Source organism: Pseudomonas sp. FSL R10-1350, assembly GCF_009600525.1.
Classification (GTDB): domain Bacteria; phylum Pseudomonadota; class Gammaproteobacteria; order Pseudomonadales; family Pseudomonadaceae; genus Aquipseudomonas; species Aquipseudomonas helleri.
Map to the genome: position 1 here is coordinate 1 of NZ_WIVR01000039.1, position 49,753 is coordinate 49,753.

At 60.5% G+C, this 49,753-nt stretch carries 43 protein-coding genes and 1 riboswitch; of the genes, 29 read left to right on the top strand and 14 right to left on the bottom strand.

Annotation, left to right across the window (positions count from 1 at the left end; genetic code table 11):
• Positions 1-139 precede the first annotated feature (139 nt).
• The gene (locus GHO25_RS16775) at positions 140-2,218 is read right to left on the bottom strand and encodes a TonB-dependent receptor (protein WP_048366646.1); all 2,079 of its coding nucleotides are present in this window, start codon (positions 2,216-2,218) and stop codon (positions 140-142) included.
• A 175-nt stretch (positions 2,219-2,393) separates the two neighbouring features.
• On the opposite strand from GHO25_RS16775, the gene GHO25_RS16780 reads away from it, so the two are divergent.
• The 8 genes from GHO25_RS16780 to GHO25_RS16815 all read left to right on the top strand — a co-directional run bounded on the left by GHO25_RS16780 (position 2,394) and on the right by GHO25_RS16815 (position 11,098).
• Entirely contained in the window at positions 2,394-2,720 is a 327-nt protein-coding gene (locus GHO25_RS16780; RefSeq protein WP_153391327.1) for a YceK/YidQ family lipoprotein, read from the top strand.
• Between the two features lie 154 nt (positions 2,721-2,874).
• Entirely contained in the window at positions 2,875-4,632 is a 1,758-nt protein-coding gene (locus GHO25_RS16785; RefSeq protein WP_178110114.1) for a carbamoyltransferase, read from the top strand.
• Positions 4,616-5,746 carry a glycosyltransferase gene (locus tag GHO25_RS16790; protein WP_153391329.1) on the top strand — a complete coding sequence of 377 codons (1,131 nt, stop codon included), beginning with the start codon at positions 4,616-4,618 and terminating at the stop codon, positions 5,744-5,746. The genes GHO25_RS16785 and GHO25_RS16790 overlap by 17 nt, the downstream gene beginning before the upstream one ends.
• The gene (locus GHO25_RS16795; protein ID WP_153391331.1) at positions 5,746-6,642 is read left to right on the top strand and encodes an antimicrobial resistance protein Mig-14; all 897 of its coding nucleotides are present in this window, start codon (positions 5,746-5,748) and stop codon (positions 6,640-6,642) included. The genes GHO25_RS16790 and GHO25_RS16795 overlap by 1 nt, the downstream gene beginning before the upstream one ends.
• A gap of 101 nt (positions 6,643-6,743) precedes the next feature.
• Positions 6,744-8,168 (top strand): PIG-L deacetylase family protein, encoded by a 1,425-nt coding sequence (locus tag GHO25_RS16800; RefSeq protein WP_153391333.1) that lies wholly within the window; start codon positions 6,744-6,746, stop codon positions 8,166-8,168.
• Entirely contained in the window at positions 8,165-9,121 is a 957-nt protein-coding gene (locus GHO25_RS16805; protein WP_153391335.1) for a glycosyltransferase, read from the top strand. The genes GHO25_RS16800 and GHO25_RS16805 overlap by 4 nt, the downstream gene beginning before the upstream one ends.
• 67 nt (positions 9,122-9,188) lie before the next feature.
• Entirely contained in the window at positions 9,189-9,950 is a 762-nt protein-coding gene (locus GHO25_RS16810) for a glycosyltransferase family 2 protein (RefSeq protein WP_048366639.1), read from the top strand.
• Positions 9,951-9,997: 47 nt separating this feature from the next.
• The gene (locus GHO25_RS16815) at positions 9,998-11,098 is read left to right on the top strand and encodes a glycosyltransferase (protein WP_153391337.1); all 1,101 of its coding nucleotides are present in this window, start codon (positions 9,998-10,000) and stop codon (positions 11,096-11,098) included.
• Here the strand turns inward: GHO25_RS16815 and GHO25_RS16820 are convergent.
• Positions 11,087-11,692, bottom strand: coding sequence for a lipopolysaccharide kinase InaA family protein (locus GHO25_RS16820; protein ID WP_048385209.1), 606 nt, complete (start codon positions 11,690-11,692; stop codon positions 11,087-11,089). The genes GHO25_RS16815 and GHO25_RS16820 overlap by 12 nt on opposite strands.
• Before the next feature lie 98 nt (positions 11,693-11,790).
• Between GHO25_RS16820 and GHO25_RS16825 the strand changes: the two genes are divergently transcribed.
• The 3 genes from GHO25_RS16825 (at position 11,791) to hldE (ending at position 16,331) form a co-directional block, all read left to right on the top strand.
• Complete coding sequence (locus GHO25_RS16825; protein WP_153391339.1) at positions 11,791-12,957, top strand: O-antigen ligase; 1,167 nt, start codon at positions 11,791-11,793, stop codon at positions 12,955-12,957.
• Between the two features lie 15 nt (positions 12,958-12,972).
• On the top strand, positions 12,973-14,784 hold the full coding sequence (gene msbA, locus GHO25_RS16830; RefSeq protein ID WP_048366635.1) for a lipid A export permease/ATP-binding protein MsbA: 1,812 nt from the start codon (positions 12,973-12,975) through the stop codon (positions 14,782-14,784).
• A 125-nt stretch (positions 14,785-14,909) separates the two neighbouring features.
• The gene (gene hldE / locus GHO25_RS16835; RefSeq protein ID WP_048366634.1) at positions 14,910-16,331 is read left to right on the top strand and encodes a bifunctional D-glycero-beta-D-manno-heptose-7-phosphate kinase/D-glycero-beta-D-manno-heptose 1-phosphate adenylyltransferase HldE; all 1,422 of its coding nucleotides are present in this window, start codon (positions 14,910-14,912) and stop codon (positions 16,329-16,331) included.
• Positions 16,332-16,421: 90 nt separating this feature from the next.
• On the opposite strand, the gene GHO25_RS16840 is transcribed toward hldE, so the two are convergent.
• From GHO25_RS16840 to GHO25_RS16855, 4 genes are all read right to left on the bottom strand, one after another.
• Positions 16,422-17,378: a metal ABC transporter ATPase gene (locus GHO25_RS16840; RefSeq protein ID WP_153328401.1), complete on the bottom strand. Its 957-nt coding sequence runs from the start codon at positions 17,376-17,378 to the stop codon at positions 16,422-16,424.
• Positions 17,379-17,419: 41 nt separating this feature from the next.
• Positions 17,420-18,232: an aldo/keto reductase gene (locus GHO25_RS16845; RefSeq protein ID WP_153391341.1), complete on the bottom strand. Its 813-nt coding sequence runs from the start codon at positions 18,230-18,232 to the stop codon at positions 17,420-17,422.
• Positions 18,229-19,404: an FAD-binding oxidoreductase gene (locus tag GHO25_RS16850; protein ID WP_048366631.1), complete on the bottom strand. Its 1,176-nt coding sequence runs from the start codon at positions 19,402-19,404 to the stop codon at positions 18,229-18,231. The genes GHO25_RS16845 and GHO25_RS16850 overlap by 4 nt, the downstream gene beginning before the upstream one ends.
• A 99-nt stretch (positions 19,405-19,503) precedes the next feature.
• Complete coding sequence (locus tag GHO25_RS16855) at positions 19,504-19,836, bottom strand: multidrug efflux SMR transporter (protein WP_048366630.1); 333 nt, start codon at positions 19,834-19,836, stop codon at positions 19,504-19,506.
• A 148-nt stretch (positions 19,837-19,984) separates the two neighbouring features.
• Between GHO25_RS16855 and waaA the strand changes: the two genes are divergently transcribed.
• Positions 19,985-21,265 carry a lipid IV(A) 3-deoxy-D-manno-octulosonic acid transferase gene (waaA, locus tag GHO25_RS16860; protein WP_153391343.1) on the top strand — a complete coding sequence of 427 codons (1,281 nt, stop codon included), beginning with the start codon at positions 19,985-19,987 and terminating at the stop codon, positions 21,263-21,265.
• Positions 21,266-21,344: 79 nt separating this feature from the next.
• Here the strand turns inward: waaA and GHO25_RS16865 are convergent, their stop codons facing one another.
• Complete coding sequence (locus GHO25_RS16865; RefSeq protein WP_153332828.1) at positions 21,345-22,781, bottom strand: TolC family outer membrane protein; 1,437 nt, start codon at positions 22,779-22,781, stop codon at positions 21,345-21,347.
• Between the two features lie 174 nt (positions 22,782-22,955).
• Positions 22,956-23,061: riboswitch (TPP riboswitch) on the top strand.
• Between the two features lie 154 nt (positions 23,062-23,215).
• On the opposite strand from GHO25_RS16865, the gene thiC reads away from it, so the two are divergent.
• Together thiC and cytX are read left to right on the top strand one after the other, a co-directional pair.
• Positions 23,216-25,105 carry a phosphomethylpyrimidine synthase ThiC gene (gene thiC / locus GHO25_RS16870; RefSeq protein WP_153391345.1) on the top strand — a complete coding sequence of 630 codons (1,890 nt, stop codon included), beginning with the start codon at positions 23,216-23,218 and terminating at the stop codon, positions 25,103-25,105.
• A gap of 148 nt (positions 25,106-25,253) precedes the next feature.
• Positions 25,254-26,516: a putative hydroxymethylpyrimidine transporter CytX gene (gene cytX, locus GHO25_RS16875; protein ID WP_178110115.1), complete on the top strand. Its 1,263-nt coding sequence runs from the start codon at positions 25,254-25,256 to the stop codon at positions 26,514-26,516.
• Between the two features lie 99 nt (positions 26,517-26,615).
• Here the strand turns inward: cytX and GHO25_RS16880 are convergent, their stop codons facing one another.
• Positions 26,616-27,353 (bottom strand): RsiV family protein, encoded by a 738-nt coding sequence (locus GHO25_RS16880; RefSeq protein WP_048366625.1) that lies wholly within the window; start codon positions 27,351-27,353, stop codon positions 26,616-26,618.
• A gap of 223 nt (positions 27,354-27,576) precedes the next feature.
• On the opposite strand from GHO25_RS16880, the gene GHO25_RS16885 reads away from it, so the two are divergent.
• The 9 genes from GHO25_RS16885 (at position 27,577) to GHO25_RS16925 (ending at position 36,898) form a co-directional block, all read left to right on the top strand.
• Entirely contained in the window at positions 27,577-28,200 is a 624-nt protein-coding gene (locus GHO25_RS16885) for an NUDIX domain-containing protein (RefSeq protein ID WP_123751141.1), read from the top strand.
• Entirely contained in the window at positions 28,191-28,643 is a 453-nt protein-coding gene (locus tag GHO25_RS16890; protein ID WP_153391349.1) for a DUF1249 domain-containing protein, read from the top strand. Before GHO25_RS16885 ends, GHO25_RS16890 begins: the two co-directional genes overlap by 10 nt.
• Before the next feature lie 118 nt (positions 28,644-28,761).
• Positions 28,762-29,577, top strand: coding sequence for a 3',5'-cyclic-AMP phosphodiesterase (gene cpdA / locus GHO25_RS16895; protein WP_153391351.1), 816 nt, complete (start codon positions 28,762-28,764; stop codon positions 29,575-29,577).
• A 109-nt stretch (positions 29,578-29,686) separates the two neighbouring features.
• Entirely contained in the window at positions 29,687-30,295 is a 609-nt protein-coding gene (locus GHO25_RS16900; RefSeq protein WP_153391353.1) for a YqiA/YcfP family alpha/beta fold hydrolase, read from the top strand.
• A gap of 51 nt (positions 30,296-30,346) precedes the next feature.
• A complete protein-coding gene (parE, locus tag GHO25_RS16905; protein ID WP_153391355.1) occupies positions 30,347-32,248 on the top strand; it encodes a DNA topoisomerase IV subunit B in 1,902 nt (633 codons plus the stop codon).
• On the top strand, positions 32,248-33,228 hold the full coding sequence (locus GHO25_RS16910) for an esterase-like activity of phytase family protein (RefSeq protein WP_153391357.1): 981 nt from the start codon (positions 32,248-32,250) through the stop codon (positions 33,226-33,228). The genes parE and GHO25_RS16910 overlap by 1 nt, the downstream gene beginning before the upstream one ends.
• On the top strand, positions 33,225-33,746 hold the full coding sequence (locus tag GHO25_RS16915; RefSeq protein WP_153373562.1) for a TIGR02281 family clan AA aspartic protease: 522 nt from the start codon (positions 33,225-33,227) through the stop codon (positions 33,744-33,746). The genes GHO25_RS16910 and GHO25_RS16915 overlap by 4 nt, the downstream gene beginning before the upstream one ends.
• A gap of 11 nt (positions 33,747-33,757) precedes the next feature.
• Positions 33,758-36,022: a DNA topoisomerase IV subunit A gene (parC, locus tag GHO25_RS16920; RefSeq protein ID WP_123751146.1), complete on the top strand. Its 2,265-nt coding sequence runs from the start codon at positions 33,758-33,760 to the stop codon at positions 36,020-36,022.
• A 171-nt stretch (positions 36,023-36,193) separates the two neighbouring features.
• Positions 36,194-36,898: a membrane integrity-associated transporter subunit PqiC gene (locus tag GHO25_RS16925; protein ID WP_178110116.1), complete on the top strand. Its 705-nt coding sequence runs from the start codon at positions 36,194-36,196 to the stop codon at positions 36,896-36,898.
• A gap of 178 nt (positions 36,899-37,076) precedes the next feature.
• Here GHO25_RS16925 and GHO25_RS16930 read toward each other — a convergent pair whose 3' ends face one another.
• Entirely contained in the window at positions 37,077-38,609 is a 1,533-nt protein-coding gene (locus tag GHO25_RS16930; protein ID WP_178110117.1) for an AhpA/YtjB family protein, read from the bottom strand.
• Between the two features lie 132 nt (positions 38,610-38,741).
• On the opposite strand from GHO25_RS16930, the gene serB reads away from it, so the two are divergent.
• Entirely contained in the window at positions 38,742-39,956 is a 1,215-nt protein-coding gene (serB, locus tag GHO25_RS16935) for a phosphoserine phosphatase SerB (protein WP_048385250.1), read from the top strand.
• Positions 39,957-40,052: 96 nt separating this feature from the next.
• Here the strand turns inward: serB and asd are convergent, their stop codons facing one another.
• The 3 genes from asd to GHO25_RS16945 are packed head-to-tail and all read right to left on the bottom strand — an operon-like array spanning position 40,053 to position 43,323.
• A complete protein-coding gene (asd, locus tag GHO25_RS26135) occupies positions 40,053-40,904 on the bottom strand; it encodes an archaetidylserine decarboxylase (RefSeq protein ID WP_048385252.1) in 852 nt (283 codons plus the stop codon).
• A 9-nt stretch (positions 40,905-40,913) separates the two neighbouring features.
• Positions 40,914-41,741: a rhodanese-like domain-containing protein gene (locus tag GHO25_RS26140; protein ID WP_178110118.1), complete on the bottom strand. Its 828-nt coding sequence runs from the start codon at positions 41,739-41,741 to the stop codon at positions 40,914-40,916.
• Between the two features lie 43 nt (positions 41,742-41,784).
• Entirely contained in the window at positions 41,785-43,323 is a 1,539-nt protein-coding gene (locus GHO25_RS16945) for an HDOD domain-containing protein (protein ID WP_153391362.1), read from the bottom strand.
• A 166-nt stretch (positions 43,324-43,489) separates the two neighbouring features.
• Between GHO25_RS16945 and motA the strand changes: the two genes are divergently transcribed.
• Together motA and motB are read left to right on the top strand one after the other, a co-directional pair.
• A complete protein-coding gene (gene motA, locus GHO25_RS16950; protein WP_048366610.1) occupies positions 43,490-44,341 on the top strand; it encodes a flagellar motor stator protein MotA in 852 nt (283 codons plus the stop codon).
• 3 nt (positions 44,342-44,344) lie between these two features.
• Complete coding sequence (gene motB, locus GHO25_RS16955) at positions 44,345-45,334, top strand: flagellar motor protein MotB (protein ID WP_048366609.1); 990 nt, start codon at positions 44,345-44,347, stop codon at positions 45,332-45,334.
• A 60-nt stretch (positions 45,335-45,394) separates the two neighbouring features.
• Here motB and rsgA read toward each other — a convergent pair whose 3' ends face one another.
• The gene (gene rsgA / locus GHO25_RS16960; protein WP_153391364.1) at positions 45,395-46,426 is read right to left on the bottom strand and encodes a small ribosomal subunit biogenesis GTPase RsgA; all 1,032 of its coding nucleotides are present in this window, start codon (positions 46,424-46,426) and stop codon (positions 45,395-45,397) included.
• A gap of 104 nt (positions 46,427-46,530) precedes the next feature.
• On the opposite strand from rsgA, the gene orn reads away from it, so the two are divergent.
• A complete protein-coding gene (gene orn, locus GHO25_RS16965) occupies positions 46,531-47,073 on the top strand; it encodes an oligoribonuclease (RefSeq protein WP_153328378.1) in 543 nt (180 codons plus the stop codon).
• Positions 47,074-47,204: 131 nt separating this feature from the next.
• On the top strand, positions 47,205-47,816 hold the full coding sequence (locus GHO25_RS16970) for a trimeric intracellular cation channel family protein (RefSeq protein WP_048366606.1): 612 nt from the start codon (positions 47,205-47,207) through the stop codon (positions 47,814-47,816).
• A gap of 223 nt (positions 47,817-48,039) precedes the next feature.
• On the opposite strand, the gene queG is transcribed toward GHO25_RS16970, so the two are convergent.
• Complete coding sequence (queG, locus tag GHO25_RS16975; protein WP_123751153.1) at positions 48,040-49,107, bottom strand: tRNA epoxyqueuosine(34) reductase QueG; 1,068 nt, start codon at positions 49,105-49,107, stop codon at positions 48,040-48,042.
• 62 nt (positions 49,108-49,169) lie between these two features.
• Here queG and GHO25_RS16980 point away from each other — a divergent pair.
• Positions 49,170-49,753: NAD(P)H-hydrate dehydratase (locus GHO25_RS16980; protein ID WP_153391366.1), on the top strand; the 584-nt coding region annotated here is incomplete at its 3' end.

Below are 49,753 nucleotides of genomic sequence, written 5' to 3' on the forward strand. Positions count from 1 at the left end.
TGTCTCCGAACATTGTGTTCGCTATGTCCCCGGTCCATACACTCCCGAAGGAGAGGGAACCGATTGGGGGATGCTGACGATTATCGGTGGCCTGTTTGATGCGCGACAGCGCGACGTCGAAGGCGGGGCGGTTTGCGACTCAGAAGCTGTATTGCGCCCCGGCGCCGGCGTACCACGAGCGGCCCGGTGCGGCTTCGTAGAAGCGGTTGTTGCCGTCGGCAACGATCACTGAGCCCACGTATTGGCGGTCTAGCAGGTTGTCCAGGCGCAAGGTCTGGTGGAAGGTCCAGTGATCAACCTTTTGCTCAAACTTCGCGCGCCAGTTGAACACGCTGTAGGCCGGTGCGGCTTTTTGCGTGTTGGTGTCTTCGACGTAGACCTTGCTGCGGTACATGCCCTCGATGGCGGTGCTGACCCAGTCGGCAGGTTTCCAGTTCACTTCGGCAAACAAAGTGGTCTGCGGCACGCCCGGCAGGTCGTTGCCTTTATCAATGAGGCCTTTGGGGCTGGTGAAGTCGCGGTCATAGGTGGCTTGCAGCCGGGTGTAGGCCAGGGTGGTGGTCCAGTCGTCGGCAAGCTGGCTTTCGACCCCCAGCTCGAAGCCGCGACGCAGGGTGCGGCCCGCGTTCTGGTAGGTGGTGCGCCCGCCGGTATTGCTCAGCACCACCAGTTCGTCGGAGGTGGTGATCTGGAAGATGGCGGCATTGATGCGCGTGTTGGCGAGCTGAGCTTTCAAGCCCATTTCGTACTGCGTGCTTTCAGACGGTTTGAGGCCAAAGTTGAAGCCATTGCCGTTTGGCGAGTAGGCCAATTCCGCCTGAGTCGGTGTTTCAAAACCTTTGCCCGCGCTGACATAACCATGCAGCTCTGGGGTAAAGGCGTACATCACACTCATCGAGGGCGTGGCTTTTTCGTAGCGCTTGGTGCCGCTGTCGTCGCCGTTGCTCAAAAATTGATCATGTACGTCCAGTTCCATGGTGCTGTAGCGCAGGCCGGCCTGGACGGTCCAGTTGTCGATGGCCCAGTTGGCCTGCACGTACGGGTCGAGGCTGCGGGCGGTGTCGATTTCGTCGCGCACCAGCGCGCCTTTCACGCCCAGTTGGTCGCCCACAAAGTTTTGGTAGCCGTGGCGGCTGTCCCGGCTCTGGTCGTAGTCCAGCCCGCCAATCAGGGTCAGGTCGCCGGGCACGCTGTGCACCGGTTGCAGCCAGCGCAGGCTGCCGCCATAGAACTTGCGGTCGAATTGCACCACGCCGCCGCCCTGGTTGTTGCCGGGCGTGCCTTTGGGGATCGCCAGGTACTGGATCACGCTGCGGGTGCCGTTGTAGGCATTGACCTGCAAGGTGGCATCGCCGAAGTAGCGCTCGTAGTTCAGGCCCACTTGTTGGTGGTCGATGCTTTTACGGGTGTTGTAGGTCAGTGCCGCCGGTGTCACCGAACGTGGGTCGGCCTTGTAGGCTGCCCAGGTTTGCCCCAGCGGGTCTTGGGTGCCGTTTTGCTCCAGGCTGCTGTAAATCAGCGCCAGTTTGCTGTCTTCGTCAGGCTTTAAGTTGAGCTTGGCAAAGGTCTGGTCGCGGCGGGCGGCGCTGTGGTCGCGGTAGCCGTCGGTGTCCATGCGCGAGGCGTCGAGCACAAAGCCCACGTCGTCTGTCGCGCCTTCGGCCGTGAGGTGGTTTTTGCTCATGCCGTCGCTGCCCACCAGGGTTTCGGCGCCGATGCGCGGCGGCCCTTCGCCATCGCGGGAGAACATTTGAATCACCCCGCCCGCATTGCTGCCGTACAGCGTGGCCGCCGGGCCGCGCAACACTTCGATGCGCTCGGCGGTGTCGAGGTTAAACGTCGCGGCCTGGCCCTGACCGTCCGGGGTGCTGGCCGGGATGCCGTCGGCAATCAGCTTGATGCCGCGCACGCCAAACGCCGAGCGTGCACCAAACCCACGGGACGAGATTTGCAGATCCTGCGCATAATTCTGCCGGTTTTGCACCACCAGCCCCGGCACGCGGGACAGCACTTCTGAGGCATTGATGCCCAATTGGCCATCGCTGATCTGCTGCTGGTTAATGCTGTCGACCGAGTAAGGCAGATCAAAACTGGGGCTGGCGCTGCGCGAACCGGTAATGACGCTGGGGTCCAGTTCCAGGGTTTCGGCGAAGCTGGCGGGGGCGAGGCAAAGCCCCGGGAGCAACAGGGCAAAGCGGGCAGGAGCAAAAAAATTCATGGGCGGTATCGGGGTTCCGTGTGACGCGACCCGTCTGGGCGACGGGTATCAGGCTAGCAGAGGGCGGGTAGTTTAGCGGTGTAAGAGGGTTCATACGAAAACTTAGGAAGCCATCACCTGCGATTAGCCGCAGCCGGGTGCTAGGTTGCGAGGTCATTCTTCAGGAGCCAATGCGATGGCCTGCAAATTCGTGCTGCTGTGTGTCGTGCCTTGCTTTTTGTTGGGGTGTGGGTCCGTCAAGACCTTGTTCGGCAGTGATGAGAGCATCCGTCGGGACCTTAAAAAGCAGCGCAGTTACTGTGACTCGGTGACCCGTGTCTACAGTGGCGTAGCGTTTGATTTGTGCGTGCTGAATGCGCCGCCCAACACCACCAGCGGTGTGCCCAGCGGGTTTGTGCCGATTTTCTTTTTTGACGTGCTGGCCTGTGCGGTGGTCGACACGGTTGCGTTGCCCTATACCATTTTCCAGCAAAGCCGCGAGGGCAGTCTCTTGTTGAGGTAGGCAGGCGGGCGCCAGGGCGTGGCAAATAGCGCTGGGTCATTCCCGTGCGCTTTACGCTATAATCCCGCCCTTTAGTTGTTTCTGCGCGTTGCGCGCAGTACACCCCTTTTTTCAGGCGCCCGCCGCCTGCCTGCATTTTTAAGAGGCTAATCCAGTGGCATTGACGATCCTTGGCCTGTCCGGCGCCCTTAGCCATGATCCCTCCGCAGCCCTCTATATTGACGGCAAGCTGGTTGCAGCGGCTGAGGAAGAACGCTTTGTACGCGACAAGCATGCAAAGAACCGCATGCCTTACGAGTCCGCAAAATTCTGCCTTGAGCACGCGGGTATCAAACCTTCTGACGTTGATGTGGTAGCGATCCCGTTCGCACCTGTCAGCTTGTTCGGCAAGGCTCGCTGGCACTACGCCAAGCGCTACTGGTACGCCCCGGACCGCGCTCTGGATGCGATCCTGATGGGCAACCGTCGCTACAAGCGCTATCGCAACAAGATTGTGTTCTGCCTGCAGCAACTGGGTTTTGATCCGAAAAAAATCAAGATAGAACCGGTTGAGCACCACTTGGCTCACGCCTCCAGCGCCTACCACTGCTCGGGTTTCAAAGAGAAAACCGCGATTCTGGGTATCGATGGTAAAGGTGAGTACGCCACGACCTTCTTCGGTTATGGCGAAAACGGCAAGATCACCAAGATCAAAGAATTCTTCGATCCAGACTCCTTGGGCGGCCTGTACGGCGCGATCACCGAGTTCCTCGGTTTCGAGATGCTCGACGGCGAGTTCAAGGTCATGGGTATGGCGCCGTACGGCGACGCCAGCAAATACGACTTCTCGCGCCTGGCCTCGTTTGAAAACGGCGAGCTGGTGGTCAACACCGAATACGCCAACGTTATCGGCCTGCGCCGCTACAAAGAGAAGGGCAAAGGCTTCTACTTCTCGCCAAAACTGATTGAGTGGCTGGGCCCCAAGCGCGAAGGCGACATCGCCGACGAGCCGTACATCCACTACGCCGCGAGCATGCAAGCGCTGTTTGAAAAACTGGCGCTGCAGATGATCGACTACTACTTGGGCGACATTCTCAAAGAGACCGGCAAAATTGCCTTTGCGGGCGGCTGCGCGTTGAACGTGAAGCTGAACCAAAAGATCATTGCCCGCCCGGAAGTCAAAGAGCTGTTCGTCCAGCCTGCGTCCGGCGATGCCGGTACGGCGGTGGGTGCTGCGGCCTATGTGTCCCACGCGCGCGGCGTGCCGGTCGAGAAGATGGAACACGTCTACCTCGGCCCTGCGTACAGCAACGAAGACGTGATCGCGGCGTGTGCCCGTCACCCGGGCAAGCCAGCCTGGCGCAAAATCGAAGGCACGCCTGAGAAAATCGCCAAGATCATGGTCGATGGCAACCCGGTGGCCTGGTTCCAGGGCCGCATGGAGTTTGGCCCGCGTGCCTTGGGCGGTCGTTCGATCATCGGTTGCCCGAGCAGCGAAGGCGTAGCTGACCGCATCAACGAACAGATCAAGTTCCGTGAGCGCTGGAGGCCTTTCTGCCCGTCGATGCTCGACACCGTGGGCCCGCAGATGATCAAGGTCGATCACCCGGCACCGTTCATGACCTTCACTTTTGAAGTGGCAGAAGAGTGGAAAACCCGTGTGCCAGAGGTTGTCCATGAAGACGGCACCTCCCGCGCCCAGGTGCTCAAGCGCGAATACAACCCGCGCTACTACGACATGATGAAGGCCCTTGAAGTACTGACCGGCAACGGCGTGTCGCTGAACACCTCGCTCAACCGCCGGGGTGAGCCAATGGTGTGCTCGCCGACCGACGCCCTGAACATGTTCTTCGGCTCGGACCTGCAGTACCTGATCATGGAAGACATTCTGGTGGTTAAAGAAGGCGCGGAGCGTTATGAATCGCTCGACTGAGCGGCATGTGCTGCAGTTCTGCCACGGCTATGACGGGCCGTTTCTGGACTGCGCGCGCCAGTACGCCAGCCTGTTTGCCGGCAGCGGGTACAAGGTCACCACGGTCTTTTTGACCGGGGCGGCCGACCCCGAAGTCGCCGCAGGCTGCGCGTCCGACGAAGTCCTGTTTATGGAGTTCAGCTCCAAGGCCATTCGTGGCCTCAAGCTGGGCGCCATCGCCAAGCTGCGTAAAATCGCCGCCTCGCGGGCATTCAGCTTTTGCATCGCCCACCGCTTCAAGCCGATTTATATCGCCTTGTTGGCCACCGGTTTGCCGGTGATCGGCGTGCATCATGCGTTTGGCGACTACCAGCGCGGCAGCCGCAAACTGTTCGCTAACCTGTTTCGTAAGCGCCTGAGCCTGCTCGGGGTGTCTGATGCGGTGCGTGACGACATGCGCCAATGCCTGCCCAAGTGGCCGACCGGGCGTATCAGCACGCTGTACAACCGAATCGATATCGACGCCGTACAAGCCAGCCAACTGCCCGGCACCCAGGCGCGTGAAGCGCTGGGGTTGTCGGTCGATGGTTTTATTGTCGGCAATGTCGGGCGTCTGCACCCGGACAAAGACCAGGCCACGCTGATCAAGGGTTTCGCCCAGGCACGGGCAGACCTGCCCGCAGATAGCCAACTGGTGATTCTGGGTAAAGGCCGTCTGGAGCAAGACCTCAAAGAGCTGGCCCGTGAACTCGGTGTTGCCGAGCAGGTGAAGTTTTTGGGCCAGGTGCCCGATGCACGGCGTTATTTCCGTGCGTTTGATGTATTTGCCCTCAGTTCCGATCAAGAACCGTTTGGCATGGTCTTGCTGGAGGCCATGGCCGCTGGCGTGCCGTTGCTGGCCACGGCCTGTGGCGGCGCCAAGGAAGTGGTGGAAGGCGTAGGGATCTTGTTCCCGCTGGGCGATGTCGAGCATCTGGCTCAGGGCATCAAGCATCTGTCGGTGCTCACCGATGAGCAGCGCCATGCCTGTGCTGACCTGATGCTGGCGCGCCTGCATGAGCGCTTCAGCGATCAGGCCGTTCATGACCGGTTCTGGCAGTTGCCGCAAGTCACCGACCTGACTGCGGGGGCCTGATGCTCAATTATTTCCAGGGCTGGCGTGAGCGCGGCTGGAGCGTTGTTGACGCGTCTGTTTACGCAGAGGCCTGGCAACGCTTTGGTGGCAGCGTGGCCACGCACCCGATGGTGGTTGAGCGTTTGGCTCAGTTGGCGGGTATCCCGGTGCGCTACCTGGCCTGGGAGCAAAATGGCGAAGTGAAAGCTGCGATCCCGACCTGGGGCCGCGACCTGGCTTTGTCCAAGGACGTGCTCAAGCGCCACGGCAAAAAAGGCCTGTTTGACCTCGGTAATGCCGAAATCATTCTGCCGGCTGCCGATGGGGCCAACGTGCCCTTGCGTCACCGTGGGCGCTACCTGTCGCAGCTCAATGAAGGCCGTTTCAGTACGCTGATCCAGCAAACCGAACAGCTGGCGATGGCCCGCACGCCTGAAGAACTCTCGAAAAAATTCCGTTACAACCAACGCCGCGAACTGCGTTTGCTGGAAGAGGCGGGCGGTGTGGTGCGCCCGGTGACGGACTTTTCCAGCACTGAACTGGCGGCCATTTACTGCGATCTGTTCCTGCGCCGCTGGGGTTTTGTGGCCACGGGCGCCGAGCGCATGTGCGATGTGGTCGAGCTGTTGCGTGAGTTGTTGATCGGTTCGGTCATATTCCTTAACGACGCGCCTATTGCCATCCAGTTGGTGTACCGGGTTGAATCCCCGCAGTGGATCAGCGTTGAGTACGTCAACGGCGGTGTTGACCCGCAAACCCGAGATTTCAGCCCCGGTAGCGTATTGAGCTTTCTCAATACCCAATCGGCCTGGGAGCAGGCGCGCAGCGTCAACAAGCCTTTGCGTTTCTCGTTCGGCCGCGCCGACCGCGAATACAAAGAGCGTTGGTGCAACCCGGTGCCGGTGTTTAAGGTCTAGTGCACACCTTGTAGGAGCTGCCGCAGGCTGCGATCTTTTGATCTTTAAACGATCGCAGCCTGCGGCAGCTCCTACAGAGCATCAAACATAAGAGTTGAGCCATGAGCCGCAAACAGCAACTCCTCAAGCGCCATCGGCGCAATAAACGAATTGGCTTGCTGATCGGTCTGCTGGTGCTGATTGTCAGCGGTGTCTGGCTGGCCTGGTGGCTGCCGCCGGTATTGGCGGTGCTGGGCTGGGTGGCCCATGAGGCCTGGTTTGCGGACCATCTGTTCTATTCCCCCCAAGACGACTACCAGTACGCCTTCGACCCGGACGGCGAGTGTCTTGACGTGCGCCTTGAGGGCGAACGCCTGGTGCTCGATCAGCCGTTGAGCGTGACCGGTAATCAAACCCTTATTTTGGCCATCAAGGTCAGCAGCCGCGGGCTGGGGCGTTTTATTGACCCGAGCATTCAACTGCTGGGCGGCGAACAGCCCGATCAGCAAACCTTCGAGCGTGGGGTCAACGGGCTGCGCTATTTGAACCTGAGTGAGCACGCTGGCGCATTGGCCCGTGGCGAGTTACGCCTCAAAGGCCGGCACTGCCGCGTGTCGGGCCAGCCCCGGTTGTGGTTGTTCCGCCAACCCGATTACCGCGAGCAACGGGTCATGGTCATTGCGCCCCATGCCGACGATGCGGAGCTTGCGGCGTTTGGTCTGTACAGCCAGGCCAAAGAGGCGTGGATCGTCACCCTGACGGCCGGTGAAATCGAAGCCGAGCATTATCAGCAGATGGGCCTTGAGCGCGCCGAAGCCGCGCGCCTCAAGGGCCGCTTGCGGGCATGGGACAGCCTGGCGGTGCCGCGTTGGGCCGGTGTGCCTGAGGCGCATTGCGCGCAATTGGGCTACTTCTGCCTGCAACTGCCGGCCATGCAGGCCGCACCGGATCAGCCGATGCCGTCCCGCGAGGCTGATATGAGTGACATCCGGCTATTTCGTCAGCTCAATCCGTTTCCGATGCCCGGCGATGGCGATGGCGCACCGACCTGGAATAACCTGCTGGCGGATTTGCGCGCCTTGATCCTGCGCGCGCGTCCTGAAGTAATTGTGTTGCCGCATCCGTCGCTCGACCCGCACCCCGACCACATCTGCGCGCAAGCGGCGGTGTTCGAGGCGCTGCATGGGCTGGAGTGGCAACCGACGACGATTTTGGGCTACGCCAACCATTTACATGACAATGACCGCTGGCCCATGGGCAACAGTGGTGATGGGGTGGCTCTGCCGCCGGTGTTCGATACGTCGCTCAGCTTGCATCCGTGCAGCCTGCCGCTGACGCTGGCCCAGCAACGCGACAAGGCCATGGCGCTGGGCATGATGCACGACCTGCAACCGCGCGCTGCGCTCAAGCGCCGCGTGCGCCGGTCAATCCAGGCGCTGCTGGCGGGCAGACGGCCATCGCCTTATGGCGAGAATGAATATTTTCGTAAAGCAGTTCGACGGCATGAGCTGTTCTGGCGCCTCAAGGCGTCGCAAGGAAACCCATGAGAGTTCTATTTCTAGTACAGAAAGAGCAGCGGGCCATTCTGGATCGCTTGTATGACGGCATTGCAGCCCATTGCGAGTGCGATACGCGCTGGCTGAGCAGTGACGAGCAACGCAACTTGCGCAGCTACTTCCGCCGCGAAGTGGACGTGTCGCGTTATGACCGCATTGTGTTTTTCTTGCGTTTTAAACAAGAGATCCGCCAGGTTGGCTTTATCCGTACCGTGCCCAACCTGGTGATCCTTGAGCACGATGCGTATCAGAATTACATCGAGTGCAAATACACCGGTAAATTCAGCGCCCATTACCGCCAACTGCCGTGGGCCCGGGTGATCACCTCGGGTTTTATGGTCACTGAGCGCTTGCGCGAAGAGGGCTTTGACGCCGTATTTGTGCCAAAAGGCTACGACCAGACGCTGTTGCATGACTTGGGCCGTGAGCGCGACATTGAGTTGGCGTTTGTTGGCAGCACCAACAGCGTGGCTTACAGTGGCCGCAAAGCGTTGCTCGACGAGCTGACCAGCGTCGAGCCGCTGGTGGTGACGCGCACCAAGTCCGGTGATGACTACCGCGACACCCTTAACCGCATCCGCTTTTTTGTCAGCGCGGACGTGGGCATGGGCGAATACATGATCAAAAACTTTGAGGCCATGGCCTGCGGTTGTGTACTGCTGGCGTTTGATCAGGGTGAAGCCGAAAACCGTGCGTTGGGCTTTGTCGACATGCACAACATTGTTTTTTATCGCGACATTCCAGAGCTGCAAAAAAAACTGCAACAGCTGCGTAATGATCCGCAACTGGCAGCCGATATCGCTCTTCGTGGTCGTGACCTTGCGGTGTCGCAGTACAGCTTCGGTCGAATTGGCCAGCGCATTGTTGAAGAGCTGCAACCGGCACTACGTCCGCATCCGCCCTTGTCCTGGGTCGATCGGGTGCGATTGAAACTGGGGATTTGAGACATCCCCCGGTGCCATCGTGGTGATACCCAAAGGACTGAAACTATTTAATGAGAGGAGGCGAACCGTGCGGTTCTGCCAAGAAAGTGACATCACCCTGGTTGTGACCAGCTGCGGCCGTCTTGACTTGCTCAAGCTGACGCTCGAAAGCTTTGACCGGTTCAACACCGCGCCCATTCGTGAAGTCTTTATTACCGAAGACTCCGGTGATGAGGCCGTGCGCGAGGCTATTCCGCCCAATTGGCGTGAGCACTGCACTGTTTTCGTCAACAAACCGAAACTTGGGCAGTTGGCTTCGATCGATCTGGCCTACTCTAAGGTCAGCACACCGTACATTTTTCATTGTGAAGACGATTGGGAGTTTTATCGCCCGGGCTTTGTCGAAGACTCAAGAGCGATTCTGGAGAACAAACCAGAGATCTTGCAGGTCTGGCTGCGCAGCTACGCACACGACTTGCGGATTCACAGCCCTTACCTACATTACGGTGAGCGCGAGGTGATTGCAGGCGTCGCGTGTTACCCGGTGCTGTCGGATAAACCCGAATGGCAGAGCTTTTCGCTGAATCCTGGATTACGCCGTTACAAAGAATATTTGTTGTGTGCGCCTTATAGCGGTCATGGTGGCGAAAAAGCGCTGTCCAAGCGCTATGCCGAGCTTAATCTGCAAGCGGTGGCCCTTGAAGCTGACGCGGTGTTGCACACAGGCTTTGGCAACCATGTCGAGGTGCCTGAAGAGCGTCAGCGCAAGCTGCGACGCGGCCGTCGGGAGCGGATCAAGTTGTTCGTTACGTTGTTGGTGGGCGTGCTAATAGGCGTCCTTATCAGTTAGCAGGTACAGGTTTGAATGGTGATGATTGAACGGCGAGGAAGCGTGTGATGAGCATCATTAATGTGATGTGGTCAGGCGGTTCTCCTTATGCGTCTGTACACAAGGTTCACCAGCAAATCCTCTCTCAGGCATCACCGGGTACACCGGTAAAGACCTGGCTGTTGCAGCATTCTGCCCCGGCTTGCCTGCGCGAGCTTGGGCAGGTTGAGGCTTTGAAGTTGTCGTCGCGCTTTTTAAAAGGGCGGGGCATCTGGGCGTTATCGCGCCCTTGGCGTAATTGTTTTTTTCGCAAGGCCCTGCTCAAAAATGACGCCCGGCAGGTGCTGATCGATGGGCTGGGCGTGGCTCGGGTGCTGTTGCCGGCCTTGCGCACACTGCCGCACGTACGGGCGGTGGTGATATTTCACGGCTCAACCCGCCTGCAATGCAAAGATGTCAGGCTGCTTCGCCAGTTCTCGGGCGAGCAACTGACACTCTGTGCTGTCTCGCAAACCCTCGCAGACTCCATTTCGGCCGATCTCAAGTTGCCGGTGGTCACCCTGAGCAGCATGCTCAACCCGCACACATTCGAGCAGCAATTGTTGCCGCGTGACCAGGCGCGCCAGCAACTGGGCATTCCTGCGGGTACTCATCAAGTGTTCGGTGCTGTAGGCCGTCTGGTGGACTCCAAGGGCTTTGACACCCTGCTCAGCGCCTTTGCCAAAACCCTCGTTAACCACCCGGATCGACTGCTGATCATCATCGGTGAAGGCGCCATGCGCGCCGAGCTGGAGGCGCAGGTCAAGGCGCTGGGGCTGCAAGGTAAGGTCTTGCTGCCGGGCTACGTCGACAACGTGGCCAGCCTGTATCGGGCATTTGACTGGGTGCTGATACCGTCGCGGGCAGAAGGCCTGGGGCTGGTCGTCCAGGAAGCGGTCATTGCTGGCGTGCCGATACTGGCCAGTGACCTTCCCGTGTTTTACGAGCAGTTGGGCGAGGCGGGGAACTACGTGGCGGTCGGCGATGAGTCGGCATGGGCACGGGCGATTGAAGCCAGCGACGCGCTGTCGACAACAGAAGTGGCTGCGCGCCAGCACGCAAGCCTTGACCCGGAACATGCCTGGCTGCGCTTCAGGCAGGCATGCACCACGGTGTTGTCAGGCCTTTAAAAAGGCGTCTTTGAGGGCTTGGGCGGGGAATTTATCGCTCAGACTCTCGCGCTCGATGTAGCGCAAAAAGTGTTGCAGGTTGCGCTGAACCAGCTTTTTGGACAGGGGCGCCCTCACAAAACTCATGTCGGCGACATCAATCAAACCCCACGCGTTGTCGGGGGTCACCACAATGTTGCCCAAATGCAGAGAGCGGAAGTAAATACCGGCCGCGTGCAATCTGCGAATCAGCTCGATAAGCTTCGGCAGATTTTCTGTCCAGTCAAAACCGTTTTTTTCAGCGATCTGACGCAGGGTTTCACCGGGCAGCGGGCGATACAGCACCGCGGTCATGCCGGGTTTATCCAGGCGGTAAAACGCCAGCACCTTGAGCGTGGGGATACCCAGCTTCTCGAGTTGGGCCGCGTTATCGATAAAACGTTTGGAATAGGGACGTAGCAAGGCGGACGACAGAAGACGCTTGCGACGAAACAGTTTCACTATGTTCCCGTCTTGCAGCAGGTAGACTTTTGCACCATAACTGTCCGCCTCAAGAATTTTGGCGCCTTCAATCATTTGATTTAAAGCGGCTTGTGGAAGCCGTGAACATTGCATCGTAGAACCCTTGCGAGCAGTCAGACACGCAATGATGCCGAAAAAGTGGCGCTTTAACCATGCCAGGTTGGCCGGGTAGATGATTTAGGAGCGGGATGATGTACGAAAGTCGTTGGGCTCAGACCCTCATGACCTGCGGCGTGCTGTGGTTCATGTTGGCCATTGCGTTTGCCCCCACGAACAAAATCTATCAACAGGGCCTGGTGGTGTTTGTCTGGCTGCCGACACTGCTGGTGGCCTGGTCTGCACGCCCGGTGTTGGCGCAGGTCTGGCACGCGCAAAGAGCGCTGTGCCTGGCACTGATCGGTTTGGCCGCCTGGGCCACGCTCAGCTTGAGCTGGAGTGGCCAGCCCCTGAGCCAGGCCAAGCAATTGCTCTACATCGCCTTGTTTGTGATGTCATGGCCGATTCTGGCCAATGGCCGCCCTGAGCGTGTTGTACGCCTGCTGCAATGGGGCGGGCTGGGGCTGGCAGTCATGGCAGCCGCCGCCATGGTGCGTTTCTATTTTATTGACGCTCGGCCCTTGATGGACCGCCTGGAAGGTCTGGGCGAGCTGGCTCACCCTATTTTGGGCGCTTATGCAGTGGGGATCGCCGGTGTCTGGATGTTGCACTGGATGCCGCGCGAGCGTGGGATGCAAGCCCTGTGGTGGGTTGCACTGGCGTTGTTGGGCGCCTTTGTGGTGTTTACCCAGAGCCGCGGCGCGGCAGTGGCGCTATTGGTTACGGTGCTGGCCATGCCGATCTGGCGGTGCAACCGTCAAACCGTGGTCATCTCGGTGGCCGGGCTGATTGGCGCCGGGATCGTGTTTTGGTGCATGCAGGCGCAGATGATGTCCCGTGGCTCGTCCTATCGGCCCGAGCTGTTTATGTCCAGCGTGCAGATGATCAAGGCGCACCCATGGCTTGGCCTTGGACTTGAGGCGCCGTTTGGTGTGCCGGCGCTGGGGATCATGTTTGATCATTCGCACAACCTGTTCACCAGTGTGGCGATCAGTTTGGGCTTGCCGGGTTTGCTGCTGTGGAGCATCGCCTGGTTTTCGGTTTTGGTATATGGCTGGCGCGCTCGCGCGACTTTGCTGGGCCAGGGATTGGTGGGCATGTGGGTGTTTTCGACAATGGCCATGCAGTTTGATGCGGCCAGTTTGCTCGATACCCCGCGTGCCGAATGGTTTATCACCTGGCTGCCCATTGCCGTGGCGACTCTTTTGTCGTTCAAGACGGCGCAGGGTGAAGCCTGTGATAAAATTTCGCGTTTTCCTTAATCAGTGAGCTCTACGATGAGTGATTCACCGTCCGAAGAAGGACAGAGTTCAAGCCTGAAAATCTACTTCCGGCTCTTGAGTTATGTGAAGCCCTACATCGGCCTTTTCCTGCTGAGTATCGTTGGCTTCCTTATCTTCGCTTCGACTCAACCCATGCTGGGTTACATCCTCAAGTATTTCGTTGACGGCTTGTCCAATCCGGATGCCGTGCTGTTTCCGAACGTGCCTTACCTGCGTGACATGCGCCTGCTGCAGACCGTGCCGCTGTTGATCGTATTGATCGCGGCCTGGCAAGGGCTGGGCTCTTTCCTGGGTAACTACTTCCTGGCCAAGGTTTCGCTGGGCTTGGTGCACGACCTGCGGGTGCAGCTGTTCAACAACCTGCTGGTGTTGCCTAACCGCTATTTCGACAAGCACAACTCGGGGCATTTGATCTCGCGCATCACCTTCAACGTCACCATGGTCACCGGTGCTGCCACCGATGCAATCAAGGTGGTGATTCGTGAAGGCATGACCGTGGTGTTCCTGTTTGCGTCGTTGCTGTGGATGAACTGGCGTCTGACGCTGGTGATGGTGGCGATCCTGCCGCTGATTGCGGTCATGGTGAGTTCGGCCAGCAAAAAATTCCGCAAGCAAAGCAAGAAAATCCAGGTGGCGATGGGCGACGTGACCCACGTGGCGTCCGAAACCATCCAGGGTTACCGTGTGGTTCGCAGCTTTGGCGGCGAAAAGTACGAGCGCGAGCGTTTCCTCAAGGCCAGCCAGAGCAACACCGACAAGCAACTGCGCATGACCCGCACCGGGGCGATCTACACCCCGATGCTGCAATTGGTCATTTACATCGCCATGGGCGTTCTGATGTTTCTGGTGCTGTACATGCGCGGCGATGCCTCGGCGGGCGACATGATCGCTTACATCACTCTGGCCGGCCTGCTGCCCAAGCCGATCCGTCAGTTGTCTGAAGTCAGCTCGACCATCCAGAAGGGTGTTGCCGGTGCTGAAAGCATCTTTGAGCAACTGGACGAAAAACCGGAAGTCGACACCGGCACCGTTGAGCTGGACCACGTCAGTGGCCGTCTTGAGGTGCGCAACCTCAACTTCACCTACCCCGACACAGAGCGCCAGGTGCTTAAAGACGTGTCGTTCACGGCTGAGCCGGGGCAGATGGTGGCACTGGTCGGGCGTTCGGGCAGCGGCAAGTCAACGCTGGCCAACCTGATCCCGCGTTTCTATCACCACACCTCGGGTGAGATCCTGCTCGATGGCGTGGAGGTCGAAGACTATCGCTTGCTCAACCTGCGCCGTCATATCGCGCAAGTGACCCAGAACGTGACCCTGTTCAGCGACACCGTGGCCAACAACATTGCCTACGGCGACCTGGCCGGTGCGCCACGGGCCGACATCGAAAAGGCCGCGCGTGATGCCTACGCGATGGACTTTATCGAGCAGTTGCCCAAAGGTCTGGACACGCCGGTGGGTGAGAACGGCGTGCTGTTGTCGGGTGGTCAGCGTCAGCGTCTGGCGATTGCCCGCGCCTTGCTCAAAAATTCGCCACTGTTGATCCTCGATGAGGCCACCTCAGCACTCGATACCGAGTCTGAGCGCCATATTCAGGCGGCACTGGACCACGTGATGCAAGGGCGTACCACGCTGGTGATTGCGCACCGCCTTTCGACCATCGAAAAAGCGGACTTGATCCTGGTGATGGATCAGGGCCAGATCGTCGAGCGCGGTACTCACGGCGAGTTGTTGGCGCAGAACGGCTATTACGCCCGTCTGCACTCGATGGGCCTGGATGCGCCGCTGGCGTCTGGCGACATCACCTGAACACCGACGGGGGCAGGTACGCCTGCTCCCGTCGGCGCATTTTCCCTGCGATTAACACCGTGAACTGACCTGCGTTCACCCTGTGTTAATATCGCGCCCCTGTTCATTTTGTATGTGGGTCCTCAATGAAGTTGTCCATGCCGCGATTCGATCAAGCCCCTGTCTTGGTGGTAGGCGATGTCATGCTCGACCGTTACTGGCATGGCGGAACCTCACGGATTTCCCCTGAGGCGCCCGTGCCGGTGGTCAAGGTCGAGCAAATTGAAGACCGTCCGGGTGGTGCTGCCAACGTTGCCTTGAACATTGCTGCCTTGGGCGCACCGGCCTCGCTGGTCGGCGTCACCGGCAACGATGAAGCTGCCGACAGCCTGGCCAACAGCCTTGAAGGCGCAGGCGTTCGCGCCTTGTTCCAGCGCATTGAGCACCAGCCGACCATCGTTAAACTGCGGGTTATGAGCCGTCACCAGCAACTGCTGCGTATCGACTTTGAAGAACCGTTTGCGACTGACGCCCTGGCGTTGGGCGCTGAAGTCGAGCGCCTGCTCGACGGTATTAAAGTGCTGGTGCTGTCTGACTACGGCAAAGGCGCGTTGAAAAACCACCAGGTACTCATCCAGGCCGCCCGTGCCCGTGGCATTCCGGTGCTGGCTGATCCTAAAGGCAAAGACTTCTCGATTTATCGGGGTGCAAGCCTGATCACGCCGAACCTCAGCGAGTTCGAAACCATCGTCGGTGGCTGTATCGACGAGGCCGACCTGGTGGCCAAAGGCGCCAAGCTGATGGCCGATCTGGAGCTGGGTGCCTTGCTGGTCACCCGTGGCGAGCACGGCATGACCTTGTTGCGTCCGGGCTTTGCCGCCATGCACTTGCCGGCACGCGCCCGTGAAGTGTTTGACGTGACCGGTGCCGGTGACACGGTTATCTCGACCCTGGCGGCTGCCATTGCTGCTGGTGAAGAGCTGCCCCACGCCGTGGCCCTGGCCAATCTGGCGGCGGGTATCGTGGTGGGCAAGCTGGGTACGGCGGCCATCAGCGCTCCGGAACTGCGTCGCGCCATTCAGCGTTCGGAAGGTTCCGAGCGTGGCGTGCTGAGCCTCGAGCAACTGCTGCTGGCCATCGACGATGCGCGGGCGCACAACGAGAAAATCGTTTTCACCAATGGGTGCTTCGACATCCTCCACGCCGGGCATGTGACCTATCTGGAGCAGGCGCGGGCGCAAGGTGATCGTTTGATCGTTGCCGTAAACGACGACGCCTCCGTGAGCCGCCTCAAAGGCCCGGGTCGCCCGATCAACAGCGTTGACCGGCGCATGGCGGTACTGGCGGGTCTGGGCGCGGTGGACTGGGTGATCAGCTTCCCTGAAGGCACTCCGGAAAACCTGCTGGCCCAAGTCAAGCCGGATGTACTGGTTAAAGGCGGCGATTACGGGATCGACCAAGTGGTCGGTGCTGACATCGTGAGCGCGTACGGCGGGACAGTGAAAGTGCTGGGGCTGGTAGAAAACAGCTCGACCACGGCCATCGTCGAGAAAATTCGCGGCCAGTAACAACGCAACTCTCTGTAGGAGCGAGCTTGTCTCGCGATCTTTTGATCTTGAAAGATCGCGAGGCAAGCTCGCTCCTACAGGCGTGTTAGGCTATCCGGCCTTTACGACCTTCCTGAACATCTGCCGCGCCTTGCCCGTCAGGCGTTTGAGCCGCGACTCCTTGTCGGGTGCGCTCAAACCTTGCTGCTTGAGCCAGTCCTTCCAGCGAATGCGTTCTTCGCTCACCACCCAGCCCTCTTGCGGCGCAAAACTCTCCGCCAGGTACACGCCTCGGGTGCTGGCCGGTTTCAGTTGATCCTTGTGCAAGGTGTACAGCTCGGCGCACGGCTGGCCGTCGGTCAGCGGCATCAGGTACAGGTCCGGACGCTTGCGGTTGAGGCGGGCGACCAGTTGGTCCCCCTCCAGGCGCTCATCAACATGAAACAGGCTCAGTGACTTGGCTTCTTTGGGCACTTCAAGGCGCAGGTCGTAAATCAGTTGCAAGGAGGCGGTGGGCAGGTGCACATAGGCCCGCGGGCGCTCAAGCAACGGCTGGTTGGCGCAGCGCACCGGGCGCGCCGCACCAGAAAACGGCGCCAGGCGAAACGACAGCGCTTCACGGTAATGCAGCGCGCTGGCGTAGGGCGCGGGCAGCCAGATGTCGTTGAAACGCCCGCTGAGCCAGCCTTCGGGGGTCTCCAGCAGGCATTCTTCGGCCACTTCCTGAACCGCCGTGTGCAAGGGCAAGTTGACCTCATGGGCCGGTACGTAGCCGGAGATCAGCTTGAGCACCACGTCACCCCGGTCCTGACGGCGCTGGCGCACCAGCACCCAGTAATCGCGGCCCTGCCAATGCAGCGTCAAACGCACTGATACGCCGAGGTTGGCCAGCTCCAGCGCGAAGCGCTCGGTGTCGGCAACGCTGACCGGGCGGCGCTTGCTCAGGGTTTGCGCGAAGTTAAGCGGCATGCCGACACTTTGGTAACTCAAGCCCTCTGCCGTGGCTTCGACAAGCAACGGCAGGGTTTTGAAGTCGCTGGGGTTCTTGCGGATGAGCATTCGCGGCATGTCGGCTCCTTCTTGCGTCGGGGTCGGCCGAATCGGCGGCTTTAGGCGTTACGCAGAACCTGCGCAACCATTGCCACGTTATGGGCCAAGTGCAGCGGATTGATAGTGCCGACAATAGCACTGGCAACCCCGTGATGGCCAAACACCAGTTCGAAGCTGGCGCGCACCGGGTCGATGCCGGGTTTGAGGCACACATGGCCGCTGGCCAGGGCCTTTTTCACCAGAATGGCTTTGCCATGGGCAGCGGCGTAATCGATTACCGCCTTCTCGGCTTGCTCATTGAGGTTGTAGGTGACCATGGCGCAGTCGCCGTTTTCCAGGGCCTTAAGGCCGCCTTCGACGGTTTTGCCAGAAAAGCCGAAACCACGGATCTTGCCCTCTCGCTTCAGCTCGGCGAGGGTGGCGTACACCTTGCTGTCGTTGAGGATCGCGAGGTCGTTGCCGTCCGAGTGCACCAGCACCAGGTCGATAAAATCCGTTTTCAGACGTTGCAGGCTGCGTTCAACCGAGCGGCGGGTGTGTTTGGCGCTGAAGTCGTGGCGTGACTCACCGTTGTCGAACTCTTCGCCGACCTTGCTGACAATCACCCAGTCCTGGCGCTGGCCGCGCAGCAGCGGGCCCAAGCGTTCTTCACTGCGCCCATAGGCGGGCGCGGTGTCGATCAGGTTGATGCCCAGGTCGCGGCTCAGCTTGAGCAGCATCTTGGCTTCCTGGTCATCCGGGATCTGAAAACCGTTGGGGTACTTCACCCCTTGGTCGCGGCCCAGCTTGACGGTGCCAAGGCCCAGCGGCGACACGTGCAGGCCGGTGCTGCCCAGCGGGCGCAGAAAATCGTGCAGGGTCGCCTGGCTCATGGCAGCAGTTGCTCCCAAGCGGTTTTGCCCAGTGGCGGGCGAGGGAAGTCAGGCAGCGCAGGCACATTGCCGGGTTTGATCCCGTCTTGCTCAAGCGCGTGGATGACCCGGTCCGAGAAGTCCGGCGCCAGCGCCAGCTTGGTCGGCCAGCCCACCAGCAAACGGCCCGTATCGGCGAGGAACGCGTTATCCGGGCGGACCAGACCCGACTGCGCCGGTTCAGCGCGGTCGACCCGCAGGGTGGCCCATTGCGCCTGGCTCAGATCGACCCATGGCAGCAGGCTGGTCAGCTCTTTTTTGGCGGCGGCGATTTGTTCGTCCGGGGTGCGGGCCACGCCCTCGGCTTCGGCAATGTCACCGCCCACATACCAGACCCATTCGCCGTTGGCGGCCGGGTGAGTGGTCACGGTGATGCGCGGCTTGGGGCCACCGCCCAGGCAATGGGCATACAGCGGTTTAAGGCTCGGGCCTTTGACCATCACCATGTGCAGCGGGCGCAGTTGCTGGGCAGGGACGTTGATTTCAAGGCTGGCCAGCAGCTCGGCATTGCCTTGCCCGGCGCTGAGCACGATGCGTTGCGCGAGGATATCCAGGCCGTCGACCCGCAGGCCGATCAGGCGCTCATTCTCAAACAGCGGCTCGACCTTTTGCCCTGCCAGCAGGCTGTCACCGGCCAGTTCGGCCAGGCGCTCGACCAGGCTGGGCACATCCACCACCAGCTCGGCCAAGCGATACACCTTGCCCTTGAAACGCGGGTTTTGCAGGGCAGGCGGCAATTGATCGCCCTTGACCTGATCAACCCGGCCGCGCACGGCCTTGCTCGCAAAAAAGCTGGTCAGGTTGCCTGCCAACGTGCCGGGGGACCACAGGTAATGGGCTTCGGAGAGCAGGCGCACGCCGCTCAAGTCCAACTCGCCGTCACCGGCAAGGGCCTCGCGCCAGCGGCGCGGCATATCGGCAATGGCTTCGGAAGCGCCGGTCAGCGCGCCGTGCAGCGCGTATTTGGCGCCGCCATGAATAATGCCCTGAGACTTCAGGGTCTGTGCGCCACCCAGCGAATGGTTTTCAACCAGCACCGTGGAAAAACCCTGACGACGCAGGCGGGCATTGAGCCAGAGGCCAGCGACGCCAGCGCCGACAATCAGCACGTCGGTGGAAATTACAGATGCCATGGGCGACCTCAGCGTTGAAAGACAAGGCTGGGAGTATACAGCCTGATCCCGACTCTGCCTTTGAGGTGCCCAGAAAAGAGGGGCTACAGTGGCAAAGCTTTAATGCCCTGCCGTTTTGGAAAACAGTTGAATCACCACCACGCCCAGCACAATCAGGCCCATGCCGAGCATGGCCGGCAGGTCGAGTTTTTGCCCGTAGATAAACAAGGCGGCAACGCTCACCATCACAATGCCCATGCCCGCCCACACGGCATAAGCAACGCCCACGGGGATGGTGCGCACCACCAGGGTCAACATCCAGAACGCGGTGGCGTAGCCCACAATCACCAGAATGAGTGGCAATGGCGTACTGAACCCTTTGACCGCTTTCATCGAAACAGTGGCAATGACTTCAGCGCAGATAGCGATAGCCAGGTAGTAGTAAGCGGTCATGGTGCAATCCTGAGTGTGTGGCGAAGCAATTTAACAGCACGTCATTCTAGTGGTTGTAAAAGTGTGTAGGGGGCTTTTTGTCGCGCCTTGAAATGGGCGTGTTCGGTGCCATCATCGTGGAGGTCGTTTTCAAGTAAACTCCGGGCCCATGAATAGAACTCTCTACACCTTGCTGTTTCATCTGGGGCTGCCGCTGGTGGCGATTCGCTTATGGCTGCGGGCACGCAAGGCCCCGGCGTATGCCAAGCGCATTGGCGAGCGTTTCGCGCTGAATATGCCCGCCATGCAGCCGGGCGGGATCTGGGTACACGCCGTGTCCGTGGGCGAGAGTATTGCCGCCGCCCCGATGATCCGGGCGTTGCTGCAACGTTATCCACAGTTGCCGATTACCGTGACCTGCATGACCCCGACCGGATCGGAGCGCATTCAAGCCCTGTTCGCCGACGAACCGCGCATCCAGCACTGTTATTTGCCTTACGACCTGCCATGGGCCGCCGCACGTTTTCTGGATCGGGTGCAGCCCACACTGGCGGTGATCATGGAAACCGAACTGTGGCCTAACCATATCCACCAATGCGCCAAGCGCGGCATCCCGGTGGCGCTGGCCAACGCGCGCCTCTCGGCCCGTTCGGCCAAAGGCTATGCGCGGTTTGCCAAGCTCACCCGGCCAATGCTCGAAGAGATGAGCCTGATTGCCGCGCAGACCGAAACAGAAGCCGAGCGTTTCCGCCAGTTGGGCGCCCGCCCCGAGTGCGTTCAAGTGACCGGCTCGATCAAGTTCGACTTGACGATTGACCCCCAGTTGCTGATCAAGGCCCGCGCACTGCGTGAGCAATGGCAGGCGCTGGAGCGCCCGGTGTGGATCGCCGCCAGCACCCACGAAGGTGAAGACGCCATCGTGCTGGCGGCGCATCGGCAGTTGCTGGCCAGCTACCCGAACGCCTTGTTGATCCTGGTGCCGCGCCACCCGGAGCGCTTTAACTCGGTGTTCGCGTTGTGCCAAAGCGAAGGGTTCGACACGGTACGGCGCTCGGCCGCAACGCCGGTTAGCGCGCAAACACAGGTGCTGTTGGGCGACACCATGGGCGAGCTGCTGTTTTTGTACGCCCTGGCCGACAGCGCGTTTGTAGGCGGCAGCCTGGTGGCCAATGGCGGGCATAACCTGCTGGAACCAGCGGCGCTGTCCAAGCCGGTGCTGAGCGGGCCGCACTTGTTCAACTTCCTCGAAATCGCCGCGCTGTTGCGTGACGCCGGGGCGCTGGAAGAAGTGGATGATGCGCACGCTTTGGCGGTGGCGGTACGGCGCTTGTTTGAACTGCCGCAAGACGCCCGGCACATGGGCCAGGCCGGTTTGAACGTGATGCTCGCCAACCAGGGCGCCTTGCAGCGCTTGCTGGACGGGTTGGGTCGGTTGCTCGATAAGGCGTAATGCTCTTGTAGGAGCGAGCTTGTCTCGCGATCTTTTGATCTTTAAAAGATCGCGAGACAAGCTCGCTCCTACAGAGTTTTTACTGGCCGGCGTTACGAATGTTGGCAGCCGCTTCCTGGGCCAGGTCTGGCGGCAGGAAGTCTTTGTCCGGGTTGTAATCGGCTTTCAGGTAACGCGACAACGCATCCAGATCGCCCGGGTTCAACGTGCCTGCCGCCTGTTTAAGGCGCAGGTTGTCGAGGATGTAGTCGTAGCGACTGTTGTTGTAGTCACGCACCGAGTTGTACAACTGACGCTGGGCGTCGAGCACGTCAACGATGTTGCGCGTGCCCACCTGGTAACCGATTTCCGTGGCTTCCAGGGCGCTCTGGTTCGAGATGATCGACTGTTTGCGCGCTTTCACCTGCTCGACATCGGTATTCACCGCGCGGTGCAGGTTGCGGGTGTTTTCCACCACCTGGCGGCGCAATTGCTCACGTTGCTGCTCGGTCTGGTCCAGACGTGAGTACGACTCGCGCACTTGCGAGCTGGTCAGGCCGCCGCTGTAAATCGGGATGTTCAACTGAATGCCGATGCTGGTCTGGTTGACCGGGCCGCCGTAGCGCTGGTTCAGGGCGTTCGGGTTGGTCAGGCCGAAGGCATCGTTGTCACCGGTCTTGTATTGCGCCACCGCGTCCACGGTCGGCGCGTGGCCGGCCTTGCGTTGCTTGAGGGTGTCTTGCGCGGCGTCTACGGCGTAGTTACTGGCCAGCAAGTTGAGGTTCTGCTGCGCGGCGGTGTCGACCCAGGCTTTGGCGTCGTTCGGCGTGGGCGGCAAAATCGGCAGGCTGTGGCGCATGCCTTCAATGGCGTTGTACTGGCGGTTGGTCAGCGTGACCAGCGCTTCAAAGGCGTCTTCGACCTGGCGCTTGGCGAGCATGCGGTTGGCCCGCGCCGTGTCGTAGCTGGCCTGGGATTGCAGCACGTCGGTCTTGTCTGACAGGCCCACATCAAAACGCTCGCGGGACTGGTCCAGTTGACGCTTGAACGCCGCTTCTTCGGCCTTGGTCGCGGCCAGGGTGTCCTGGGCACGCAACACCGAGAAGTAAGCATTGGCGCTTTGCAGAATCAGATTTTGCTCAGTGGCCGAGAGTTGCAGCGCGGCCTGTTCATTGATCGACTCGGCCGCCTTGAGCTGGAACCAGCGGTCAATGCGGAACAGTGGCTGGGCCAGTGTGGCCTGGTAAACCATCAGGCTGCGGTTGGTGGTCATCGACGGCCTGTCGATGGAGGTGCGCACACTGCTCGACTCGGCGCCGCCCGACAGATTAGGCAGCAAGCCGGCGCGGGCCTGGGGGACGACTTCCTTTTGTGCCGAGTAGCTGGCACGAGCTGCCGCGAGGTCGGCGTTGTTGTCGACAGCTTCCTGGTAAACGCTGACCAAACCGTTTTGGTTGGACACGGGCGCGGGTGAATCCACAGCCATAGCGTTGGTCGCCCAGGACACGGCGATAGCCAGCGAGAGTTTGCGCAGCATGAGCGATCCCTAGTTCAATAATGCGAAATTGATTGTCGAGGCCGTGTTCTGGCACTCGGAGTTTCAAGACGTAGCGAGTGTAGTAGTTTTGGGTGCAGAGAGCAGCCGCAAGTTGGATCAACACCAAAAGCTTGCTGCTTGTAGCTAAAAGCTTGGCGCTGCCATAGACTGGCAACGTTCTTGTCGGGGTGCCTTGCTATGAGGCTGAGATCGAATAATTTCGGATCCCGTTGAACCTGATCAGGTTAGCGCCTGCGTAGGGAACAAGATTTCTCGTCTCCCGGCGAGTCCTCTTGAGTGCCGTCCGGGATCGATTGTTCAAAAAATGATCAATCGTCCGAGGTCGTCACTCAGCACCCAGTCCTTGGGTGCGTCCGTGCTTTTTTCAGGTTCTCCCTCCGACAATCCACCTGGATGCAGTCTGGAGAGCCGTGATGAGTACAACACTAAAAAACGCGATCAATCTCAGTGATTCGGCCAAGGTCGATGAGCAGTCGGTCAAGCCGTTTACCCGCTCGCAAAAAGTTTACGTACAGGGTTCGCGCCCGGACATTCTGGTGCCGATGCGCGAAGTCAGCCTTGATGTCACGCCGACCGATTTTGGCGGTGAAATCAATGCGCCGGTATTGATCTACGACACTTCAGGCCCGTATACCGATCCTTCAGTACAGATTGACGTGCGCAAAGGCCTGGGCGACGTGCGTTCGGCCTGGATCAATGACCGCGATGACACCGAGTGCCTGCCGGGCCTGAGCTCGAACTTCGGGCAAATGCGCCTCGATGACGCCGAACTGACCAAACTGCGTTTCGCTCACGTGAAAAACCCGCGCCGGGCCAAGGCCGGGGCCAACGTCACCCAGATGCACTACGCGCGTCAGGGCATCATCACCGCCGAGATGGAATACGTCGCCATCCGCGAAAACATGAAGCTGCAAGAAGCCCGTGCGGCGGGCTTGCTGGACCAGCAGCACGCCGGTCACAGCTTCGGCGCCAACATCCCGAAAGAAATCACCCCGGAGTTCGTACGCGACGAAATCGCCCGTGGCCGCGCCATCATCCCGGCCAACATCAACCACGTTGAACTGGAACCGATGATCATTGGCCGTAACTTCCTGGTGAAGATCAACGGCAACATCGGCAACAGCGCGCTGGGCTCCTCCATCGAAGAGGAAGTGGCCAAGCTGACCTGGGGCATTCGCTGGGGCTCGGACACGGTCATGGACTTGTCCACCGGCAAGCACATTCACGAAACCCGTGAGTGGATCATCCGCAACTCGCCGGTGCCGATCGGTACGGTGCCGATTTACCAGGCGCTGGAAAAGGTCAACGGCGTGGCCGAAGACCTGACCTGGGAGCTGTTCCGCGACACCCTGATCGAGCAGGCAGAGCAGGGCGTGGACTACTTCACCATCCACGCCGGGGTGTTGCTGCGCTACGTGCCGCTGACCGCCAAACGTGTGACCGGCATTGTTTCGCGGGGCGGTTCGATCATGGCCAAGTGGTGCCTGGCGCACCACAAAGAGAACTTCCTCTACACCCATTTCGACGAAATCTGCGAAATCATGAAGGCCTACGACGTCAGCTTCTCGCTGGGTGACGGCCTGCGTCCGGGTTCGATTGCCGACGCCAACGACGCGGCGCAGTTCGGTGAGCTGGAAACCCTCGGCGAGCTGACCAAAATCGCCTGGAAGCACGACGTGCAGTGCATGATCGAAGGCCCGGGCCACGTGCCGATGCAGTTGATCAAAGAGAACATGGACAAGCAGCTGGAGTGCTGCGACGAGGCGCCGTTCTACACCCTCGGCCCGCTGACTACCGACATCGCGCCGGGCTACGACCACATCACCTCGGGCATTGGCGCGGCGATGATCGGCTGGTTCGGGTGCGCCATGCTCTGTTACGTCACGCCCAAAGAGCACTTGGGCTTGCCGAACAAGGATGACGTGAAGACCGGCATCATCACTTACAAAATCGCTGCCCACGCCGCGGACTTGGCCAAGGGCCACCCCGGTGCACAAATCCGCGACAACGCGTTGAGCAAGGCACGTTTCGAGTTCCGTTGGGAAGACCAGTTCAACCTTGGCCTGGACCCGGACACGGCGCGTTCGTACCACGACGAAACCCTGCCGAAAGACTCGGCCAAGGTCGCGCATTTCTGCTCCATGTGCGGGCCGAAATTCTGCTCGATGAAAATCACCCAGGAAGTGCGCATCTACGCCGCCAACCAACGCATTGAAGCGGTCGACGTCGACGTGGCCAAAGGTCTGGCGGAACAGGCCGAGCGCTTCAAGCAGGAAGGCAGCCAGTTGTACAAGAAGGTGTGATGTAAGCAGTTCCCCTTGTGGGAGCGGGCTTGCTCGCGATGCGAACGACGCGGTCTGCATGTGAAACCGTGTCGACCCCATCGCGAGCAAGCCCGCTCCCACGGGTTTGATTATCCGGCACTTTCTTTCTCTTCAAGAGACTCTTTCCTTGAACACACCCAGCACTTACTCGCCGGATACCGCCGTCCCGTTGGACAAGCGCGTCTTCGGCGCTCGCGATCTGTTTTCCTTGTGGTTCTCCCTCGGCGTCGGGCTGATGGTGTTGCAGACCGGGGCCTTGTTGGCGCCGGGGCTGGGCCTGTCGGGTTCGCTGCTGGCAATTTTTCTCGGCACGCTGGTGGGCGTGGCGTTATTGGCGTCGGTGGGGGTGATTGGCAGCGACACGGGGCTGTCTTCCATGGCCGCGCTAAAACTCAGCCTGGGCAGCCGCGGTGCCATGCTCCCTGCCGTGTTGAACGTCCTGCAACTGATTGGCTGGGGCTCGTTCGAAATCATTGTGATGCGCGATGCCGCCAGCCTGCTCGGCGCGCGGGCCTTCAGTGAGGGCAGTTGGCTGAGCAACCCGCTGCTCTGGACATTATTCTTCGGCGCCCTGGCCACGTTGCTCGCGGTCAGCGGGCCGTTGGCGTTTGTGCGCAAGATCTTGCGCAAATGGGGCATCTGGCTGTTGCTGGCCGCGTGCCTGTGGCTCACCTGGAACCTCTTCGCCAAGGCCGATCTGGCCACGTTATGGGCGCAGAAGGGCGACGGTTCGATGCCGTTCGCGGTGGGTTTCGACATTGCGATTGCCATGCCACTGTCGTGGCTACCGCTGATCGCCGACTATTCGCGCTTCGGCAAACGCGCCAAAAGCGTGTTTGGCGGCACAGCGCTGGGCTTTTTGATCGGCAACTTCTGGCTGATGAGCCTGGGCGTGGCCTACACCCTGGCGTTCGCGCCGAGCGGTGAAGTCAATGCGCTGCTGCTGGCGCTGGCAGGGGCTGGGCTGGGGATTCCGTTGCTGCTGATTTTGCTCGACGAATCTGAAAACGCCTTCGCCGACATTCACTCGGCGGCCGTCTCCAGCGGGTTCTTGCTGCGCTTGAAAGTTGAGCACCTGGCGTTGGCCATTGGCGTTATCTGCACCTTGATCGCCCTGCTGGCGCCGCTGGCGCAGTACCAAAACTTCTTGCTGCTGATTGGCTCAGTGTTTGCGCCGTTGTTCGGCGTGGTGCTGGTGGACCACTTCATTGTGCGCAAACGCAGCGTCGACGTGACACCGGGCCTGCTGCGCTGGCCGACATTGCTGGCCTGGTCGGGCGGGGTGCTGACCTATCACCTGCTGGCCAACTTCTACCCGGATGTCGGCGCAACCTTGCCGGCGTTGCTGCTGGCCGGGCTGCTGATGTGGGTGTTGGGTCGCAAACGTTAATTCACAACCCAAAACCCACTGTAGGAGCGAGCTTGCCTCGCGATCTTTTAAAAAGATCAAAAGATCGCGAGGCAAGCTCGCTCCTACAGACGTTTTGGGTTAGCCGCGACCCGGCAACCACTCCGGCTTGATAATCCCGTTCAAGCGCGAATACGGAATGCTCAGCTCAACGTTGCCATCGGAGTACGGGGCAATGCTGTACACGTCGTACTTGAGCAAAACGCTGTCTTTAAGCAGCGCCACGTTCGGGGTTTGCTGGAACGGCCAGGTTTTGACGAACTCCGCATCGTTGCTGCGGTGCGAGTTGATCAGCCAGTTGTTGTGCGCCACTTTGGCCGCGCCCCAGAAGGCTCTTTCCTGACCCGGCAGGAGCATGTCCTGCAAGGTCACTTCTTTATGGTCTTTACGCGACCAGTTGATAAAGCCACGGCCCGGCATGCCATGCGCGCCGCCGGTGTCCAGGTAGCTGATCAACTCGATTATCACCAAGTCGTCATGCTGCTCACGTACCTTGGCCTGCAAATACATGCTGTTGCGGGTGTCGGCAGTGCGCAGGAACTGCTCGCGGTAAGCGTTCAGCGACGGCGCCAATTTGTCGTCCGGCGAGTTGACGGTCATTTTCAGCAGGCGCTGTTCGATCAGGGCGTCCAGCTTCGGGTCGGCGGCAAAGTGCACGGTCTCAATGTTGACCAGCGGGCAGTCATCGCCCTTGCAGCCCGCTTTGACCTGCTCGGAAGCATCGGGGGTGAACGCCAGCGGTTTGGGTTGAAAAGCACTCTGGCAAGCACCCAGCGCGAGGGCGATGCAAGTCAGGGAAGCCAGTTTTAAAAGTGACATGGTCGTCCTTCATCAACGAAAGAAAGGTGAATGCAGGCTCGTTCGACTGCCAACAAGGGCGTCAGTTCGCCGCTAAGCTTGAAGGTGTCAATTAGAGTTGGTTTGCAGGCAATCCGTCTATCCCCACGTTATAAAAGGGGCTGCATCCACAAGCACAGGCGCGTTAGGATGCGCGATGCCGTGGGGTCACCCCCGGTGTGAATTTGCCAGCAAGAGGTTTTCCATGACTGACATCACCAAGGCCAAGCCCAGCGCCGTCGAGATCGTAAAACGCGAAAACGGCTACCAGGGGTTTTACCAACTGGACCGGGTTTTCCTGCGCCATGAGTTGTTTGCCGGTGGCATGAGCCGTGAGATCAGTCGTGAGGTGTTTGTGCGTCATGACGCGGTGTGTGTGCTGCCTTATGACCCGGTGCGCGACGAAGTGGTGTTGATCGAGCAGTTTCGCGTTGGCGCCCTGGGCAAAATCGACAACCCGTGGCTGATCGAGCTGGTGGCCGGCCTGATCGACAAAGAGGGTGAAAACGACCCCGAAGACATCGCCCACCGCGAAGGCGAAGAAGAAGCGGGGCTGACGTTCTCGGCGTTATGGCCCATTACCCGTTATTTCCCGTCACCGGGCGGCAGCACTGAATTTGTGCACGTGTTTCTGGGGCGTTGCGACAGCTCTAATGCGGGCGGCCTGCATGGTCTGGACGAAGAAGCCGAAGACATTCGCGTGACTAAATGGGCGTATGAAGATGCGCTGCAAGCGGTGCGTGATGGACGTATTTCTAACGCGGCGAGCATTATTGCCCTGCAATGGCTGGCGCTTAACCGCGCTGAAGTGAGGGGGTTATGGCAGTAAATGGCGTCCGTGATCGCTACCGGGTTGATTTGATTGGCTTGCAGGCTGCCTGCGAAGCCAACTATGCGCGGCTGATGCGTTTATTGCCTGACATGCGCGAGCAACCGAGCGCGCGACAGATCGCGGTCACTCAGGGTGAGCAGATGCTCGGCGTGCTAACCCTTGAAGTGATGCTTGACTGCCCGTACACCAGCACCTTGCGCGTGCGCCAGGAACACAGCCTGCCGTGGCTGCCGGTGCCGGAACTGCAAGTGCAGGTGTACCACGATGCGCGCATGGCCGAGGTGATTGGGGCTGAACATGCGCGGCGCTTTCGCAGCATCTATCCTTACCCCAATGATGCGATGCACCAGCCCGACGAAAAGGCCCAGCTCAATGTGTTTTTAGGTGAGTGGCTGAGCCATTGCCTGGCCTGCGGGCACGAGTACGCCGTAGTCCGCTGATCGTTGTATTAGGTAGGAGCTGCCGCAGGCTGCGATCTTTTGATTCTTTGTAAAGATCGCAGCCTGCGGCAGCTCCTACGTTTGAGATTGATTTTTACCGTTGCTCGGGAGAGCCATCTTGTCCAACGCTTCCACGCCGACCACCGAACACTCGGTGCTGCTGGTGCAACTGACCGATAGCCATTTGTTTGCTGACGCAGACGGTTCGCTGCTGGGGCTGAACACGGCGCAGAGCCTGCAACAGGTGGTCGACAAGGCGCGGGCCGAGCAGGCGCAGGTCGATCTGCTGCTGGCCACCGGTGATTTGGCTCAGGACGGCAGCGTTGCGGCGTATCAGCGGTTTCGGCAAGTGAGCGAGCCGTTGTGCGCCAATGCCCGCTGGCTCCCCGGCAATCACGACCGATTGGCGCAGATGCGCGAAGCCACCGTGCAAACCCGTCTGTTGGAGCCGGTTGTGGATATCGGCAACTGGCGCATCATTTTGCTCAACTCGCAGGTGCCGGGCGCCACGCCGGGTTATCTGGAGGAGGAGCAATTACAGCTGCTCGCCAAGGCCGTGAGCGAAGCGCCGCAGCGTCATCATCTGGTTTGCCTGCACCACCACCCGGTGCCGGTGGGCAGTGAATGGATCGAGCCGATCGGTCTGCGCAACGCTAAAGAGTTCTGGGCCGTGCTGGATCGCTTCCCGCAGGTGCGCGCCGTGCTCTGGGGGCATATCCATCAGCCCTTCGACCATGTGCACAACGGTGTGCGCTTGCTGGCAACGCCTTCTACCTGCGTGCAGTTCACGCCGGGCAGCACAGACTTTGATGTCAGCGGCGAGGCGCCCGGCTATCGCTGGCTCCGCCTGCACCCCGATGGCGCGCTGGACACCGGCGTGTCGCGGCTGGATAACTTTGTGTTCACGCCCGATTACAGCGCGAACAATTACTGAGTGGGCGGGCCTGAATTATCTTGAAACGGCCATGGCCCCTTGAGTCAGGCTAAACTGCGCGTCTTTCTTGAAACAGCGTTCGGCTAAATCTGTACTCGGGAGTTAGTGCATGTCGGGTTCCATCTTGTATATCCATGGGTTCAACAGCGCCCCCGAGTCGAAAAAGGCCGTCCAGCTGGCCACCGTGATGCAGCGCATCGGGCTGAGTGAGCAGTTGCGCGTTCCGGCCTTACATCACCATCCGCGTGAAGCGATGGCGCAATTGCAGGCGGCAATCAGCGAACTGGGCCGTCCTTTGCTGGTCGGAAGCTCGCTCGGCGGCTACTATGCGACGTATCTGGCCGAACAGCATGGGCTCAACGCCTTGCTGGTCAACCCGGCCGTCAGCCCGCATCGTCACTTCGACGGCTACCTGGGCACGCAAACCAACTTTTACAGCGGCGAAACCTGGGAGCTGACCCACGATCACGTGCTGGCCCTGGCAGCGCTGGAAGTTCCGGCCCCGCAAGACCCGCAGCGTTATCAGGTGTGGTTGCAAACCGGCGACGAAACCCTGGATTACCGCCATGCCGAACAGTACTACGCCGCGTGCGCGTTACGGATTCAGGGCGGCGGCGATCACAGTTACCAAGGGTTTGCCGAGCAACTGCCGGGGCTGTTGAGTTTCGCCGGGATAGCAGCACCTCAGTATCAAACCATCGACTTCGCGGTGCTTTAAGCGCGAGTCGAATGGCCCTTATTTTTCACTTACGACTAACGACGAGACCCTATGGCCACTCCCAGCGCTAGCTCTTATAACGCAGACGCCATCGAAGTCCTCTCGGGCCTCGACCCGGTGCGCAAACGCCCCGGCATGTACACCGACACCAGTCGGCCAAACCACCTGGCCCAGGAAGTCATCGACAACAGCGTCGACGAAGCCCTGGCCGGTCACGCCAAATCGGTGCAAGTGATCCTGCACGCCGACCACTCGCTGGAAGTCAGCGACGACGGGCGCGGCATGCCGGTCGACATTCACCCCGAAGAGGGCGTGTCAGGCGTCGAACTGATCCTGACCAAGCTCCATGCGGGCGGCAAGTTCTCGAACAAGAACTACCAGTTCTCCGGCGGCCTGCACGGCGTGGGGATCTCGGTGGTGAACGCCTTGTCGACCCAAGTGCGGGTCAAGGTCAAGCGCGACGGCAACGAATACCAGATGACCTTTGCCGATGGCTTCAAGGCCACCGACCTCGAAGTCGTCGGTACGGTCGGCAAGCGCAACACCGGGACCAGCGTGTACTTCGCCCCGGACCCTAAATACTTCGATTCGCCCAAGTTCTCGGTCAGCCGTCTCAAGCACGTGCTCAAGGCCAAGGCTGTGTTGTGCCCGGGCCTGTTGGTGAGCTTTGAAGACAAAGGCACCGGCGAGAAGGTCGAGTGGCACTACGAAGATGGCCTGCGCTCGTACTTGGTCGATGCGGTCAGCGAATTTGAACGCCTGCCAGACGAGCCGTTCTGCGGCAGCCTGGCGGGTAATAAAGAAGCTGTCGACTGGGCGCTGCTGTGGCTGCCAGAGGGCGGCGACAGCGTGCAGGAAAGCTACGTCAACTTGATCCCGACCGCCCAGGGCGGCACGCACGTCAACGGCCTGCGCCAGGGCTTGCTCGACGCCATGCGTGAGTTTTGCGAGTTCCGCAGCCTGCTGCCACGTGGCGTGAAGCTGGCACCTGAAGACGTCTGGGAACGCATTGCCTTCGTCTTGTCGATGAAAATGCAGGAGCCGCAGTTCTCCGGCCAGACCAAAGAGCGTCTGTCGTCCCGTGAAGCGGCGGCGTTTGTCTCGGGTGTGGTCAAGGACGCGTTCAGCCTGTGGCTCAACGCCAACCCTGAACTGGGCATGCAACTGGCGGAGCTGGCGATCAACAACGCCGGTCGTCGCCTCAAGGCCAGTAAAAAGGTTGAACGCAAACGCATCACCCAAGGCCCGGCCTTGCCCGGCAAACTGGCTGACTGCGCCGGGCAGGACCCGATGCGCTCCGAGCTGTTTCTGGTAGAGGGTGATTCCGCAGGCGGTTCTGCCAAGCAAGCGCGGGACAAAGAATTCCAGGCCATCCTGCCGTTGCGCGGCAAGATCCTCAACACCTGGGAAGTCGACGGCAGCGAAGTCCTCGCCAGCCAGGAAGTGCACAACATCGCCGTGGCCATTGGTGTTGATCCGGGCGCGGCGGACATGAGTCAGCTGCGCTACGGCAAAATCTGCATCCTGGCCGACGCCGACTCCGACGGTCTGCACATTGCCACCTTGCTCTGCGCGTTGTTCGTGCAGCATTTTCGGCCGCTGGTCGACGCCGGTCACGTGTACGTGGCCATGCCGCCGCTGTACCGGATCGACTTGGGCAAAGAGATTTTCTACGCCCTCGACGAAGCCGAGCGCGACGGTATTCTCGACCGTCTGGTGGCCGAGAAAAAACGCGGCAAGCCGCAGGTCACGCGATTCAAAGGCCTGGGCGAAATGAACCCGCCGCAACTGCGTGAAACCACCATGGACCCGAACACCCGGCGTCTGGTGCAACTCACCCTCGAAGACTACGCCGCGACGTCAGAAATGATGGACATGCTGCTGGCGAAAAAACGCGCCGGTGACCGCAAGTCCTGGCTTGAATCCAAAGGTGACTTGCAGGTGCTGGCCTGATGCGCAGTGCCTTGCTGGCGCTGCTGTGTGTGAGTGCGGCCCCGGTTCTGGCGGATACCTGGCCAGAGCTGGCGCTGCAGTCCGAGCATCCGGTGGCAGGCATGCGCGGTGGTAACTTGTCCGGCCTGGCAATGTGCCAGGGCGAGATGTGGGCCGTGTCTGATCGCGATGATGATCAGCTGTACCGTCTGGATACCCGCGACCCGCTGTGGCAGGCCGAGGCGGTGGCCATTGAGGTGCCGCCTGCGCCCGAAAGCGGCTTGCCGTGGGGCGTGCGCATGATGGGTAAAGCCATCAGCCCGCTGCGCGGGGGCGATCTGGACTTCGAAGGCATCACCTGCGACGACGCCGGTAACCGTTACGTGGTCAGTGAAGCCCATGCTGCCGTGCTGCGGGTGCCGCCGATTGGCGCCCCGGCCTGGCTGAAAATCGACCCGGCGCTGGTGCGTCAGGCCCGTGCCAGCGGCATGTTGCTGCACTTTAATGCGCTGTTTGAAGGCATTGTGGTCAACCCGCAGGGCACGCAGCTCTGGTTGGCGGCCGAGCGCGAGCGCCGGGGTTTGCTGACCATCCGCAAGCAGCAGAGCGTGTGGGACTGTGAAAACGGTTGCGTGTTGATGAGCGAAGGCGGCCTTGAACAGCCACCGTCGCAACTCAATGGCAAGCCCCAGCAGAAAGACTTTTCTGATCTGGCGCTGTTCGAGGGCAAGCTGTTTACCCTTGAACGCATGGCCTACCGCGTGTGCCGTCGCACTCTGGACACCGGTGAAGTCGAGCGCTGCTGGTCATTTGCCAACGACGCCTTGACCAAAGAACGTTTGTACAAAAGCCCGTACGGCAACGCCGAAGCGCTGGTCATCGACGCCAAAGGCGCGTGGATCGGCGTGGATAACGGCAGCCACGTGCGCGCCGATGGCGAGAAACGCCCGATTGTCTGGCGCTTTGCTGCCCCGCAAGGTGGCTGGAGCGCCAAGTCATGAGCCAGCAGGCGCCGGGTAAAGGGATGGGGCGCATCTTCATGATCGTGGCCTGGTGCGCCGGTTTGTACCTGGCCACGCAGTTTTTCGGGCGTGTAGAGCAGCGTCAGCAAAACCCCAATACCGAGGTAGCCTCGCAGCAAGGCAAGGGCTATATCGAAGTGACCCTGCGCGGCAACGTGCAGGGCCACTTTGTCGCCAGCGGCCGGATCAACAACGTGCCGGTGGAATTTTTACTCGATACCGGGGCCACCGATGTGGCGGTCCCGCAGGAACTCGCCAGGCAACTGGCATTGCCCAGGGGCGCCGCCGTGACCCTGAACACCGCCAATGGCCGGGTTCAGGGCTACCGCACGCAAATCGACCGCCTGCAACTGGGCGCCATCGTGTTGCGCGACGTGCGTGCAGTGGCGGTGCCGGGGCTTGAAGGCGAACAAGTGCTGCTGGGCATGAGCGCTTTGAACAAACTTGAATTTACCCAGCGCGACGGCACCATGCTGTTGCGCCAGACAACGAACTGAATGAGGTCCGCATGAGCGACTCCCTTGATCTCAGCCTGGACGGCGTAGAACGCCGGTCACTGGCCGACTTCACAGAACAGGCCTACCTCAACTACTCCATGTACGTGATCATGGACCGGGCCTTGCCGCACATCGGCGACGGCCTCAAGCCGGTACAGCGGCGTATCGTGTACGCCATGAGCGAGCTGGGGCTGGACGCTGACGCCAAGCACAAGAAATCGGCGCGTACCGTCGGTGACGTGCTCGGCAAGTTCCACCCGCACGGCGACTCGGCCTGCTACGAAGCCATGGTGCTGATGGCTCAGCCGTTCAGCTACCGCTACACCTTGGTCGACGGCCAGGGTAACTGGGGTGCGCCGGATGATCCCAAATCCTTCGCGGCCATGCGTTACACCGAAGCGCGCCTGTCGCGCTACTCCGAAGTGCTGCTCAGCGAGCTGGGCCAGGGCACGGCAGACTGGGTGCCAAACTTTGACGGCACCCTCGATGAACCTGCGGTGTTGCCGGCACGTTTGCCGAACATCCTGCTCAATGGCACCACCGGTATCGCCGTGGGCATGGCCACCGACGTACCGCCGCACAACCTGCGCGAAGTCGCCAGCGCCTGCGTGCGTTTGCTCGATGAGCCGAAGGCCACCGTCGAGCAACTGTGCGAGCACATTCAGGGCCCGGACTACCCGACCGAAGCTGAAATCATCACCCCGCGCGCCGACCTGCTGAAGATCTACCAGACCGGCCGTGGCTCGGTGCGCATGCGTGCGGTGTACCACGTAGAAGACGGCGACATCGTGGTCACGGCGTTGCCGCACCAGGTGTCGGGCGCCAAGGTACTGGAGCAAATCGCGGCGCTGATGCAGGCCAAGCCGACCAAGCTGGCGATGGTCACCGACCTGCGTGACGAGTCCGACCACGAAAACCCGTGCCGTATCGTGATCATCCCGCGCAACAACAAGGTCGATCTCGACGAGCTGATGCAGCACTTGTTCGCCGTGACCGAGCTGGAGTCGACCTTCCGGGTCAACATCAACATCATCGGTCTGGACGGCAAGCCGCAACTGAAAAACCTGCGTGCCTTGCTGGTGGAGTGGCTGGAATTCCGCGTACAAACCGTGCGCCGCCGCTTGCAGTTCCGTCTGGATAAAGTCGAGCGCCGCCTGCACCTGTTGGACGGCTTGCTCACCGCGTACCTGAACCTCGACGAAGTGATCCACATCATTCGGACCGAGGAACACCCAAAGGCTGAATTGATCGCCCGTTTTGCCCTGACTGAAACCCAGGCCGACTACATCCTCGACACGCGCTTGCGCCAATTGGCCCGCCTTGAAGAGATGAAGCTGCGTGACGAGCAAGACGCCCTGCGTAAAGAACAAGCCAAGCTGCAAACCTTGCTGGGCAGCGAAGCCAAGCTGAAAAAACTGGTGCGCAGCGAGTTGCTGGCCGACGCCGAAACCTACGGCGACGACCGTCGTTCCCCGATCGTGGCCCGTGCAGAAGCCAAGGCCCTGTCGGAAAACGAGCTGATCCCGACTGAAGCCGTCACTGTGGTGCTGTCTGAAAAAGGCTGGGTACGTTGCGGTAAAGGCCACGACCTGGACGCGACCGGGTTGTCCTATAAAGCTGGCGATGGTTATAAAACCGCGGCGGCCGGGCGCTCCAACCAATTTGCCGTGTTTATCGACTCCACCGGGCGCAGCTACTCGGTGGCGGCGCACACCTTGCCGTCGGCCCGTGGCCAGGGCGAGCCGCTGACCGGGCGTTTGGCCCCGCCACCGGGTGCCACCTTTGAATGCGTGCTGCTGCCTGACGACGACGCGTTGTACGTGATCGCCTCGGACGCCGGTTACGGTTTTGTGGTGAAAGGTGAAGACCTGCAAGCCAAGAACAAAGCCGGTAAAGCCTTGCTGACCCTGCCAAAAGGCGCGCAAGTGATGGTCCCGCGCCCTGTGGCAGACCGCGAAAACAACTGGCTGGCGGCGGTAACCACCGAAGGCCGACTGTTGATTTTCAAAGTCAGTGACCTGCCGCAACTGGGCAAGGGCAAAGGCAACAAGATCATCGGCATTCCGGGCGAGCGCGTAGCTAGCCGCGAAGAGTACGTGACCGACCTCGCCGTGCTGCCCGACAACGCCACGCTGGTGTTGCAGGCGGGCAAGCGCACCTTGTCGCTCAAGGCCGATGACCTTGAACACTACAAAGGTGAGCGCGGGCGCCGCGGCAACAAGCTGCCGCGTGGCTTCCAGCGCGTAGACGCTCTGTTGGTAGAGACGCCTAACTAAGCGCGGTGCGCCGATCTGGGTTTTTTCGCGCAGATCGGCGCTGCGGCGCTGGAGTAAGGCCGCATATTCACGGATGATATGGCGCTCTTTCGCACAGCCGATAGCGATGTGCCCGATATTTTCTGAGAATGACACTGTGGCGTGCCGTGTGGCGGCCACCTGGATGGAATGATGAACGTTCTGCGCCTTCCTTTAATTGCGTTGCTGGCCGGTGTGCTTGGCCTGGCGGGGTGCAGCGTGCACCAGCCAGCGTCCCTGTACCAACTGGACAGCGGCAACCCCGGCCAGCCCAAGCAAAGCGCTGGCATGGCCGTACTTCTTGGCCCGGTGACCGTGGCTGATTACCTGCAACGTGAAACCCTGTTGCAGCGCCAAACCGATGGCAGCCTGAGCGCGGCGACCGATGGTCGTTGGGCGGGCAGTTTGTCGTCTGACATTGACCAGTTGCTGGTGCGCCAGCTGGCCTGGCGTCTGGACAGCCAGCGCGTGGTACTGGCCCCGGCCACGGCGGGGTTTGCCCCGGACGTGCAAGTGCTGCTGTCGATCACCCGGTTGGACTCGGGTAAAAACCAGCCAGCGATCCTTGATGCCCAATGGCGTTTGCTCGACCGTCGCGGTCAGGTGCGTGACAGCCGCATGGTGCACCTTGAGCAGAAGCATGATGGCAGCACGGCCGATCAGGTCCGCGCCCAAGGTGAGTTGTTGCAGCAACTGAGCGAACAACTGACCGTGGCGCTCAAGCCGCTGGCCAACCAGCCGCCCTTGATCGAACCGCACAAGCCTGAACCCAAGCCTGCGCCCAAGCAGGATGTGAACAGGCCCAAGATTCCGACGGCTTCACCGATTCGCACCGACATGGAAGTGTTCCGCTTCTGAGGTGATTGCCAGATACAAAAAATCCCGCACGTGTGCGGGATTGTTTTTTGCGTGTGGCCGGTACGTCAACCTCTATGTGGGAGCGGGCTTGCTCGCGATTCAGTCGACTCGGTACGTCTGACCCACCGAGGCGTGGCAATCGCGAGCAAGCCCGCTCCCACAGGATGTTCCGAGTGGCCTACCCGCGGCTCTCGTGCATCCGTGCCAGTTGGCGTTCGAGCATGGACGGGTAGGGCTCCATCAGGCGCTCAACACAGCAGGCGCCTTCAGGGCTGGCAATCGGGCGGATGCGCGCGCGTTGACGGATCAGTGCGTCGTCGCTGATCTTGCGCTCTACCAGCAGCAGGTTGCGGCTGTGTTGCGACAAGGCCAGGGCGTCCTGGGCGGTTTCAGTCAGCAGCAAATCGATCTGGCTCATGCCGCTCAGGCCTTCGCCAAGCACCAGGCCCAATTGCAGTTGCAGGGTGATGCCGCTGTCCGCGACTTCGATCTGCAAGGCATGGCCCAACGCGCGCAGCAGTTCACCGCAGCAAATGGCGTTGGTCAGGTAGTCGTCGCCGCTGTCTTCGCTGTGGAACAGCATCAGCGTGCTGCCATCGTTCAGCGTGTGCAGCTCGCTCTGGTACAGCGACGCCGCCTGGTTGAGGCAGTCGCGATAACGCTCCAGCAGTTCCATCAGGCGGGCGCGTGGCAGGCGACGCAGTTGCTCCTGGGCGCCCAGTTGCACGGCCAGCACAGCACTCGGTTGCGGGGCGGCAGGCTTGGCCGGTTGGGCCTTGACCACCGGCGCTGGCGCCTCGGACGCTGTGTCGCGCAGGTCGGCAAACGGGTCTTCGTCGTCGTTTTCGTCTTCTTCGGCACTGATGACCTGGCGCGGCGCAGCTTTTGGCGCCGGTGCAGGCGGGGTTTCATCAAAGCCCGGATCACGCAGGTTGCGCACTTCGAACGCCGGCTCGTCGTCTTCGGCTTCTTCTTCGTCGTCGTATTCCGGTTCTGGCTCGGGTTCCGGCTCAGGCGCTGGCGGGGCCAGGCGGGTGTGCAACTGGCGGGCGAGGTCGCCGATTTCATCCTGGCGGTTGATGGCCGGGGTGTAAGGGTCCGGCTCACGCAGCCAGACACGCAGTTGCAACAAAGGTGTCGTAATGTTCCTGCCCAAACGCAAGCTCAAGGCCAAGGCCAGCGCCAGCAAAATGGCACTCAGGATGCCCATGCTCTGCAAGCTGATGGTCATCGGCTGTTCGAACTGGTGCATGTCCAGGCTGATGCGCAAATGCCCGGCGGTTACATCCTGAAAGGTGATCTTGGTTTGATACACGCCTTCGGTTTCGCCCAGCAGGCCGCTTTTCGGGCGTTGCCCGGCTTCGGCGAGGATGCGGTTGTCGACGCTATAAATAGCGGCGTGGGCCACCAGCGGGTTTTTCGTCAGGTTATTGAGCAGCACGTTGAGGCTGAGGATGTCGTTGGACACCAGCAACTCGGTGGCCGACGTGGCTGTTTGTGTGGTCAGGCTCTGACCCAGCGCATCGGCTTGCTCGTGCATGGCCTGTTTGAACTGCAAACCCATGACGACTGCATAAATGACCAACGCCAACGCGACCAGAATCACGTTGTGGCTGGCAATACGCAGAGCTATCGGAACGCGTCTATCGCGAAGGGCCCGGAAGATCAGCAGGAAGAAGTTATCGGTTTTGACAGGCGATGGCCGGTTCACTGAGCGCGGCTCTTAGTCCGTTAAGTTGGTGCGCAGTATAGCGAGCAGCCCTGAGGCGGCAAAGCCTTGGCGATGCCCGATGGTCACTGAAAGTGGGTAGAATGCGTTTTTTTTAGCGAATGGGGGTGTGCCTTGCGCGAAATCGTCCTGATAAACATCACCGGTGAAGACCGTCCGGGTCTCACTGCGGCCATTACCGGCGTGTTGGCCAGCAATGGGGTGAATATTCTCGACATCGGTCAGGCCGTCATCCATGGCGTTTTGTCGTTGGGTTTTCTGGTGAATATTCCCGAGGCCGAGCAAGTCTCCGCAGTGCTTAAAGACCTCCAGCCCTTGATTGCCAATGAGGGCCTGCAACTGCGTTTTGACCCGATCACTGAAGATCACTACCAGCGCTGGGTCAGCGAGCAAAGCCAAAAACGCCATGTGGTTACACTGATGAGCCGCCAAGTGACGGCCCATGAGTTACAACGTGTGACGTCGGTAATCAGCCAGCACGGGCTGAACATCGAACAGACCGATCGTTTGTCGGGCCGTGTCCCGCTGGACGCCCCCACCGAACTGAGCAAAAGCTGCATCGAACTGCGCGTGGTCGGCGAGCTGGCTGACATCGACGCCTTGCGCGCCGCCTTCTTTAACCTGGCGCAAGAACTCCAGGTTGATATCGCTTTGCAGGAAGACACCCTGTTCCGTCGCAATCGCCGCCTGGCGGTGTTCGACATGGACTCCACGCTGATCGAAGCCGAAGTGATCGACGAGTTGGCCAAGGCCGCAGGCGTGGGCGACAAAGTGTCGGCCATCACCGAGCGTTCCATGGCGGGCGAGCTGGACTTCAAGGCCAGCTTCAAAGAGCGTTTGGCGCTGCTGCAAGGGCTGGATGTGAGCGTGCTGGACTCGATCGGCGCGTCGCTGCGACTGACCGAAGGGGCTGAGGTGCTGTTTGCCGAGCTCAAGCGTCTGGGCTACAAAACCGCCATTTTGTCGGGCGGCTTTACCTACTTCGCCAAGCAATTGCAGGCCAAGCTGGGCATCGACTATGTGTTCGCCAACGAGCTGGAAGTGGTGGATGGCAAAGTGACTGGCGTGGCAGTCGAGCCGATTGTGGACGCACAGCGCAAAGCCGATTTGCTGACAGAGCTGGCGCGCAAGGAAGGCTTGAGCCTGGAGCAGACCATTGCGGTCGGTGACGGCGCCAATGACTTGCCGATGCTGGCCATTGCCGGGTTGGGTGTGGCGTTCCGCGCCAAGCCGCTGGTTAAAAAATCGGCTAAATACGCGATCACGACCCTGGGTCTGGATGGTGTGCTGTACCTGCTGGGCCAGCGTGACCGTAACGGCCAGGGCTAAAGCCCGACGCATCCCCTGTAGGAGCGAGCTCGTCTCGCGATCTTTTGAGGGTTTAAAAGATCGCGAGGCAAGCTCGCTCCTACAGGGTCTGAAGTGTTATTCGCCGATCTTCTCGCCCATCATCACCGGCGTACCGGCCGCCAGGGTTTCAGCCCACTTCACTTGCTCCGGGCCAAACAACACGATGGCCGTCGAGCCCAGTTTGAAACGACCCAGCTCTGCACCTTTTTCCAGGTGGATCGGCGCACGGGCCGCTTCGTCGTAACGGAAGGTTTTCAGCTCGCGTTTAGGCGGCGTTACCAGACCGGCAAATACTGTTTCAATCGAGGCCACGATCATGGCGCCCACCAATACCACCGCCATCGGGCCGCGTTCGGTATCAAAAATGCACACCGCACGTTCGTTGCGGGCAAACAGCTCCGGCACGTTTTCAGCAGTGGTCTGGTTCACCGAGAACAGACGGCCCGGCACGTAGATCATCTCGCGCAGGGTGCCCGCCAGTGGCATGTGCACGCGGTGGTAGTCTTTTGGCGACAGATAAATAGTGGCGAACTCACCGCCCATAAACTGTGCTGCCACAGCGGCATCGCCGCCCACCAGTTCTTGCACGCTGTAGCTGTGGCCTTTGGCCTGGAACACGCGACCGTGTTCAATCGGGCCGAGCTGGCTGATTGCGCCGTCTGCCGGGCTGAGGATGGCGCCGGGCGTTGGGTCCAGCGGGCGGGCGCCGTCTTTCAAGGCACGGGTGAAGAAGGCGTTGAAGTGCTCGTAGGCGGTGACGTCTTCAATCAACGCCTGGGACATGTCCACTTGGTAGCGCTTGGCGAACCAGGTGGTGAACGCATTTTTAAACCAGCGCACACGGCATTCGGCAATACAGCCTGCCAGGCGCGACAACAGATGGTGCGGCAACAGGTACTGACTCAGAAGGAACAAACGCTTTTTCATGCAAAATCCTTAGTGTTTTACAGGCGGCTCGACGGGCGTGTCAGGGTGGTTGCCCCATTCGCCCCAAGAACCGGCATAGGCTTTGACGCGCGGATAACCGAGCGCTTTGGCGACCAGATAAGTAAAGCCAGAGCGGTGGTGGGTCTGGCAGTGGGTAATCACTTCTTTGTCCGGCGTGATCCCGAGGTCCTTGAGAATCTCGGGCATGTCGGTGCGGATGCGCAGGCTGCGTTCTTTGTCCATGCCTGCGGTCCATTCAAAATTCGCGGCGCCCGGGATGTGCCCGCCCTTGGCTGCCAGCACTTTCTCACCACGGTATTCGGCGGCGCTGCGGGCGTCCCAAATGGCCAGGTCTGCAGCGCCCAGGCGGCTTTGCAGGTACTCGCGGGTGGCAGTGGGTTCGTCGTGCAAAGTCAAGGCAACCGGGCCGCCGACCGCAGGCGGTACGTCTTGGGTAACGTCGTAGCCTTCAGCAATCCAGGCGTGGATGCCACCGTCCAGATAGTGATAAGCCCGGTGCCCGATAACATCCAGTAACCAAATAAAACGCCCGGCCCAGCCGCCGCCTTCGTCGTCATAGACCACGTACACCGCGTCTGGGGTGTGCCCCAATTCGCCAAACAGCGCTTCGAGCGCGGCCTGGGTCGGCAGCAGGCCCGGTGCTGGCGGCAAACCCAGTTGCGTGCGTTTGGGCTCGACAAAGCGGGCGCCCGGGATATGCCCGGCTTCGTAGCGTGCAGCGCTGCTCAGGTCGACCACGATCACATGGGGCGCATTGAGCCGGGCTTTCAGGTCGCGGGGTTCAATGACTAACGGCAAGCCAGAGAAGTCAGGCATGTGTTCTCCAGAGCAAAAAAAGGGGTGAATTGTAGCGCAAGCGTTAGCGCCCGCGAGCAGTAAAGGTGTGCAGCGCTTTCTCGATACATTGCGCGGTTTTACCAAACGCTTGCACGCTGGTTTCCGAAAACGGCCCACCGTCCTGGTCGGCCAGTATCAGCATGACCACGCGCCCGTTATTGCTGAGCGAGCGTAACAGCAGATGCTCGCCGGGGAACAGACTGCGCAGGTTAGCGGGCATGGCAGCCGAAACCACCGCGTTGTTTTCGGGCGTGAGGCGCACTTGCGCCGGTTGCGCCATCAAGCGTTGCAGGGCAGGGCTGTCGCTCACATTCAAGGTCATGTCGAACGCAGTTTTGGGCAGCCCGAGCACTTGAAACGCGCGCAACAGGCTCGAGGTTTTATCGGCCATCAGCAGGATGATCCGGCGCATGCCGCACGCTTGCAGGGCTTCACGCGCGCACAGGGTCAGGTGCATCGGGTTGGCGAAGGCCGTCGGTTCTTCCAGCAGTTGCCCGCAGTATTTGCGCCAGGCCTGCAAGGCTTGCGCGGACGGTGGCGGGGCGGGTTGCCCGTGGGTGTTTACGCGGCGCGCCGCCCACGGCATGAGCAAGGCCAGCGCCGGGTGCCAGAGGTCCGGGGTTGAGTGGTAGCGGGCGCTGCTCGCGGCGTTCTGGTGCACTTGCTGCTGCACTTCATGCAGCGGCAGTTGCAGGTACAGGCTGGTCAGGTACTGCCAGCGCAGGTTGTGCGGCGAGTCCCAGCCCTGTTGCGCGGACAGCGCCAAACCGTTGGCCAGCAACAGGCTGTTGGCGGGATGGCTCAGCCAGCGGCGCAGCGCCGGGTCGGCATCCAGTTGTTGCTGCTGGTGCAGCGGGCGATGGGTGTCGCGGGCAATATGCAGCACGCGGATCAACGTGCGTTTATCGTCGGTGATTACCGCGTAGCCCTGCATGATCCACTCGGGCAGCCGCCACAACTGGGCCAATGCCCGGCAGATCTCGAACAGGCGCACGCCGAACAGCGCCCGTTCAACCTTGTCAGCGCATTCGCCTTTATGAATCACCCGCGCTTCCCATTCTTCCAGCTGTTTGGGGTGCGTCATCGCCATGGCCCACAACGGCGAGAAGAACAACAAACTGCCCCAATACACTTCTTGCCACAATCTGGCCAGGCGGTTGCCGAACAGGCCAATCCCTTGCTGGGCCGCGTGCTGGCTGATGAGCAGCACTTGGCGCAGGGCAACGGGGATGTCTTCGGCCGGCAGCACCGGCATGCTTTCGAGCAACTCTTGGGTGCGTTTTAGCCCCAGCCGATTGAGCGCAACTTCAAGGCTTTCGGCGGGTTCGGTCAGGCTGCTTTGCGCGTGTTGATTGGCTTCGCGGATCAGGCTCAAGGCCAGCGCCGGGCTGTCTTGCATGACTTCGGCGATCTCGCGCAATGAGCGGCGACTGTCGCTGAGGGTCTTGGCGACTAACACATGGCTGCGCTGCGGGATCGGCAAACGCACCGCGTCGAGGTGGCTGACCCACGCGTCCAGAGAAGCAGGTATGACTGTCGATGGAACGGTTTCATTCGCCATGATGGTCGCGCGGTCATCATCTATTGTTTAAAGGCCCTATAGGGCCAAATGGCTTTTCGGCTTGAACGACTATAGTCTGGCGCAGATTAGCCGATAAGGATAAGAAGAGTTTTAGCGACGCTGGAATATGACCTTGAACCGGACTCAAAAAGTACCTTAATGACCTATGGCTAAAATTATCGGCATCATCGTCGTGTTTGCGAGCGTGCTCGGCGGCTACGTACTCTCTCACGGCAAGATCGGAGCGCTGATTCAGCCTTTCGAAGTCATGATCATCGGCGGGGCTGCCTTTGGTGCATTCCTGCAGGCCAACCCCGGCTACATGACCATGCACGTGATCAAAAAATCACTCAGCATGTTCGGCACACGCTTTACCCACACCTTCTATTTGGAAGTGCTGGGCCTGGTGTACGAGATCCTCAATAAAAGCCGCCGCGAAGGCATGATGGCCATTGAGGCTGATGTTGAAGACCCTGCGGCCAGCCCGATTTTTGCCAAGTACCCGACTGTATTGAAAGACGAGCGCATGACCGCGTTTATCTGCGATTACCTGCGCATCATGTCGTCGGGCAACATGGCGCCCCACGAGCTGGAAGGGCTGTTCGACATGGAACTGTTCAACCTCAAGGAAGAACTCGAGCACCCGTCCCACGCCATCACCGGCATCGCCGACGGGATGCCGGGCTTCGGCATTGTGGCAGCGGTACTTGGCATTGTTGTGACAATGGCGTCGTTGGGTGAGGGCGATCAGGCGGCCATCGGCATGCACGTGGGGGCGGCGTTGGTGGGGACGTTCTTCGGTATCCTTGCGGCCTATGGCTTCTTTGGCCCGCTGGCGACGTCGCTGGCCCATGACGCCAAAGAAGAGATCAATGTTTACGAGTCGATCAAAGCCTCGCTGGTGGCCTCGGCTTCGGGCATGCCGCCTTCGCTGGCCGTCGAATTTGGCCGTAAAGTGCTGTACCCCAAGCACCGGCCGAGCTTTTCCGAGCTGGAACAAGTGGTTCGCGGTCGCTGAGTTATGGAAAACAATCAGCCGATTATCATCAAGCGCGTCAAGCGCTATGGCGCAGGCCACCACGGCGGCGCCTGGAAGATCGCCTTTGCGGACTTTGCCACCGCGATGATGGCGTTCTTTCTGGTGTTGTGGCTCATGACCGCCGCCACGCCAGAGCAGAAAATCGCCATTGGTGGCTACTTTAAAGACCCGATCGGTTTCTCTGAAAGCGGCACGCCGTACACCATCGACCTGGGCGGCACCCCTGCACTGGCGCCGGAAAACACCCTCAATCCGGAAGAGAAAAAGGAGCCCGTGCCGGACAAGATCAAAATCGATGCGGACCAGATCCAGGGCATGGCCGAGCAGGTTGAGAAGGAGCGCCTTGAGTTGCTGCTTCAAGAGTTGCAAAACAAGGTCGAAGAAAACCCGCAACTGAAGAAATTCAAAGACCAACTGTTGTTCGAAATCACCCCGGATGGCTTGCGTATTCAGGTGATGGACGCTGAAAACCGCCCGATGTTTGACGTGGGCAGTGCGCGCCTCAAGCCGTATTTCGAAGACATTTTGCTGGCCATGGCCGACACCATCGCGGCGGTGCCGAACAAGATCAGCATCAGCGGCCACACCGACGCCATGCCCTATGCGGGCACGGGCGATTACGGCAACTGGGAGTTGTCTGCCAACCGCGCCAACGCGGCGCGGCGCACGCTGGTGGCGGGCAGCTACCCCGACAGCCAGGTCGCGCGGGTGGTGGGGTACGCCTCGTCAGTGCTGTTCGACAAAGCCCACCCGAACAACCCGGTTAACCGCCGGATCGACATCGTGGTGCTGACCAAAAAGGCCCAACAAGCAATTGAGGGTGAACAAGGGCCGGACCCGGTCAAGGCTGAGCAGTTGCCCAAAGCCCTGGACGACCCGATCACCTTGCCGCCTGACCAGCAGCCAAAGCCGATGCATGAAGAGCGCCAGAAGCTGAACTTGTTTGATGACAAGCCCCCGGCCAACCCCTAAATCTGTGTAGGAGCGAGCTTGCCTCGCGATCTTTTAAACGATCGCGAGGCAAGCGCAGGCTTAGTAACTGCTTTCCGGCAAGCTCGCAATGATCGAGCGATAGCTGTTCATGCGCTGTTGCTGCACACGGCCGTCTTCCAGGGCCATCAACAACGCGCAGCCCGGCTCGCGGTCGTGCTTGCAGTCGCGGAAGCGGCAGCGGCCGATCAAGTCGTTGAACTCGACAAAGCCCGCCTCAACGTCAGCACGGCTGACGTGGCCCAGGCCAAATTCACGAATACCCGGTGAGTCGATCAACTGACCGCCGCCCGGGAAGTGGAACAACCGCGCGGTGGTGGTGGTGTGCGTGCCCTGACCGGACAGCTCCGACAGCGGCCCGACCCGCAGGTTGACCTCCGGCAGCAAGCTGTTGACCAGCGAGGATTTACCCACGCCCGACTGCCCCACAAACACGCTGATACGGCCGTTGAGTTGCTCTTGCAACTGCTGCATGCCGTCACCGTGGTGCGCTGATACTTCCAGCACCGGGTAGCCCAACTGGCGATAAACCCCCAGCAGTGCATTCAGAGCGGGTGCGTTTTGATCGTCGATCAAGTCTGCCTTGTTCAGCAGCAGGAACGGGCGGATCCCGGCGTGCTCGGCAGCCACCAGGTAACGGTCGATCAGGTTGGCGTGAGGCTCGGGCATTGGCGCGAAGACGATCACGATCATGTCGACGTTGGCCGCGACCGGCTTGAGCTGGCCACGGTTGTCGGGGCGGCACAGTTCGGTTTTGCGCGGCAACTGGGCGACGATCACGCCGATGCCCTGATTACCTGCGCGCCACACCACGGTGTCACCGGTTACCAGTGCGGGCAGGTTGGCGCGCAAGTGGCAACGGAACGTCTGGCCTTTCAGCTCGCCTTCTTGAGCCTCGACTTCGACCTGCACACCGAAGTGCGCGATCACCAGGCCGAGTTGCTCGGGGCCTAAGTCGCCGCCCTCAAGCGCTTCAAGGGCGCTGGATTCGCGTTTGGCGGCGCGGGCAGCGCGCTCGCCCTGGATCTTTTCGATGCGCCAGTTTTGGCGACGATTGAGCTGGCGTTTGGCCATGGGTGTTCCGTGTAGATAACGATAAGAAGGGTAAAACGCTGGCGAGTTTAGCACGTGGGCCGGGCGCCTAAGCTAAACTGCGCGACTAAGCACTGGAGGCCTTTATGAACAACGCGCAGAACCTGATCTGGATCGACCTGGAAATGACCGGCCTTGATCCGGACAACGACGTCATTATCGAAATGGCCACCATCGTTACCGACAGCAACCTCAACACCTTGGCTGAAGGCCCGGTGATTGCCATCCACCACAGCGACGAAGTGCTCGCCCGCATGGACGAATGGAACACTCGCACCCACGGCGCCAGCGGCCTGACCCAGCGGGTCAAGGACAGCACCGTGAGCATGGCCGAAGCCGAAGCGCAGACCCTGGCCTTCCTTGAACAGTGGGTGCCTAAAGGCAAATCGCCGATCTGCGGCAACAGCATCTGCCAGGACCGGCGTTTTCTGTACACCCACATGAAGACCCTCGAAAGCTACTTCCACTACCGCAACCTGGACGTCTCGACCCTCAAGGAACTGGTCGCCCGCTGGGCGCCGGAAGTGCGCGATACCCTGGTGAAAAAAGGCACGCACCTGGCGCTGGACGACATTCGCGAGTCGATTGCCGAGCTGCAGCATTACCGCAAGCACTTCATCAAATTCTAAAGACGCCTGTTTGCTTTAAAGATCAAAAGATCGCGAGGCAAGCTCGCTCCTACAGGGGGTGTGTTTTTTGCCCCCTTTTGGTGCTCTCAGCAACTGAGTAGACTGCGCGCCTCATTGCAAGGATCGCCGCCATGTTGCTGATGCTCTATTTAGTCGCCATTACTGCTGAAGCCATGACCGGCGCGCTGTCTGCCGGGCGTCGGGGCATGGACTGGTTTGGTGTGGTGCTGATTGCCTGCGTCACCGCGCTGGGCGGCGGCTCGGTCCGTGATGTGCTGCTGGGGCATTACCCGCTGACGTGGGTCAAACACCCGGAATACCTGGTGCTCACCACCTTTGCCGCGCTGGTGACGATTTTTATCGCACCGCTGATGCGCCATTTGCGTTCACTGTTTTTGGTGCTCGATGCGCTGGGGCTGGTGGCGTTTACCCTGATCGGCTGCATGACCGCCCTGGAAATGGGCCAGGGCATGCTGGTGGCGTCGGTGAGCGGGGTGATTACCGGCGTGTTTGGCGGCATTTTGCGTGACATCTTCTGCAACGACATCCCGCTGATCTTCCGTCGCGAACTCTACGCCAGCGTGTCCTTCGCGGCCGCGTGGTGCTTTTTGCTGTGCACCTACCTGAACATGCCCAACGAACAGGCGATCTTCGTCACCTTATTCGGCGGGCTCTTGCTGCGCCTGTTGGCGATTCGCTTTAACTGGGAAATGCCCAAGTTCGTGTACAACGACGAGCATTAATCGGCCAGCAGCGAATCCACCAGCGCGCGGGCCGTCTCCATGTTGTGAATGACCTGCCAGAGTTACTCGGCCTCAATGCCTGACAGGTGGGTGTTGGGGATTATGTGGGAATTGCAGGCATTCCCTTGTGGGAGCGGGCTTGCTCGCGATGCAGGCGACGCGGTAAGTCAGGTGTTATGCGTCGATGCCATCGCGAGCAAGCCCGCTCCCACAGAGTTCTGCTTCATACTCGCTCAGCATGCTGCTTTAGCGCCCATTCCACATGCTCTTGCACCAGCTGCGACGGGTATTCACGTCGCGCTTTCAGCGCTTCCAGCACCGGAATGGTCGATGGCGCATTGCCCAAACCTACCGCCAAGTTGCGCAGCCAGCGCTCGTAACCGGCCCGGCGCAGGGGCGAGCCTTCGGTGCTGCTCAAAAATGTGTCTTCGTCCCACATGAACAATTCGGCCAGTTCGGCGTTGTCCAGGTTGTGCCGGGGCTTGAAGTCGCCCTCAAGGGTGCTGCGGGCGAAGCGGTTCCAGGGGCAGACGATCTGGCAGTCGTCGCAGCCAAACACCCGGTTGCCCATCATTGAGCGCAGTTCTTCCGGGATCGCGGTTTTAAGCTCGATGGTCAGGTACGAAATGCACCGCCGCGCATCCAGTACATACGGCCCGACAAACGCCTTGGTGGGGCAAATGTCCAGGCATGCGCTGCAGCGCCCGCAGTGTTCGGTGGTGTGGGGTTCGTCCTCGGGCAGCGGTATGTCGACAAACAGTTCACTTAAAAAGAAGTAACTGCCCGCTTTGCGGTTGAGCACCAGGGTGTTTTTGCCGATCCAGCCCAGCCCGGCTTTTTGCGCGATGGCTTTTTCCAGCACCGGGGCGCTGTCAACGAAGGCGCGAAAGCCGAACGGGCCTATTTCGGCCTGAATGCGATCGGCCAACTGTTGCACGCGTTTGCGGATCAGCTTGTGGTAGTCGCGGCCCAGGGCGTAGCGCGACACGTAGGCTTTTTCGGGTTGGGCCAGCAATTGCGCCATGTGCGTGTCGCCGGGCAGGTAGTCCATGCGCAACGACACCACGCGCAAGGTGCCGGGCACCAGCTCTTCGGGGTGCGAACGTTTGCTGCCGTGGGCGCCCATGTATTCCATGTCGCCGTGGTAGCCCGCGGCCAGCCAGCGTTCAAGGTGTTGCTCGTGTTCCCCCAGATCAAGGCCGGCAATGGCGACTTGTTGAAAGCCCAACTCACGGCCCCATTCCTTGATGGACTGAGCAAGAGCGGGGAGGTCGGCAGTAATAGCAGGCATGAGGCAAGAGAAACCAGAGCTGAGATGCGTATAATTCTGCCAGACATCGGAGCCCGACACGCATGCCGCAGACCAAACACCTCTTTGCTGACCCTCAACCGTTGCTGGCAAACACCCTGCCACGCCTGCCTGCACGTGAGCCCGACGCCCACAAAGGCCAGTTCGGCCATGTGCTGCTGATTGGCGGTGACCGGGGTTTTGGCGGCTCCATTACCCTCAGCGCCCAGAGCGCCTTGCGCTGTGGTGCCGGGCTGGTGTCACTGGCCACCCGCCCGGAGCATGTGCCCGCGGCCTTGACCCGCTTGCCCGAGGTGATGACCCTCGGCGTGTCATCGGCCAACCAGTTGATGGGTGTGTTGGCACAAGCCAGCGTGGTTGTGGTGGGGCCGGGATTGGGGCAGGCCGCGTGGGGGCGCAGCTTGCTGTCTGCGGCGGCTCAGGCAAAAAAGCCACAAGTCTGGGATGCCGATGCGCTCAATCTGTTGTCCAACGCTGACTGTGCGCTGCCAGCAGGCTGTGTGCTCACCCCGCACCCCGGCGAAGCCGCGCGTTTGCTGGGCTTGAGCTCCGAGCAGGTGCAGGCGGATCGCCCGGCGGCGGCCCGCGCGCTGGTTAAAAAATACTCAGCGGTGTGCGTCCTTAAGGG

What these genes read in the sequence shown, in the direction of transcription:
- GHO25_RS16910 (WP_153391357.1), top strand. Translation starts at nt 32,248, where the DNA reads ATGCGCAGTGCCTTGCTGGCGCTGCTGTGTGTGAGTGCGGCCCCGGTT.
- motB (WP_048366609.1), top strand. Translation starts at nt 44,345, where the DNA reads ATGGAAAACAATCAGCCGATTATCATCAAGCGCGTCAAGCGCTATGGC.
- thiC (WP_153391345.1), top strand. Translation starts at nt 23,216, where the DNA reads ATGAGTACAACACTAAAAAACGCGATCAATCTCAGTGATTCGGCCAAG.
- waaA (WP_153391343.1), top strand. Translation starts at nt 19,985, where the DNA reads ATGAATAGAACTCTCTACACCTTGCTGTTTCATCTGGGGCTGCCGCTG.
- queG (WP_123751153.1), bottom strand. Translation starts at nt 49,107, where the DNA reads ATGCCTGCTATTACTGCCGACCTCCCCGCTCTTGCTCAGTCCATCAAG.
- GHO25_RS16825 (WP_153391339.1), top strand. Translation starts at nt 11,791, where the DNA reads ATGTACGAAAGTCGTTGGGCTCAGACCCTCATGACCTGCGGCGTGCTG.
- GHO25_RS16945 (WP_153391362.1), bottom strand. Translation starts at nt 43,323, where the DNA reads ATGGCGAATGAAACCGTTCCATCGACAGTCATACCTGCTTCTCTGGAC.
- orn (WP_153328378.1), top strand. Translation starts at nt 46,531, where the DNA reads ATGAACAACGCGCAGAACCTGATCTGGATCGACCTGGAAATGACCGGC.
- GHO25_RS16820 (WP_048385209.1), bottom strand. Translation starts at nt 11,692, where the DNA reads ATGCAATGTTCACGGCTTCCACAAGCCGCTTTAAATCAAATGATTGAA.
- GHO25_RS16865 (WP_153332828.1), bottom strand. Translation starts at nt 22,781, where the DNA reads ATGCTGCGCAAACTCTCGCTGGCTATCGCCGTGTCCTGGGCGACCAAC.
- GHO25_RS16885 (WP_123751141.1), top strand. Translation starts at nt 27,577, where the DNA reads ATGACTGACATCACCAAGGCCAAGCCCAGCGCCGTCGAGATCGTAAAA.
- GHO25_RS16970 (WP_048366606.1), top strand. Translation starts at nt 47,205, where the DNA reads ATGTTGCTGATGCTCTATTTAGTCGCCATTACTGCTGAAGCCATGACC.
- GHO25_RS16815 (WP_153391337.1), top strand. Translation starts at nt 9,998, where the DNA reads ATGAGCATCATTAATGTGATGTGGTCAGGCGGTTCTCCTTATGCGTCT.
- GHO25_RS16805 (WP_153391335.1), top strand. Translation starts at nt 8,165, where the DNA reads ATGAGAGTTCTATTTCTAGTACAGAAAGAGCAGCGGGCCATTCTGGAT.
- GHO25_RS16915 (WP_153373562.1), top strand. Translation starts at nt 33,225, where the DNA reads ATGAGCCAGCAGGCGCCGGGTAAAGGGATGGGGCGCATCTTCATGATC.
- GHO25_RS16855 (WP_048366630.1), bottom strand. Translation starts at nt 19,836, where the DNA reads ATGACCGCTTACTACTACCTGGCTATCGCTATCTGCGCTGAAGTCATT.
- GHO25_RS16775 (WP_048366646.1), bottom strand. Translation starts at nt 2,218, where the DNA reads ATGAATTTTTTTGCTCCTGCCCGCTTTGCCCTGTTGCTCCCGGGGCTT.
- parC (WP_123751146.1), top strand. Translation starts at nt 33,758, where the DNA reads ATGAGCGACTCCCTTGATCTCAGCCTGGACGGCGTAGAACGCCGGTCA.
- GHO25_RS16900 (WP_153391353.1), top strand. Translation starts at nt 29,687, where the DNA reads ATGTCGGGTTCCATCTTGTATATCCATGGGTTCAACAGCGCCCCCGAG.
- GHO25_RS16780 (WP_153391327.1), top strand. Translation starts at nt 2,394, where the DNA reads ATGGCCTGCAAATTCGTGCTGCTGTGTGTCGTGCCTTGCTTTTTGTTG.
- GHO25_RS16880 (WP_048366625.1), bottom strand. Translation starts at nt 27,353, where the DNA reads ATGTCACTTTTAAAACTGGCTTCCCTGACTTGCATCGCCCTCGCGCTG.
- GHO25_RS16845 (WP_153391341.1), bottom strand. Translation starts at nt 18,232, where the DNA reads ATGAGCCAGGCGACCCTGCACGATTTTCTGCGCCCGCTGGGCAGCACC.
- GHO25_RS16850 (WP_048366631.1), bottom strand. Translation starts at nt 19,404, where the DNA reads ATGGCATCTGTAATTTCCACCGACGTGCTGATTGTCGGCGCTGGCGTC.
- asd (WP_048385252.1), bottom strand. Translation starts at nt 40,904, where the DNA reads ATGAAAAAGCGTTTGTTCCTTCTGAGTCAGTACCTGTTGCCGCACCAT.
- GHO25_RS16925 (WP_178110116.1), top strand. Translation starts at nt 36,194, where the DNA reads ATGAACGTTCTGCGCCTTCCTTTAATTGCGTTGCTGGCCGGTGTGCTT.
- GHO25_RS16790 (WP_153391329.1), top strand. Translation starts at nt 4,616, where the DNA reads ATGAATCGCTCGACTGAGCGGCATGTGCTGCAGTTCTGCCACGGCTAT.
- GHO25_RS16800 (WP_153391333.1), top strand. Translation starts at nt 6,744, where the DNA reads ATGAGCCGCAAACAGCAACTCCTCAAGCGCCATCGGCGCAATAAACGA.
- GHO25_RS16840 (WP_153328401.1), bottom strand. Translation starts at nt 17,378, where the DNA reads ATGCCGCGAATGCTCATCCGCAAGAACCCCAGCGACTTCAAAACCCTG.
- msbA (WP_048366635.1), top strand. Translation starts at nt 12,973, where the DNA reads ATGAGTGATTCACCGTCCGAAGAAGGACAGAGTTCAAGCCTGAAAATC.
- motA (WP_048366610.1), top strand. Translation starts at nt 43,490, where the DNA reads ATGGCTAAAATTATCGGCATCATCGTCGTGTTTGCGAGCGTGCTCGGC.
- GHO25_RS26140 (WP_178110118.1), bottom strand. Translation starts at nt 41,741, where the DNA reads ATGCCTGACTTCTCTGGCTTGCCGTTAGTCATTGAACCCCGCGACCTG.
- rsgA (WP_153391364.1), bottom strand. Translation starts at nt 46,426, where the DNA reads ATGGCCAAACGCCAGCTCAATCGTCGCCAAAACTGGCGCATCGAAAAG.
- parE (WP_153391355.1), top strand. Translation starts at nt 30,347, where the DNA reads ATGGCCACTCCCAGCGCTAGCTCTTATAACGCAGACGCCATCGAAGTC.
- GHO25_RS16890 (WP_153391349.1), top strand. Translation starts at nt 28,191, where the DNA reads ATGGCAGTAAATGGCGTCCGTGATCGCTACCGGGTTGATTTGATTGGC.
- hldE (WP_048366634.1), top strand. Translation starts at nt 14,910, where the DNA reads ATGAAGTTGTCCATGCCGCGATTCGATCAAGCCCCTGTCTTGGTGGTA.
- GHO25_RS16795 (WP_153391331.1), top strand. Translation starts at nt 5,746, where the DNA reads ATGCTCAATTATTTCCAGGGCTGGCGTGAGCGCGGCTGGAGCGTTGTT.